Source organism: Pseudomonas sp. H3_C08, assembly GCF_054669455.1.
The window spans coordinates 2,860,414-2,918,084 of the sequence record NZ_CP162803.1; the positions used below are offsets into that span (position 1 = coordinate 2,860,414).

The 57,671-nt window shown below is 59.5% G+C and carries 42 protein-coding genes (2 of these 42 only partly in view); 19 read left to right on the forward strand and 23 right to left on the reverse strand.

What is annotated here, in order from left to right; genetic code table 11:
- The 5 genes from AB4N74_RS13135 to AB4N74_RS13155 all read right to left on the reverse strand — a co-directional run.
- A protein-coding gene (locus AB4N74_RS13135; protein WP_460100641.1) for a DUF2790 domain-containing protein crosses the window boundary here: on the reverse strand, nt 1-246 show its 5' portion. Its footprint begins 87 nt before the window's first position; 246 of the gene's 333 nt are visible here — the first part of the coding sequence; it begins with the start codon at nt 244-246; its stop codon lies off the left edge, out of view.
- A 77-nt stretch (nt 247-323) separates the two neighbouring features.
- Complete coding sequence (locus AB4N74_RS13140) at nt 324-527, reverse strand: co-regulatory protein PtrA N-terminal domain-containing protein (RefSeq protein WP_093434253.1); 204 nt, start codon at nt 525-527, stop codon at nt 324-326.
- 223 nt (nt 528-750) lie between these two features.
- A complete protein-coding gene (locus tag AB4N74_RS13145; protein WP_460100644.1) occupies nt 751-3,900 on the reverse strand; it encodes a CusA/CzcA family heavy metal efflux RND transporter in 3,150 nt (1,049 codons plus the stop codon).
- A 15-nt stretch (nt 3,901-3,915) separates the two neighbouring features.
- Nucleotides 3,916-5,103: an efflux RND transporter periplasmic adaptor subunit gene (locus tag AB4N74_RS13150; RefSeq protein WP_460100647.1), complete on the reverse strand. Its 1,188-nt coding sequence runs from the start codon at nt 5,101-5,103 to the stop codon at nt 3,916-3,918.
- Between the two features lie 49 nt (nt 5,104-5,152).
- Nucleotides 5,153-6,400, reverse strand: coding sequence for a TolC family protein (locus tag AB4N74_RS13155; RefSeq protein WP_460100650.1), 1,248 nt, complete (start codon nt 6,398-6,400; stop codon nt 5,153-5,155).
- Between the two features lie 535 nt (nt 6,401-6,935).
- Here AB4N74_RS13155 and AB4N74_RS13160 point away from each other — a divergent pair.
- From AB4N74_RS13160 to AB4N74_RS13170, 3 genes are all read left to right on the forward strand, one after another.
- Nucleotides 6,936-7,610: a heavy metal response regulator transcription factor gene (locus AB4N74_RS13160; RefSeq protein ID WP_095048087.1), complete on the forward strand. Its 675-nt coding sequence runs from the start codon at nt 6,936-6,938 to the stop codon at nt 7,608-7,610.
- The gene (locus AB4N74_RS13165; RefSeq protein WP_460100653.1) at nt 7,607-9,040 is read left to right on the forward strand and encodes a heavy metal sensor histidine kinase; all 1,434 of its coding nucleotides are present in this window, start codon (nt 7,607-7,609) and stop codon (nt 9,038-9,040) included. Before AB4N74_RS13160 ends, AB4N74_RS13165 begins: the two co-directional genes overlap by 4 nt.
- A 394-nt stretch (nt 9,041-9,434) precedes the next feature.
- Nucleotides 9,435-9,638: a hypothetical protein gene (locus AB4N74_RS13170; RefSeq protein WP_256573906.1), complete on the forward strand. Its 204-nt coding sequence runs from the start codon at nt 9,435-9,437 to the stop codon at nt 9,636-9,638.
- 302 nt (nt 9,639-9,940) lie between these two features.
- Here the strand turns inward: AB4N74_RS13170 and AB4N74_RS13175 are convergent, their stop codons facing one another.
- From AB4N74_RS13175 to AB4N74_RS13200, 6 genes are read right to left on the reverse strand one after another with little or no spacing between them, the layout of a single operon-like run.
- Nucleotides 9,941-11,683, reverse strand: a complete 1,743-nt coding sequence (locus tag AB4N74_RS13175) for an ABC transporter substrate-binding protein (RefSeq protein ID WP_460100657.1) — start codon at nt 11,681-11,683, stop codon at nt 9,941-9,943.
- A 47-nt stretch (nt 11,684-11,730) separates the two neighbouring features.
- Nucleotides 11,731-12,003 (reverse strand): DUF2160 domain-containing protein, encoded by a 273-nt coding sequence (locus tag AB4N74_RS13180; RefSeq protein WP_007912485.1) that lies wholly within the window; start codon nt 12,001-12,003, stop codon nt 11,731-11,733.
- A 10-nt stretch (nt 12,004-12,013) separates the two neighbouring features.
- Entirely contained in the window at nt 12,014-12,814 is an 801-nt protein-coding gene (locus AB4N74_RS13185; protein ID WP_093434233.1) for a carbohydrate ABC transporter permease, read from the reverse strand.
- 9 nt (nt 12,815-12,823) lie between these two features.
- Nucleotides 12,824-13,690: a carbohydrate ABC transporter permease gene (locus AB4N74_RS13190; RefSeq protein ID WP_007912484.1), complete on the reverse strand. Its 867-nt coding sequence runs from the start codon at nt 13,688-13,690 to the stop codon at nt 12,824-12,826.
- On the reverse strand, nt 13,687-14,796 hold the full coding sequence (locus AB4N74_RS13195; RefSeq protein ID WP_108225644.1) for an ABC transporter ATP-binding protein: 1,110 nt from the start codon (nt 14,794-14,796) through the stop codon (nt 13,687-13,689). The genes AB4N74_RS13190 and AB4N74_RS13195 overlap by 4 nt, the downstream gene beginning before the upstream one ends.
- Entirely contained in the window at nt 14,796-15,890 is a 1,095-nt protein-coding gene (locus tag AB4N74_RS13200) for an ABC transporter ATP-binding protein (RefSeq protein ID WP_095048092.1), read from the reverse strand. Before AB4N74_RS13200 ends, AB4N74_RS13195 begins: the two co-directional genes overlap by 1 nt.
- Before the next feature lie 382 nt (nt 15,891-16,272).
- Here AB4N74_RS13200 and AB4N74_RS13205 point away from each other — a divergent pair, with 382 nt between their 5' ends.
- The gene (locus AB4N74_RS13205) at nt 16,273-18,126 is read left to right on the forward strand and encodes a sigma-54-dependent Fis family transcriptional regulator (RefSeq protein ID WP_427120354.1); all 1,854 of its coding nucleotides are present in this window, start codon (nt 16,273-16,275) and stop codon (nt 18,124-18,126) included.
- Between the two features lie 176 nt (nt 18,127-18,302).
- Here the strand turns inward: AB4N74_RS13205 and AB4N74_RS13210 are convergent, their stop codons facing one another.
- The 3 genes from AB4N74_RS13210 to AB4N74_RS13220 all read right to left on the reverse strand — a co-directional run bounded on the left by AB4N74_RS13210 (nt 18,303) and on the right by AB4N74_RS13220 (nt 23,006).
- The gene (locus AB4N74_RS13210; protein ID WP_460100664.1) at nt 18,303-19,520 is read right to left on the reverse strand and encodes an MFS transporter; all 1,218 of its coding nucleotides are present in this window, start codon (nt 19,518-19,520) and stop codon (nt 18,303-18,305) included.
- 384 nt (nt 19,521-19,904) lie between these two features.
- Nucleotides 19,905-21,287, reverse strand: a complete 1,383-nt coding sequence (gene cysS, locus AB4N74_RS13215; RefSeq protein ID WP_016986558.1) for a cysteine--tRNA ligase — start codon at nt 21,285-21,287, stop codon at nt 19,905-19,907.
- A 21-nt stretch (nt 21,288-21,308) separates the two neighbouring features.
- Nucleotides 21,309-23,006: a glutamine--tRNA ligase/YqeY domain fusion protein gene (locus AB4N74_RS13220; protein WP_093434212.1), complete on the reverse strand. Its 1,698-nt coding sequence runs from the start codon at nt 23,004-23,006 to the stop codon at nt 21,309-21,311.
- A gap of 249 nt (nt 23,007-23,255) precedes the next feature.
- Here AB4N74_RS13220 and AB4N74_RS13225 point away from each other — a divergent pair, with 249 nt between their 5' ends.
- Nucleotides 23,256-23,762, forward strand: coding sequence for a peptidylprolyl isomerase (locus AB4N74_RS13225; protein WP_093434208.1), 507 nt, complete (start codon nt 23,256-23,258; stop codon nt 23,760-23,762).
- A complete protein-coding gene (gene lpxH / locus AB4N74_RS13230) occupies nt 23,759-24,505 on the forward strand; it encodes a UDP-2,3-diacylglucosamine diphosphatase (protein WP_095050764.1) in 747 nt (248 codons plus the stop codon). The genes AB4N74_RS13225 and lpxH overlap by 4 nt, the downstream gene beginning before the upstream one ends.
- A gap of 179 nt (nt 24,506-24,684) precedes the next feature.
- On the opposite strand, the gene AB4N74_RS13235 is transcribed toward lpxH, so the two are convergent.
- The 4 genes from AB4N74_RS13235 to AB4N74_RS13250 form a co-directional block, all read right to left on the reverse strand.
- Complete coding sequence (locus tag AB4N74_RS13235) at nt 24,685-26,214, reverse strand: DHA2 family efflux MFS transporter permease subunit (RefSeq protein ID WP_016986555.1); 1,530 nt, start codon at nt 26,212-26,214, stop codon at nt 24,685-24,687.
- Nucleotides 26,215-26,352: 138 nt separating this feature from the next.
- Nucleotides 26,353-27,555 carry an HlyD family secretion protein gene (locus tag AB4N74_RS13240; RefSeq protein ID WP_008082123.1) on the reverse strand — a complete coding sequence of 401 codons (1,203 nt, stop codon included), beginning with the start codon at nt 27,553-27,555 and terminating at the stop codon, nt 26,353-26,355.
- Nucleotides 27,556-27,570: 15 nt separating this feature from the next.
- On the reverse strand, nt 27,571-29,040 hold the full coding sequence (locus AB4N74_RS13245; RefSeq protein WP_460100670.1) for an efflux transporter outer membrane subunit: 1,470 nt from the start codon (nt 29,038-29,040) through the stop codon (nt 27,571-27,573).
- Complete coding sequence (locus AB4N74_RS13250; protein ID WP_460100673.1) at nt 29,030-29,512, reverse strand: MarR family winged helix-turn-helix transcriptional regulator; 483 nt, start codon at nt 29,510-29,512, stop codon at nt 29,030-29,032. The genes AB4N74_RS13245 and AB4N74_RS13250 overlap by 11 nt, the downstream gene beginning before the upstream one ends.
- 221 nt (nt 29,513-29,733) lie before the next feature.
- Here AB4N74_RS13250 and AB4N74_RS13255 point away from each other — a divergent pair, with 221 nt between their 5' ends.
- The 8 genes from AB4N74_RS13255 to AB4N74_RS13290 all read left to right on the forward strand — a co-directional run bounded on the left by AB4N74_RS13255 (nt 29,734) and on the right by AB4N74_RS13290 (nt 42,754).
- Nucleotides 29,734-30,702: a fimbrial protein gene (locus AB4N74_RS13255; protein WP_460100676.1), complete on the forward strand. Its 969-nt coding sequence runs from the start codon at nt 29,734-29,736 to the stop codon at nt 30,700-30,702.
- Between the two features lie 55 nt (nt 30,703-30,757).
- Entirely contained in the window at nt 30,758-33,571 is a 2,814-nt protein-coding gene (locus AB4N74_RS13260) for an ATP-binding protein (protein ID WP_116030160.1), read from the forward strand.
- A complete protein-coding gene (gene pvrR / locus AB4N74_RS13265; protein ID WP_116030161.1) occupies nt 33,558-34,745 on the forward strand; it encodes a response regulator cyclic di-GMP phosphodiesterase PvrR in 1,188 nt (395 codons plus the stop codon). The genes AB4N74_RS13260 and pvrR overlap by 14 nt, the downstream gene beginning before the upstream one ends.
- A gap of 87 nt (nt 34,746-34,832) precedes the next feature.
- The gene (locus AB4N74_RS13270) at nt 34,833-37,994 is read left to right on the forward strand and encodes a hybrid sensor histidine kinase/response regulator (protein WP_186622576.1); all 3,162 of its coding nucleotides are present in this window, start codon (nt 34,833-34,835) and stop codon (nt 37,992-37,994) included.
- A 22-nt stretch (nt 37,995-38,016) separates the two neighbouring features.
- Nucleotides 38,017-38,664, forward strand: coding sequence for a response regulator (locus AB4N74_RS13275; protein ID WP_122843759.1), 648 nt, complete (start codon nt 38,017-38,019; stop codon nt 38,662-38,664).
- Nucleotides 38,665-38,770: 106 nt separating this feature from the next.
- Nucleotides 38,771-39,358 carry a fimbrial protein gene (locus AB4N74_RS13280; protein ID WP_116030164.1) on the forward strand — a complete coding sequence of 196 codons (588 nt, stop codon included), beginning with the start codon at nt 38,771-38,773 and terminating at the stop codon, nt 39,356-39,358.
- A 74-nt stretch (nt 39,359-39,432) separates the two neighbouring features.
- Complete coding sequence (locus tag AB4N74_RS13285; protein WP_460100680.1) at nt 39,433-40,179, forward strand: fimbrial biogenesis chaperone; 747 nt, start codon at nt 39,433-39,435, stop codon at nt 40,177-40,179.
- Between the two features lie 85 nt (nt 40,180-40,264).
- Entirely contained in the window at nt 40,265-42,754 is a 2,490-nt protein-coding gene (locus AB4N74_RS13290; RefSeq protein WP_460100682.1) for a fimbria/pilus outer membrane usher protein, read from the forward strand.
- Between the two features lie 159 nt (nt 42,755-42,913).
- Here AB4N74_RS13290 and AB4N74_RS13295 read toward each other — a convergent pair whose 3' ends face one another.
- From AB4N74_RS13295 to AB4N74_RS13305, 3 genes are all read right to left on the reverse strand, one after another.
- A complete protein-coding gene (locus AB4N74_RS13295) occupies nt 42,914-46,588 on the reverse strand; it encodes a translocation/assembly module TamB domain-containing protein (RefSeq protein ID WP_460100683.1) in 3,675 nt (1,224 codons plus the stop codon).
- Nucleotides 46,585-48,312 (reverse strand): autotransporter assembly complex protein TamA, encoded by a 1,728-nt coding sequence (locus AB4N74_RS13300; RefSeq protein WP_460100684.1) that lies wholly within the window; start codon nt 48,310-48,312, stop codon nt 46,585-46,587. The genes AB4N74_RS13295 and AB4N74_RS13300 overlap by 4 nt, the downstream gene beginning before the upstream one ends.
- A gap of 66 nt (nt 48,313-48,378) precedes the next feature.
- Nucleotides 48,379-49,029, reverse strand: coding sequence for a GNAT family N-acetyltransferase (locus AB4N74_RS13305; RefSeq protein WP_007912451.1), 651 nt, complete (start codon nt 49,027-49,029; stop codon nt 48,379-48,381).
- 302 nt (nt 49,030-49,331) lie between these two features.
- On the opposite strand from AB4N74_RS13305, the gene xthA reads away from it, so the two are divergent.
- Nucleotides 49,332-50,144: an exodeoxyribonuclease III gene (gene xthA / locus AB4N74_RS13310; protein WP_460100685.1), complete on the forward strand. Its 813-nt coding sequence runs from the start codon at nt 49,332-49,334 to the stop codon at nt 50,142-50,144.
- Between the two features lie 188 nt (nt 50,145-50,332).
- Complete coding sequence (locus AB4N74_RS13315; protein ID WP_460100686.1) at nt 50,333-51,667, forward strand: substrate-binding domain-containing protein; 1,335 nt, start codon at nt 50,333-50,335, stop codon at nt 51,665-51,667.
- Between the two features lie 130 nt (nt 51,668-51,797).
- Here the strand turns inward: AB4N74_RS13315 and AB4N74_RS13320 are convergent, their stop codons facing one another.
- Entirely contained in the window at nt 51,798-53,027 is a 1,230-nt protein-coding gene (locus AB4N74_RS13320; protein ID WP_093434163.1) for an acyl-CoA dehydrogenase, read from the reverse strand.
- Nucleotides 53,028-53,198: 171 nt separating this feature from the next.
- On the opposite strand from AB4N74_RS13320, the gene AB4N74_RS13325 reads away from it, so the two are divergent.
- The 3 genes from AB4N74_RS13325 to AB4N74_RS13335 all read left to right on the forward strand — a co-directional run bounded on the left by AB4N74_RS13325 (nt 53,199) and on the right by AB4N74_RS13335 (nt 55,770).
- The gene (locus AB4N74_RS13325; RefSeq protein ID WP_016986544.1) at nt 53,199-54,128 is read left to right on the forward strand and encodes a LysR family transcriptional regulator; all 930 of its coding nucleotides are present in this window, start codon (nt 53,199-53,201) and stop codon (nt 54,126-54,128) included.
- A gap of 198 nt (nt 54,129-54,326) precedes the next feature.
- Complete coding sequence (locus AB4N74_RS13330) at nt 54,327-54,725, forward strand: MerR family transcriptional regulator (RefSeq protein ID WP_007917234.1); 399 nt, start codon at nt 54,327-54,329, stop codon at nt 54,723-54,725.
- A gap of 145 nt (nt 54,726-54,870) precedes the next feature.
- Complete coding sequence (locus AB4N74_RS13335) at nt 54,871-55,770, forward strand: hydroxymethylglutaryl-CoA lyase (RefSeq protein WP_093434157.1); 900 nt, start codon at nt 54,871-54,873, stop codon at nt 55,768-55,770.
- Between the two features lie 668 nt (nt 55,771-56,438).
- On the opposite strand, the gene AB4N74_RS13340 is transcribed toward AB4N74_RS13335, so the two are convergent.
- Nucleotides 56,439-57,671, reverse strand: partial view of an AMP-binding protein gene (locus AB4N74_RS13340; RefSeq protein WP_460100690.1) — the 3' portion only. The gene runs 465 nt beyond the window's last position; the window shows 1,233 of its 1,698 coding nt (coding positions 466-1,698); its start codon lies off the right edge, out of view; it ends in the stop codon at nt 56,439-56,441.

Below are 57,671 nucleotides of genomic sequence, written 5' to 3' on the forward strand. Positions count from 1 at the left end.
TGGCACCACTTTGCACGCAGGCTGCGGCTTCACCACACTCACCACTTTGGCCACGTCCAGCTTCATTCCGTATTCGTAATCCTTCACCACCGGCGGCGCTTTGCCCTGGTTGGCGGCGTACTGTTCCATGGCTTTGCTGTTGGCGCTGAGCGCGCGTTCGAAAGTGCGGTCACCGCCACCTTCAGCCAGCACATTCACCGACATCGCCATGACAGCCGCGAATGCGATCAACTTGAGTACTTTCATACCATTTCCTTCCCGTCCGGGCGTAAAAAAAGCCCGGCATCGATGCGCGATAACGGGCTTGTTCAGGTGCAGCAGGCTTACAGATCGCGGGTTTTGTCGTCTTTCTTGTCAGTGACGACCACCGGGTTGCCGGCGGCTTGTTCCTTGGCGACGAAGAGTTCCATGGAGCGGTCGTTGCTGGTCATCATCCGCTCGAATGTGCGGTCGCCGCCGCCTTCGGCCAGAGCCACGGAAGAGATCGCCAACGCCACAACAAGAGCACCCATCTGTACGATTTTCATCTTTGATTCCTCGTTTAAGTAACTGACGGGATCAAGGTAACAATCCGAACCTATCGTGACGGTGGCGGGGACATTACATATCCGTTATCTCCAGGGCGCTCTTCTGAAGTCGAACACAAAACCTGTAGGAGTGAGCCTGCTCGCGATAGTGGTGGGTCAGTCAATTTAGATCTGACTGATAGACCGCTATCGCGAGCAGGCTCACTCCTACAGGGGGGATTACCTATTTAGATGGAACAGCGTCCTCATCCCGGCGATGGGCGAGTTGATAAAGCGCCGGCAAGATCAGCAGTGTGAGGATCGTGGAGGACAGTATTCCGCCGATCACCACGGTCGCCAGTGGTCGCTGCACCTCCGCACCGGTGCCGGTTGCAAGCGCCATCGGAATAAACCCCAGCGACGCCACCAACGCCGTCATCAACACCGGCCGCAAACGCGTCAACGCACCTTCGTTAATGGCATCGGACAGCGACCGTCCCTCCTCACGCAAATTACGAATAAATGCAATCATCACCAACCCGTTCAACACCGCCACACCCGACAAAGCAATAAACCCGACACCCGCCGAAATCGACAACGGAATATCGCGCAACCACAGCGCCATGACCCCACCGGTCAGCGCAAACGGAATCCCGGTAAACACCAGCAAGCCATCCTTCAGGTTGTTGAACATCATGAACAACAACCCGAACACCAACAGCAACGCCACCGGCACCACAATCTGCAAGCGCTTGGCCGCCGATTGCAGTTGCTCGAACTGCCCGCCCCAACTGGTCCAGTAACCGGCCGGGACTTGCACATCACGCTCGATCACCTCACCGGCCTCGCTGACAAACGAACCGATATCACGCCCACGCACGTTGGCGCTGACGATCACCAGTCGCTTGCCGTTCTCGCGGCTGACCTGATTCGGCCCGAGCACCAGGTCGAGGCTGGCGACGTCTTGCAGCGCGATGAAGCCGATCTGATTCGCAGCGCCGCTCAGCGCGGGCACCGGAATCAGCAGCGCCGACAGTCCGTCGATGTCCTTGCGCATGGCATCGGACAAACGCACAACCATGTCGAAACGCCGATCACCCTCATACAACGTCCCGGCCTGACGCCCGCCCACCGCGACGGCGATGGTGTCCTGCACATCACCCACGTTGAGTCCGTAGCGCGCGGCTTTATCGCGATCAATGTTGATGGTCAGCACCGGCAACCCGGTAGTCTGCTCAACCTTGACCTCGGATGCGCCGTTGACCTTCTGCATCGCCGCAGCAATCTTCGCCGCCGTGGCATTGAGCACGTCCATGTCATCGCCAAACACCTTCACCGCGACATCGCTACGCACGCCGGAAATCAGTTCGTTGAAGCGCAATTGAATCGGCTGCGACAGTTCATAGTTGCTACCCGGCAACGTCGCGGCGGCAGCCTGCAACTCGGCCATCAGGGTTTCGCGGGACTTGTCCGGGTCCGGCCATTGCTCTTTCGGTTTGAGCATCACATAGCTGTCCGAGATATTCGGCGGCATCGGATCCGAGGCGATTTCGGCGGTGCCGGTGCGGGCAAAAACGCGCTCGACTTCCGGCACCTTCGCCAGAATCAACGTCTCCAACCGCTGCTGCATATCCACCGATTGCGTCAGGCTGGTGCCCGGCACGCGCAGCGCTTGCAGGGCAAAATCCCCTTCGCTCAGGCTCGGAACAAACTCGCTGCCCATGCGACTGGTGAGCACGCCGCTGAGCACGATCACGCCCAACGCCGCGCCCACTGCGATTGCGCGATGGGACATGACCCAGGCCAGCGCCGGCGCGTAAACGCGACGTGCGCCGCGCATCACCGCGCCCTCTTCTTCCTTGACCTTGCCGGTTACGAACAACGCGATCGCCGCCGGCACAAAGGTCACCGACAACAGCATCGCGCCAAGCAAAGCGATGACCACGGTGAACGCCATCGGGTGGAACATTTTCCCCTCGACACCGCTCAGCGCGAAGATCGGCAGGTACACGACCATGATGATCAACTGGCCGAAAATCAGCGGTCGCCGCGCCTCTTTTGCCGCCGCAAAGACTTCTTTGAAGCGTTCGGCGCGGGTCAACAAACGTCCGTGATGCTGCTGCGCATGGGCCAACCGACGCAGGGTGTTTTCGACAATCACCACCGCGCCGTCGACGATAATGCCGAAGTCCAGCGCGCCGAGGCTCATCAGGTTGGCGCTGACCTTGTTGCTGAACATGCCGGTGAAGGTGAACAGCATCGACAGCGGAATCACCATCGCGGTAATCAGTGCCGCGCGGATGTTGCCGAGGAACAGAAACAGAATCGCGATGACCAGAATCGCGCCTTCGATGAGGTTCTTTTTCACCGTGGCAATGGCTTTGTCGACCAGGTGCGTGCGGTCGTACACCGGCACCGCGATCACGCCTTGCGGTAGAGATTTGTTGATCTGTTCGAGCTTGCTGGCGACCGCTTGCGAGACCGTGCGGCTGTTCTCGCCGATCAGCATGAACACCGTGCCGAGCACCACTTCACGCCCGTTTTCGGTGGCCGCGCCGCTGCGCAATTCGCGGCCGATTTCCACTGTCGCGACGTTCTTCACCCGGATCGGCGTGCCGTCGACATTGGCCATGACGATGTTGGCGATGTCCTCGGTGCTCGCCACTTGCCCCGGCGCGCGGATCAGCAATTGCTCGCCGCTGCGCTCGATGTAACCGGCGCCGACGTTGGCGTTGTTGCGCTCAAGCGCAGTGACCAGATCGGTGAGCGTCAGTTTGTACGCGGCCAGGCGTTTCGGGTCCGGCGCGATCTGATATTCCTTGGCGAAACCGCCGATGGTGTTGATCTCGGCGACGCCCGGCACGTTGCGCAATTGCGGCTTGATGATCCAGTCCTGAATCACCCGCAGGTCGGTCGGCGTGTAGGCTGTGCCGTCGTCCTTGAGTGCGTCCTCCTTGGCTTCCACCGTCCATAAAAAGATCTCGCCGAGGCCGGTGGAAATCGGCCCCATTACCGCTTCGGCGCCTTCGGGCAATTGCTCCTTGGCAATCTGCAAACGCTCGTTGACCAATTGCCGGGCGAAGAACAGGTCAGTGCCGTCCTTGAAGATCACCGTGACTTGCGACAGGCCCGAGCGCGACAGCGAACGGGTCTGTTCGAGTGCCGGCAGACCGGCCATGGTGGTTTCAATCGGGAAGGTGATGCGCTGCTCGGTCTCCAGCGGCGAGAATCCGGCGGCGCCAGTGTTGATCTGCACCTGGACGTTGGTGATGTCGGGCACGGCGTCGATCGGCAGTTTTTGATAACTGGCGATGCCGAGGCCGGCCATAAGCAGAACGGCGAGCAGGACGATGATGCGCTGCTCGATGGCAAACTGGATCAGGCGTTCGAACATGAGGACCTTCCGGGATCAGTGGGAATGCTCGGCCGAGGCTTTGCCCAGTTCCGATTTGAGGACGAAGCTGCCGGCGCTGGCGACTTGCACGCCCGGTTCCAGGCCTTGAGTGATTTCCACATGACCGCCTGCGCGGCTGCCCAGCTCTACTGCGCGCGCTTCAAAGCCGTCGTCGGTACGCACAAACACCGTGGGTTTGTCCTCGACGGTCTGGATCGCGGTTTCCGGCACGGCGACTTTCGCTTCGCGGCTGTCGGTCGCGACCAGCGCAGTGACGAACAGACCGGGGCGCCATGAGCCTTGCGGGTTTTCCAGGGTGACGCGAACGGTCGCAGTGCGGGTTTGTTCGCCGAGCAAACTGCCGACGTAAGCCACGCTGCCAACCACTTCAGCGTTCAGTTCGGGTGCACTGACGGTGACCGTTTTGCCTACTTGGACCTTGTTCAGATCCTTCGGTGAAACGCCGAACGTGACCCACACTCGCGACAAGTCCGAGAGGGTGAACGCCGCTGTGCTTTCATCGACCACCTCGCCCGGCGTCAGGTGTTTTTCTACCACCACGCCATCGAACGGCGCGCGCAGTTCGTAGCGATTGCCGCCAGTGGCGACCACGCTGCCGCTGAGTACGCTGATCTTTTGTTGGGCATTGCTCAGGGCAATTTCAGCTTCTTGCAACGCTTGGCGCGCCTGGAGGAAATCCTGCTCGGCAGAGATCTTGTCCTGCCAGAGTTTTTTCTCCCGCTCATAAGTGGTGCGCGCCAAGGACAGGCGACGTTGCGCGGCCGCCTGTTCGCTGCGTTGATCGGAGATCTGCTGGCTGGCGATCACCGCCAGCAACTGGCCCTTCTTCACCGTTTGCCCGAGGTTGACCGCCACCGCCTCGACCACACCCGGCACACGCGGCACGATGTGGGCGGTGCGGTCTTCGTCAAAGCGCACTTCGCCGGGGAACGGCAGGCCGCGGCTGATGTTTTGCGGTTTTGCCTCGGCCAGTTGAATGCCGGCAGCGCTGATCTGCTCCGCGCTCAATTCGATGTGCCCTTCTTCGGCATGTTCAGCCGCTGCATCTTCTTGCGCATGATCGGCGTGTTCAGCGGCCTCATCGGCATGCGCGTCGATGCTTGCGTTACCTGACCACTGCGAGCCGATACCAATGCCCAGCGCCAACGTCGCCACCGCGACCACCATCAGTTTTTTATCCATGGAAACTCCTCTGCGCCATGCCATCGCGCAGTTGTATGAAAAGTGAAATTCAAGGGCTGACGCTGAGGTCGCCGAAGATCCGTTCGATGCGTACGCGGGCGTCGGTGGCTTCGCTGACGGCCTGGATGTACTGGCTGCGCGCAGCGATCAGCGTGCGTTGCGCGTCGAGCACATCGAGAAAGCCGAACTTGCCCATTTCGAATCCGCGTGTGGCGCTGTCGACCGCACTTTGCGCGGCGGGCAGGATGGTCTGGTTGAACGCGGTGACTTCGCCGTTGGCGGTCTGCCATTGCTCAAGGCTGGTCTGGATTTCCGTGCGCAATCGCAGCTCGGTGGCGTTGCGCAGATCCCGCGCCTGATCGGTTCGGCGCGCGGCCGCGAGCACGTTGCCCTGATTGCGGTTGAACAGCGGAATCGGCATCGACAGGCCGACCACGTTGACCCGCTCGCGCTCGGTTTCGCTGTATTGGCTGCCGATACTGACGGTGAGATCGGGGATGCGCTGGGACTTTTCCAGGCCCAACGACGCTTCGCGCTGGTCGATCTGCAACTTGGCCAGACGCAGTTCGGCGGTCTCGTTCAAGCGCTCGAGCAATCTTGTCGGTGGTGGTACGGCCGGCATGCTTTGCGTGAGCGCCTGCACCTTGGTCGACGTCGGCAATGCCGCGCCCGTGACTTGCGCCAATTGTTGGTACGCGGTGGCCTGATCGCGTTCGGCGCGGCTCAATTCAAGGCGGACTTCCGAGAGTTGCACTTGCGCCCGCGTGCCTTCGACCGGCGAAGATTTACCCGCCTCGATCCGCCCTTGCGCCACGCGTAAACCGTGCTCGGCCAGTTGCAGCGATTGACGCGACAGCTGCAAGCGTTGCTGCGCGGTTTGCGCGCTGTTGAATGCCTGAATCACATCGGCACGCAAGGCATTGCGCCTGCGCTCCAGTTCGATGCTGGCAGCGTCTTGCGCACGGCTGGCGACATCGATGCGTGCACCGCGTTTGCCGCCAAGTTCAATCGGTTGACTGAGCATCACCGTGGTTGTGCGCGAATTGCGCCGAGTGTCTTCGGCTTCCCACGACATTTCGGGGTTGGGGATCAGGCCGGCCTGTTGGCGGTCACCTTCGGCGATACCGATTTCCCATTGCGCGGCGGCTAAATCCGGGTTGCTGGCGAAGGCGCTTTGCAGGGCTTGATCCAGCGTCAGGGTCGCTGCGTTTGCAAGGCTGGTACAGGCCAGCAACAAGATGACGCTGGCGGTTTTTTTCAGGCGTGATTGCGCCGTCAGTTTAATTAAACCGGGCAATGGAAGACTTCCTTTATTCAAGAATCTCGGATGCCGCCACGGTAGGGTTTTGAACTTATCGACAAGGTGACTGGAACATTACAAATCCGTTATCCACGGTTTGGGGAAGTTGTTTTGTTCTAGGATGCGAAGTGCAAATATCGTTATCGAAATACATCGAAACAAAAACACGGTAGTTATCTGCTGAACAGCACTTGCCGTAAGTAAACTCAAGAGAATTTGGTGGTTAGCACTGCGACCTACTGTCGCAGAACACTGATCTAAAGCACTTGGGCGTTGACCCTGTAGCCGCTACAACCTTTATTGTCCGCACTCCCCTCACCCCAGCCCTCTCCCGGGGGGGAGAGGGAGCCGACCGAAGTGTCTGGCGTTTTTTATCGACCTGTTACATCAAGTTGATTATGGATTCAGTAACGTTCTTTCACGTCGGCGTAGTTCTGAAATATCCCACGCTCAGTCCCCTCTCCCTCTGGGAGAGGGTTAGGGTGAGGGGCTTTTAAATTAAATACCCATTAAATAAAAGTGGTGAAAGATCATGCGAATCCTTGTCGTCGAGGACGAGCTTAAAGCTGCCGAATACTTGCATCAGGGTTTGACCGAAAGTGGTTATGTCGTTGACCACGCCGCCACCGGTGCCGATGGCCTGCATCTGGCGCAACAACAGGCCTATGACCTGATTATTCTCGACGTGAACCTGCCGGAACTCGACGGTTGGGGCGTGCTGGAACAACTGCGTCGCACCCATTCGACGCGGGTGATGATGCTGACGGCGCGCGGGCGTCTGGCCGACAAGATTCGCGGCCTCGATCTGGGTGCCGACGATTATCTGGTCAAGCCGTTCGAGTTTCCCGAACTGCTGGCGCGGGTGCGCACCTTGATGCGTCGTAGCGAAAATATCCCGGTGCCGCAGGTGCTGAAAGTCGCTGATCTGGAGCTCGATCCGGGCCGCCATCGCGCGTTTCGCGGGCAACAGCGTATTGACCTGACCACCAAGGAATTCGCCCTGCTGCATTTGCTGATGCGCCAGTCCGGCGAAGTGCTGACGCGCACACAAATCATCTCGTTGGTGTGGGACATGAATTTCGACTGCGACACCAATGTGGTCGAAGTGTCGATCCGCCGCTTGCGGGCGAAAATCGACGACCCGTTCGACAGCAAGTTGATCCACACCCTGCGCGGTGTCGGCTATGTGCTGGAGGCGCGGGAATGAAACCCTCCAGCCTGTCGATGCGCCTCGGTTTGACGGTGAGTATTCTCGGTGCGCTGCTGGTGGTGTTTCTGGCGATCCTCGCCTATTTCGCGTTGACCCATGAGCTGAATTCGCTTGCCAGAGACAGCCTGGAAAAGAAGATGGCGCAGGTCGAACACAGCTTGTCGTTGTACGTCGATGCCAATGAAATCACCGGCAAGCCGCATATTCTGCTCGATCAGGTGATGGGGCATGACAACCTCACGCTGACCATTTATGACCGCCTCAATCGGCGCTCGCCGCTGCTCAAATCCGGCTCGGGATTGAGCGATCCGCGCGTCGAATTGAAAGCGGTGCGCGCCACCACCGATCAACTGACTTACAGCGACAGCACCGACGCGCAAGGCAAGAAATTCCTCACCGCCTCGAAACTGATTCGCCTCAAGGACAGCAGCAGCGTGCCGGTGCTGCTGTCAGTGGATAACGCCCACGATGAGGCGCTGCTCAGCGCCTATCTGCGCTCGACGCTGATTGCCTTGCCGTTGTTGCTGGTGTTTATCGGCCTGACCGCGTGGGGCGCGGTGCAACGCGGGTTGGCGCCGCTGCGCGAGTTTCGCAAAGTCGCAGCGATGGTCTCGACCCAGGATCTGGAACACCGGCTGTCCGTGGTGAACATGCCGCAGGAGCTGAGTGAACTGGCACAAGGCATCAATTTCATGCTGCATCGGCTCGATGCCGGGGTGCAGCAGTTGTCGCAATTCTCCGATGATCTGGCGCATGAGCTGCGTACGCCAATCAATAACCTGATGGGCAAGGCGCAGGTGACCTTGTCCCGCGAGCGCACGACCGAGGAATACAAGGACGTGCTGGTGTCGTGCACCGAAGAACTGGAGCGCGTGGCGCGGATTGTTTCGGACATGTTGTTTCTGGCGCAGGTCAGTCATCCGTCCGCGCTGGCGCCGTTTGAAGCGGTGGCGCTGGAGGTTGAGGCGGCGAAGGTCGCGGAGATGTTTTCGTTGTCGGCGCAGGATAAGAACATTCATTTGAATGTCGTTGGCATTGCGACGGTGATGGGCGATCGGCTGATGATTCAGCGGGCGATTTCCAATCTGCTGTCCAACGCGCTGCGTCATTGCCCGAACGGGAAAACCGTGACGCTGCTGATTGAACAGAGTGGGACGCAGGCTTCCCTGCTGGTCAGCAACCCCGGCGCCGGGATTGAGGCGCAACACCTGCCACATCTGTTCGACCGCTTCTACCGCGTCGACAGCAGTCGCTCGCGTTCGCAGGGCAGTACCGGGTTGGGGCTCGCAATCGTGCGCTCGATCATGAGCCTGCATCAGGGTGTGGCGGAGGTTAAGAGTTTGCCGGGGGCGATGACCGTGTTCAGGCTTGGGTTTCCGGCGGTGCCGCCAATGGCCCCTTCGCTTGCAGCCAAGCTCCCACAGTGATTTGCGGGGTACTCAGGTTTTGTGGACACCGCTAAAACCTGTAGGCCTTCGCCTGTTCGCGATGGCGGTGGGTCCTTCAACATCTGCATTGCCTGATACTCTGCCTTCGCGAGCAAGCTCGCTCCCACAGAGACAGTAGTCATTCACAAAATAAGTGGACGCCGCCGAAACCTGTGGGAGCGAGCTTGCTCGCGAAAGCGTCGGATCAGGCGATATCCATGTTGAATGTCAGAATGGGAATCGCGAGTTTTGTACGATTTCTTACCGATACGCTCTCGTCTCTGCACAAACTCCGAAAGCTCCCGCCCTAACATCCGCTTCGTCCTACAGCCAGCCTTGAGTGGGTAGTTCTATGGTGAAGGTCTTTGCAGGTAGAAGAACGATGGGGGGCACTATGAGCAGAGACATGTTTTGTGAGTTGGTTGCAGAAATCGAGACTCTGGCAGTCCAAGGTCGGGCGCAGCGCCTTCTCGCTCACACAGGAAAAACCGGCACACCACGAATTGGCGCTATGAAAGGCAAGTTGGTGCTGCCTGATGATTTCGATTCGTCATTGCCTGATGCCATGCTTGATACCTTTGAAGAAACTCAAGCATGAAGCTGGCACTGACCGATGCCCTTTAGTAGATGCTGCAGTGGGCAGGGGTTTTTTGAGTTTTGTGAACACCACTGCATTCTGTAGGAGCTTGCCTGCAAGCGATGGCGGCGGGTCAGTCGATATCTTTGTTATCTGACACACCGCTATCGCGAGCAGGCTCACTCCTACAGGTTTTTGTGTCGTTCACAGATGATGCGTACGCCTCAATCCCCTGTAGGAGTGAGCCTGCTCGCGATTGCGGTAGATCAGGCGCAAAAAAAAACGGCACCTTGCAGTGCCGTTCGCCTTTCACATTTCAGCTGTTACTTCCGCGCATCCGCCCACGATTTCAGCAGTTCGTTGTAGCTCACGGTCTCGCCCTTCGGCTTCTCGTTGGCCAGTTTCGATTTCGGTGCGCCCGGCTGATCAAACCAGTACTGGGCATCGCGTTCCGGGTTCATTTTCGGTGCGCACACCGCTTGGGCCTTGGAGCGTTCCAGACGCGTCATGATCGCGTCCTGATCCTTGGCCAAACCATCCAGTGCCTGTTGCGGGGTCTTCTCGCCGCTGGCCGCTTCGGCGATGTGGCTCCACCACAGTTGCGCCAGACGCGGGTAGTCCGGCACGTTGGTGCCGGTCGGGGTCCATTGCACGCGGGCCGGGCTGCGGTAGAACTCGACCAGGCCACCGAGTTTCGGCGCCAGATCAGTCATCGCTTGCGAGTTGATGTCCGACTCGCGAATCGGCGTCAGGCCAACGATGGTTTTCTTCAGCGACACGGTTTTCGAGGTCACGAACTGCGCATACAGCCACGCCGCGAGCTTCTGTTTCTCAGGTGTGGACTTCATGAACGTCCACGAGCCCACGTCCTGATAACCGAGCTTCATGCCCTCCTCCCAATACGGCCCACGCGGCGATGGCGCCATGCGCCATTTCGGCGTGCCGTCGGCGTTGACCACCGGCAGGCCCGGCTTGGTCATGTCGGCGGTGAACGCGGTGTACCAGAAGATCTGCTGCGCAATGTTGCCCTGCGACGGTACCGGACCGGATTCGGAGAAGGTCATGCCCGCCGCTTCCGGTGGCGCGTACTTCTTCAGCCAGTCGACATACTTGGTGGTGGCGAACACCGCCGCCGGGCCGTTGGTGTCGCCGCCGCGAGTCACGCTGGAGCCGACCGGGTGGCAGTCCTCGACGCGAATCCCCCACTCGTCCACCGGCAAACCGTTGGGCAAACCTTTGTCGCCGCCACCGGCCATGGAGAACCAGGCATCGGTGAAGCGCCAGCCCAGCGACGGGTCTTTCTTGCCGTAGTCCATGTGCCCGTAAACGCGTTTGCCGTCGATTTCCTTGACGTCTTCGCTGAAGAATTTGGCGATGTCTTCATAGGCCGACCAGTTCACCGGCACGCCCAATTCGTAGCCGTACTTTTCCTTGAACTTGGCTTTCAGATCCGCACGTTCAAACCAGTCGGCACGGAACCAGTACAGGTTGGCGAATTGCTGGTCGGGCAGTTGATAGATCTTGCCGTCCGGCGCGGTGGTGAACGAGATGCCGATGAAGTCCTTGATATCGAGGGTCGGCGAGGTGAAGTTCTTGCCTTCGTTGGCCATCAGGTCAGTGATCGATTCGGTCTTGCCGTAGCGAAAGTGCGTACCGATCAGGTCCGAGTCGTTGACCCAGCCGTCATAAATATTCTTGTCCGACTGCATCACCGTCTGCATTTTCTCGACCACATCGCCTTCTTGCAGCAGGTCGTGGGTGAGTTTGATCCCGGTGATTTCACTGAACGCCTTGGCCAGCACTTTCGACTCGTATTCATGGGTGGTCAGGGTCTCGGAAACGACCTTGATGTCCATGCCGCGAAACGGCTCGGCAGCCTTGATGAACCACTTCAGTTCTTCGAGCTGCTGTTCAGCCGTCAGGGTCGACGGTTTGAATTCACTGCCGATCCATTTTTTCGCCGCGTCTTCGTAGGCATCCGCCCACGCGGCGGCGCTCAAACCGCTGAGTGCCAGCATGGCTGCCAATGAAATGCTATGTCGCAGCTTATTGTTTTTGTCGAACATAGAGACCTCCTGTTTAAGTTGTGGAGCCGCGTTGCCGAACGACTCGACTAGCCCCAACGCATCACAGCCAACAGCCACACCAGGGACAACGCGGACGCTACCCAGATGCTCCAGTCGGTGGCGCCGATCACCAGCAAATGCAGGTAGGCGCTGCCGAGAAGACCGATAAACAACCGATCGCCACGGGTGGTGGCAATCGGCAGAAAACCTCGCCGCAAGATGCTCGGCGAACGCAATTCCCAAGTGGTCATGCCGACCAGAATCAGGCCGATGACAATGAAGAATGCTGCGGTAGGCGTGGTCCAACTCATCCATTCCATCATCAGCTCCTCAGACCCGACCGAGGGCAAAGCCCTTGGCCACGTGGTTGCGAACAAACCAGATCACCAGCATGCCCGGCAGAATGGTCAACACCCCCGCCGCTGCCAGCACGCCCCAATCGATACCCGATGCTGAAACCGTACGCGTCATCACCGCCGCAATCGGCTTGGCGTTTACCGAGGTCAACGTGCGCGCGAGCAGCAATTCGACCCAGGAAAACATGAAGCAAAAAAACGCCGTAACGCCGATGCCGGAGCCGATCAGCGGGATGAAAATCTTCACGAAGAACTTGGGGAAACTGTAGCCGTCGATGTAGGCAGTTTCGTCGATTTCCTTGGGCACACCGGACATGAAGCCTTCGAGAATCCACACCGCCAATGGCACGTTAAACAGACAGTGCGCCAAGGCCACGGCGATATGTGTGTCGAACAGACCAATCGACGAATACAGCTGGAAGAACGGCAGCAAAAACACCGCCGGCGGCGCCATGCGGTTGGTCAGCAGCCAGAAGAACAGGTGCTTGTCGCCGAGAAAACGGTAGCGCGAAAACGCATACGCCGCCGGCAACGCCACGCTCAGCGAGATCACCGTGTTCAAACTCACGTAATACAGCGAGTTGAGATAACCGGTGTACCAGCTCGGGTCGGTGAAGATCACCTTGTAGTTCGCCAGCGTAAAGGCCTGTGGGAAAAGCGTCAGGCCGCCGAGGATTTCGGTGTTGCTCTTGAACGACATGTTCAACAGCCAGTAGATCGGCACCAGCAGGAACAGGATGTACACCAGCAACGGAATAATCTTTCTCTTGCTCATGGCCGGGCCTCAGCGGTTGGCGTCGGAGTGCGTCATGGCGGTGTAGAACAGCCAGGACACCAACAGGATGATCAGGAAGTACACCAGCGAAAACGCCGCTGCCGGACCGAGGTCGAATTGCCCTACAGCCATCTGGGTCAGCGTCTGACTCAAGAAAGTCGTGGCGTTGCCCGGCCCGCCGCCGGTGAGCACGAACGGCTCGGTGTAGATCATGAAACTGTCCATGAAGCGCAGCATCACTGCGATCAGCAGCACGCTCTTCAGCTTGGGCAACTGAATATGCCGGAACACCGCCCAGGCCGAGGCACGGTCGATGCGCGCGGCCTGGTAATACACGTCGGGAATCGCGCGCAATCCGGAGAAACACAGCAGCGCCACCAGTGAAGTCCAGTGCCAGACGTCCATCACCAGCACCGTGACCCAAGCGTCCATGGTGTTGGCCGCATAGTTATAGCTGATGCCCATGGCATTGAGGCTCGAACCGAGCAGGCCGATATCCGCGCGGCCAAAGATCTGCCAAATGGTGCCAACCACGTTCCATGGGATCAGCAACGGAATCGCCAGAATGATCAGCACCACCGACGACCAGCGGCCCTTGGTTGGCATCGTCAGCGCAACGGCAATACCCAGCGGAATTTCAATCAGCAACACGCACGCCGAATAGATGAACTGGCGCAGCAATGAGTCGTGCAAACGCGGGTCGAGCAGCACTTGCTTGTACCAGTCGGCGCCGACGAAATAGCGGCTGGACTGGTCGAAGATGTCCTGCACCGAATAGTTGACCACGGTCATCATCGGGATCACCGCACTGAACGCCACCAGCAGGAACACCGGCAATACCAGCCACCAGGCCTTGTTGTTTTGCACCTTGTTCATGGCTGCACCTCATCGTCGGCTTCCAGCAGAAACTCATCGGCATAGACCATCAGCCACTGCGCCGGAAAACTGATGTACGCCGTGCCCTGCGGCACCGGTTTGTCTTCGGCCAGACGCACTTTCAACGGCGCGCCGTCGAGGTCGAGGGTCATGATTTTGTAGGTGCCGAGGTCTTCGACGTGTACGACCCTGGCCTGCATCGCGTCATCAAACGGCTCGTCCCACACGTGAATAAACTCGGGACGGATGCCGACCTTCAGATTTTTCCACTGGCCGTGTTCGATATGTCGCTGCATCGCGTCAGACAGCGGCAGATGCGTCGAGGCGAAACCGACGCCGCCGGGTTGCGGCTGCACGTCGATCAGGTTCATCCCGGGGCTGCCGATGAAATAACCGACAAAAGTATGGCTCGGCCGCTCAAACAGTTCCCGAGGCGTGCCGAACTGGACGATCTGGCCGCCGTACATCACCGCAATCTTATCGGCGAAGGTCGATGCTTCCAGTTGATCGTGGGTGACGTAGACCATGGTGATGTTGAACTGCTCGTGGATCTGCTTGAGCTTGCGCCGCAGTTTCCACTTCAGGTGCGGGTCGATCACCGTCAGCGGTTCGTCGAAGAGGATCGCCGAAACGTCGTCGCGGACCAGACCACGGCCCATCGAGACTTTCTGCTTTTCGTCGGCGGTGAGGTTGCGCGCCTTTTTGCTCAGCAGGTTTTGCAGGTCGAGGACTTCGGCAATTTCCTGCACCTTGCTGTGCACTTTCGCCTCGGCCATGCCCTGATTGCGCAGGGGGAAGGCGAGGTTATCGAACACGGTCATGGTGTCGTAAACCACCGGAAACTGGAAAACCTGAGCGATGTTGCGCTTCTCTGGCGTCAGGTCATTCACCGCTTTGCCATCGAACAACACGTGGCCCTGCGAGGGGCTGAGCAGCCCGGAAATGATGTTGAGCAAGGTGGATTTGCCGCAACCCGACGGCCCGAGCAATGCATAGGCGCCGCCCTGCTCCCAGACGTGATCCATCTCGCGGATTGCATAATCCTCCGCGCCGCTCGGGGTTTTACTGTAGCTGTGGGCGAGGTGTTGCAAACGGATTTCGGCCATCAGGCAACCCTCGCGACACGCCGGCCCGGTGCTTGCACCAGACGGCCCTGCGCATCGAAAACGAACAGTTTATGGGTCGGGATGTAGATGCGGATCGGCGCATCGACGTCGTATTCGTGAACGCCGGGCAGGTGCAGCACCAGCAGGAAATGCTCGTTGCGCACGTGCAGGAAGGTTTCCGAACCGCTGATCTCGGCGACTTCGACGGTGACCGCCAATTCCAGATCGTCATCGTTGCTCGGCACCAGCGAGATGTGGCTGGGGCGCACGCCAAAACGGAACTCGCCCTCGCCCACTGGGCGCAGATCAACGTTCAACGGGAAGTGTACGAAGTTGGCAAAACTCACTTCGTTGCCGGCAATGCGCCCGGGCATCAGGTTGATCGGTGGCTCGGAGAACAACTCGGCGGCGAGCACGCTTTGTGGCTGGTGATACACCGAGGTCGACGGGCCGCTCTGAATCACCCGGCCTTCGTGAAGAATGGTCGTGGTGCCGCCGAGTGCCAGCGCTTCGTTGGGCTCGGTGGTGGCGTAGATCGCGATGGTGTGGCGCGCCTTGAACAGCTCGCGCATTTCCTGGCGCAGCTCTTCGCGCAGTTTGTAGTCGAGGTTGACCAGCGGCTCATCGAAGAGGATCAGCTCGGCGTCCTTGACTAATGCGCGGGCCATGGCGGTGCGTTGTTGTTGGCCGCCAGAGAGTTCCAGCGGGTAGCGCTGCAGAAACTTCTCGATGCGCAGCATCTTCGCGGTTTCCTGCACTTTGCTATGGATGATCTCTTTCGAAACACCGGCCTGACGCAACGGCGAGGCGATGTTTTCGAACACGGTCATGGTCGGGTAGTTGATGAACTGCTGATAGACCATCGACACGTTGCGCAGGCGCACCGGACGTTGGGTGACGTCGACGCCGTTCATCAGGATGCGGCCGCTGTCGGGTTTGTCCAGACCGGCCATTAAACGCATGAGGCTGGTTTTGCCGGACAGCGTGCGGCCGAGCAAAACGTTGAAAGAACCAGGTTCGAATTTCAGGCACGCATCGTCGATCCAGATCTGGCCCTCGACGGTACGGCTGACGTGCTCCAGGGTGAGTGACATGGCTCGGCCTTTTTATTATTGGAGTCAAGCGACCTGTGCACGGGAGCGAGTTTCGTGCCAGAAATGGCAAGTGGTTGATTTGGCGTGAAAATCGTTGAAAGCGCGGGGAATGAGCGTTCATTGCTGAACACATTTGAACAAGTGGGCGATTGACAATGAACAATAGTGAACAACACTCTATAAGCGCTTTTTGCCCGATTCTGTGAACGTCGAAGATCCATTGTAGGAGTGAGCCTGCTCGCGATAGCGGTGTGTCAGTCGATGCAAATATGTCTGCCACACCGCTATCGCGAGCAGGCTCACTCCTACAGGGGATTTGTGTAGGTTTCGAAGATCGGGTTCATAACAACAATAAAAATCGCTGCATCAGAGGCTGACTGCCATGGCCGCACCTGCCCCGCCGCTGTCCCACGACGCGATCGTCCAGACTTCCTGGCAACGTTGCCGCGCGTTCGGTCTCGACCACCAAAGCACGCCGGCCTTCGATCAACTGCCCGCCGCCGGCATCGCGCAGTTGCTCGACAGTCATCATTCGCTGGTGCAGACCACGCACCAGGAAGTCCTGCCCTATTACGAAAACATCCTCAGCAATTCCAACTGCCTGATCATGCTTGCCGACAATCAAGGTCAGGTGCTGACCTCGTGGGGCACGCAACGCTTTATCGAACCGAATCTGGCGCGGGGTTTTCAGGCCGGTGCAAGTTGGGTGGAGCGCACCAGCGGCACCAATGCGATCGGCACGGCGCTGGCGTGTGAGCAGGCCGTGCATATCGAACACGATGAACACTTTCTCAAGGCCAACCGCTTCATGACCGGTTCCGCTGCGCCGATTTTCGACGCCGAGCGCAAGGTCATAGCGGTGCTCGATGTGTCCAGCGACAGCTACCTGCCGCCCTCGCACACTTTGGGTATGGTCAAGATGATGAGCCAGACCGTGGAGAACCGGCTGATCCTCAACCTGTTCCATGGTCAGCATTTTCAACTGACCTTCAACACCGGGTTGAACAACCTCGACAGTCAGTGGGCCGGGTTGTTGATCTTTGATGAGAGCGGTCAAGTGCTGTCGGCCAATCGTCGCGCCGACAATCTGCTCGGTGTGCGCTTGTCGCGGGTGAGCGTTGAAAGTCTGTTCAAGGTGTCACTGCTGGAGTTGATCAATCAGCCCGACGGGTTGCCGTTTGCCTTGCAGACGTCCGGGCGTAACCGTTTTCAATGTTTGTTGAAGCGGCCGAAACAGGCGCCAATTCAGCCTCGGGTGTTTGCCGAACCGAAAAGCGTTGAAGTGCCATTAAAACCACCCGCGGGCGCTATCAGCCTCAGCACCCTGCACTTCGGCGACAGTCGCGTGGAGAAAGCTGTGCGCCAGGCTGAGCGTTTACTGGAGAAAGACATTCCGCTGCTGATCCATGGCGAAACCGGTGTCGGCAAAGAGGTCTTCGTCAAAGCGCTGCATCAGGCCAGCTCGCGCAGCAAGCAGGCGTTTATCGCCGTCAACTGTGCGGCGATCCCCGCCGAACTGGTGGAATCCGAATTATTCGGTTACGAGAAAGGCGCGTTCACTGGCGCCAACCAGAAAGGCAGCATCGGCCTGATTCGCAAGGCGGACAAAGGCACGTTGTTCCTTGATGAGATTGGCGATATGCCGTTGCCGACGCAGGCGCGGTTGTTGCGGGTGCTGCAGGAGCGCTGTGTGCAGCCGGTAGGCAGCAGCGAGCTGTTCCCGGTGGATTTGCGGATTATTTCGGCGACTAACCGCTCTTTGCGTGAACAAGTGCAGTTGGGCCGGTTTCGTGAGGATTTGTATTACCGAATCGGCGGGCTGACGCTGGAGCTGCCGCCATTGCGGGAGCGCAGTGATAAAGAGGCGTTGTTTAAACGGTTGTGGGAGCAGCATCGTGAGCCGACGCAGTGGGCGGGGTTGAGCCAAGAGGTGCTGGAACTGTTCAGCCGTCATCCGTGGCCGGGGAATTTGCGTCAGGTCAGCAGTGTGATGCAGGTGGCGCTGGCGATGGCTGAGGAGCAGCCGGTGAGGCTGGAGCATTTGCCGGATGATTTTTTTGTTGATCTGGAGATGGAGCCGGTGGAGAGCGCGGCGCCGTTGGGGGTTGATCTGAATGATGTAGAGGCGTTGAACCGGGAGTTGAAAGCGGCAGGGGGGAATATTTCGCATTTGGCGCGACGGTTGGGGGTGAGTCGGAATACGCTTTACAAGCGGTTGCGGCAGATTGAAGGTTGAGTGAACCGCCCTTTCCCTCACCCCAGCCCTCTCCCAGAGGAGAGGGAGCTGACCGCGGTGTCTGGCGGGATGCATCGAACTGAAATATCCGGTTGATTATGGATTCGGCACACATCGTTCACGTCGGTGTATCTCGTGAACATCCCCCAATCAGTCCCCTCTCCTGGGGGAGAGGGCTAGGGTGAGGGCGAAAATTCCGGCTCAACATGCGCAACCGAAGCCGCCGCCAATGTGCGCAACCCGACCAACACAACAACCACCATCATGATCCCAGCGCCAATGGCCACGCCAAACCCCGCCCGTGCACCCCAGCCATCAATGACCAGCCCCGCCAGCATGCCGCCCAGCGCGACGCCAATGCTGATACCGGTGGTCATCCACGTCAGCCCCTCAGTAATCCTCGACGGCGGGATGATGATCGTCCCCAGCTTCATGACCACCACCATCGTCGGCGCAAACGAGATGCCGGCAATAAACAGCGTCGCTGACAGGACATAAACGTCCGCTGCAAAAATCGGCAATACGCCAGTGAACGCCGTGACCAATATCCCGATCAGGAACTGTTTTTCGATCGCCAGCGAAACCCTCATCGCACCAAACGTCAGGCCCGCCACCAGTGAGCCGAACGCATAGGCAGCGAGGATGAAGGTCGCGGCCCCCGGCCAGCCTTGCGCATTGGCGAAGGCGACGACGGCAACATCGATTGCTCCACCAATGACCCCCATCGCCAACAGCGCCAGAACAATGGTGCGCACCCCGGGAATCAGCAAGGTTGAGCCGCTATGGCTGGCGTGACCGACGACAACCTTCGGCTCAGTCTGGCGTTGCAGCAGAAACGCCGTGACCCCGACAGCCAACAGCCCGACCGCAACCAGTGGCCCGGCTTCGGCGAAAAAGCTCACACTCAAACCAATCGCCAGTGGCGGGCCGATGATGTAGGCGAGTTCGGTCAGGACCGTGTCCAGCGAGAACGCCGTGTGCAACTGCGGCTTGCCCCGGAACAACTGCGACCATCGCGCGCGGATCATCGATGGCATGCTCGGCATCGTCCCCGCCAAGGCTGCCAGTACAAAGAACACCGCGGCGGGCGCTCTCAGGTGAACGGCGGTGATCAGCGCCAGCAGCATGGCAATGCTGAACGCGGTGACGATGGGCAGTACGCGACTCTGGCCATGTTGATCGACCAGTCTGGAGATGTGCGGGCCGAGCAGTGCATTGGCCAGGGTGAACGTTCCGGCGACGGTGCCGGCCAGCCAGTACACCCCGGTTTGCTGCACCAGCATGGTGATGATGCCGATGCCGATCATTGCCTGCGGCAAGCGTGCGATAGAGCTCGCGAGCACTAGCCCGGTGGCGCCGGGGGTCGTTAGCAGCTCGCGGTAGTGATTGGCCATGGTGTTTCCCTTACATGATCGTCACCGCTCAGCATCCGGCTGAACGCGTTGCCGATATCAAGACCTACGCGAACGTCAAAAGCAACCCTCACCCCAGCCCTCTCCCGGGGGGAGAGGGGGCTGACCGAGGTGTCTCGAGTCATCCATCGACCTGAAAAAAGGAGTCGAATATGGGTTCAGAGCAGGCCGGCCAGGTCCGAGTACATCGACCTGAAAGAACCAGTCGATTATGGATTCGGTGCAGCACGTTCAGGTCGGCGTATTTCTTGAGCATCCCCCATTCGGTCCCCTCTCCCTCTGGGAGAGGGTTAGGGTGAGGGGCTTTCTCGCCGCCAAACAAAAACCCGCACTAGGCGGGTTTTGTTTTGAAGCCAAACACAGCAATCAGTCAGCCAAACGCCAGGTAGTCCCACCCTTGCCGTCTTCCAGCACAACACCCATCGCCGTCAGCTGATCACGAATCCGATCCGACTCAGCCCAATCCTTCCCGGCCCGTGCCGCCAGACGCGCCGCAATCAGTGCATCAACCTCAGCTGCATCAACACGCCCTTCAGCGCCCGCCTGCAGGAAGTCATCCGCCTCCAACTGCAACACACCCAACACGCTCGCCAGCTCTTTCAGACGCGCCGCCAGACCTGCCGCCGCATCGAGATCGCTCTCACGCAGACGGTTGATCTCACGCACCATCTCAAACAGCACCGCGCAGGCTTCCGGCGTACCGAAGTCGTCGTTCATCACCGTGGTGAAACGCTCGACAAACGCTTCGCCGCCGGCCGGCGCCACAGTCGGCAAACCTTTCAACGCGTGGTAGAAACGCTCGAGGGCGCCTTTGGCGTCCTTGAGGTTGTCTTCCGAGTAGTTGATCGCGCTGCGGTAGTGGCTCGACACCAGCAGGTAACGCACGACTTCCGGGTGATACTTTTCCAGCACGTCGCGAATGGTGAAGAAGTTGTTCAAGGACTTGGACATCTTCTCGCCATTGATGCGAATCATGCCGCAATGCATCCACGCGTTGGCGTAGGTCTTGCCGGTGGCTGCTTCGCTCTGGGCGATTTCGTTTTCATGGTGCGGGAACTCGAGGTCGCTGCCGCCGCCATGAATGTCGAAGGTCTCGCCGAGGCAGCAGGTGGACATCACCGAGCACTCGATGTGCCAGCCCGGACGCCCGGCGCCCCATGGCGATTCCCAGCTTGGCTCGCCCGGTTTGGCGGCTTTCCACAGCACGAAATCCAGCGGGTCCTGTTTCGACTCGTCGACTTCGATGCGGGCGCCGATGCGCAGGTCTTCGATCTTCTTGCGCGACAGTTTGCCGTAGCCCATGAACTTAGCAACGCGGTAGTACACGTCGCCATTGCCCGGCGCGTAGGCGTAACCCTTGTCGATCAAGGTCTGGATCATCGCGTGCATGCCCGGAATGTGATCCGTGGCGCGCGGTTCCATGTCCGGCTTCTTGATGTTCAGGCGCGCTTCGTCTTCGTGCATCGCGGCGATCATGCGCTCGGTCAACGCTTCAAACGATTCACCGTTCTCATTGGCGCGGTTGATGATCTTGTCGTCGATGTCGGTGATGTTGCGCACGTAGGTCAGGTCGTAACCGCTGAACCGCAACCAGCGGGTCACCAGGTCGAAAGCGACCATGCTGCGGCCGTGGCCAAGGTGGCAGTAGTCGTACACGGTCATCCCGCAGACGTACATGCGCACCTTGTTGCCATCCAGCGGCTTGAAGACTTCTTTGCTCTTGGTGAGCGTGTTGTAGATCGTTAGCACGTTATTTCCCTTGACGCTGAATCACTGGCCCCACGAATCACGCAGGGTCACGGTACGGTTGAATACCGGCTGACCTGGTTTCGAGTCCTTCATATCAGCAACGAAGTAGCCTTCGCGCTCGAACTGGAAACGGTCTTCCGGCTGTGCGTTGCCAAGCGATGGCTCCGCACGACAACCGGTGAGTACCTGCAGCGAATCAGGGTTGATGTTGTCGAGGAAACTCGCGCTGTCTTCAGCCTTCTCAGGGTTGGCCGAACGGAACAGGCGATCGTACAGACGCACTTCGCACTCGACGCTGGCGGCAGCCGGCACCCAGTGGATCACGCCTTTGACCTTGCGGCCTTCCGGGTTCTTGCCGAGGGTTTCCGGGTCGTACGAGCAACGCAGTTCGACGATGTTGCCATCGGCGTCCTTGATCGCTTCGTCGGCACGGATCACGTAGCTGCCGCGCAGACGCACTTCACCGGCAGGCTCCAGGCGCTTGTAGCCCTTCGGCGGCTCTTCCATGAAGTCGTCACGGTCGATGTAGATTTCCCGGGCGAATGGCAGTGCGCGCACGCCCATGTCTTCTTTCGGGTGGCGCGGCAGTTCGAGGTTTTCGACCTGACCTTCCGGGTAGTTGGTGATGACGACTTTCAGCGGACGCAGCACGCACATGGCGCGCGGCGCGGTCTGGTCGAGGTCGTCACGGATGCTGAATTCGAGCATGCCGAAATCAACCACGCCGTCGGAACGGTTGGTGCCAACCATTTCGCAGAAGTTGCGGATCGATTTCGGCGTGTAGCCACGGCGGCGGAAGCCCGACAGCGTGGACATGCGCGGATCGTCCCAGCCGTTGACGTGCTTTTCATCGACCAGTTGCTTGAGCTTGCGCTTGCTGGTGATGGTGTAGTTGAGGTTCAGACGGCTGAACTCGTACTGACGCGGGTGCGCCGGCACTGGCAATGCGTCGAGGAACCACTCGTACAGCGGACGATGGCTTTCGAACTCAAGGGTGCAGATCGAGTGGGTGATGCCTTCGATGGCGTCCGACTGACCGTGGGTGAAGTCGTAGTTCGGGTAGATGCACCACTTGTCGCCGGTCTGGTGGTGATGGGCGTGGCGGATGCGATACATGATCGGATCGCGCAGGTTCATGTTCGGCGAGGCCATGTCGATCTTCGCGCGCAGCACGCGGGCGCCGTCCGGGAACTCACCGGCACGCATGCGCGCGAACCAGTCGAGGTTCTCTTCCACCGAACGGTCGCGGAACGGGCTGTTCTTGCCCGGCTCGGTCAGGCTGCCACGGTATTCCTTGGCCTGCTCCGGGGTCAGGTCGTCGACGTAGGCCTTGCCAGCCTTGATCAGCTCCACCGCCCAGTCGTGCAACTGGTCGAAATACTGCGAGGCGTAGCGCACTTCACCGGACCACTCGAAGCCCAGCCATTTGACGTCGGCTTCGATCGCGTCGATGTATTCCTGGTCTTCCTTGGCCGGGTTGGTGTCGTCGAAACGCAGGTGCGTGACGCCGCCGAACTCCTGGGCCAGGCCGAAGTTCACGCAGATCGACTTGGCGTGGCCGATGTGCAGGTAGCCGTTGGGCTCAGGCGGGAAACGGGTGACGATCTGGGTGTGCTTGCCCGAGTCCAGGTCTGCCTGGATGATCGGCCGCAGGAAATTGACCGGCACGGCAGGGCCGGACTTGGCATTCGAGGTAGGGTCGACAGTGGGCTTGCTCATAGGATCCTTGACTTACATGTGCGCGGCCGCAGAGGGGGCCAGACAAAACAAAGCCGCTATCATAGCCGATGCTGTCAAGGGGCTGACAGAGCACGGCCTATAAAGGAGCGCATTTAATCGCCGGGAATTGAAAAACAGCCTCGAAATTCGCGCCTGTCACGCTAAACTGCGCACCTTGGCCCACGGGCTGAACCGGTAACGGGCGCAAATGTCCCATTGCCCACGAATTCCTTATAAAGAGTAGCGATCATGACTCAAGTTAAATTGACCACCAATCATGGCGACATCGTCATCGAACTGAACGCTGAAAAGGCGCCGATCACCGTCGCCAACTTCATCGAATACGTTAACGCCGGTCACTACGAAAACACTGTTTTCCACCGCGTAATCGGTAACTTCATGATCCAGGGCGGCGGTTTCGAACCAGGCATGAAAGAAAAGAAAGACAAGCGTCCAAGCATCCAGAACGAAGCTGACAACGGTCTTTCCAACGACAAATACACCGTTGCCATGGCCCGTACCATGGAGCCGCATTCGGCTTCCGCGCAGTTCTTCATCAACGTCGCCGACAACACCTTCCTCAACCACAGCGGCAAGAACGTGCAGGGCTGGGGCTACGCGGTATTCGGTAAAGTGACCGCCGGCACCGACGTTGTCGACAAGATCAAAGGTGTTTCGACCACTTCCAAGGCCGGCCACCAGGACGTACCAGCAGACGACGTGATCATCGAGAAAGCCGAGATCATCGAAGCGTGATATTGCTGATTTCAGACTTGCATCTGGAAGAGGAGCGCCCGGACATTACCCGGGCGTTTCTGGATTTGCTCGCCGGACGCGCCCGCTCGGCGAGTGCGTTGTACATTCTTGGCGACTTCTTCGAAGCGTGGATTGGCGACGACGCCATGACGCCCTTCCAGCGTTCCATCTGCCAGGCCCTGCGCGAATTGAGCGACAGCGGCACGGCGATTTTTCTGATGCACGGCAATCGCGACTTCATGCTCGGCAAGGCCTTTTGCAAGCAGGCCGGCTGTACGTTGTTGAAGGACCCGAGTGTCGTGCAGTTTTACGGCGAGCCGGTGCTGTTGATGCACGGCGACAGCCTCTGCACCCGCGACGTCGGCTACATGAAGCTGCGGCGTTATCTGCGTAATCCGATCACGCTGTTTATCCTGCGCAATCTGCCGCTGAGCAGCCGTCATAAGCTGGCGCGCAAACTGCGCAGCGAAAGCCGCGCACAGACGCGGATGAAGGCCAATGACATTGTCGATGTCACGCCTGAAGAGATTCCGCGGATCATGCAGGCGTTTGGCGTGAAAACCTTGATTCATGGGCACACTCATCGCCCGGCGATTCACAAGTTGCAGCTTGGTGAACAAGCGGCGAAGCGGATTGTGTTGGGGGATTGGGATCGTCAGGGGTGGGCATTGCAGGTGGATGAGAGCGGGTACGCCTTGGCGCCGTTCGACTTCGCCCCGCCGCTGGCTTTGCCGCACGGCTAAAAGCTTTACCCCCTCACCCCAGCCCTCTCCCCCAGGGGGGCGAGGGGGAAAGGGAGCCGACCGCATGCAGTTCAAAACCTGAGTTCGACTGAAGTCTGTCAGGTCGATGTATCCCGAACATCCACCACGGTCAGTCCCCTCTCCCTCCGGGAGAGGGTTAGGGTGAGGGGCTCTTGACCTTAGTGACCGGAAGCCGCTGGCCCTGCCTTGGCAGCAAACGGTGGCTTCGCCAGCCACACAATCAGAATCAACCCCATAAACCCCCAGCCCAGCAGCGTGAAGTAATCCACGGTGGAGAGCATGTACGCCTGACTGGTGAGGATCTGATCCATCTGCGCATAAGCCGACTGACTCGCCCCGCCCAAATGATTCAAGGTCTCGCGAGTCGCCGGCTCGAAGGTGCTGATGCTCTCACTCATATACGCATGATGCTGATCCGCCCGACGAATCCAGATCCACGTGGTCAGCGACGCCGCAAAGCTACCGCCCAACGTCCGCAGGAACGTCGCCAGACCCGCGCCATCGGCAATCTGGCTCGGCGGCAAGTCCGACATGAGGATGCTCAACGTCGGCATGAAGAACAGCGCCACACCAATACCCATGAACAACTGCACCAAAGCAATGTGCTGGAAGTCCACCTCATTGGTGAAACCCGCCCGCATAAAGCAGCTCAAGCCAATCGCCAGAAACGCCAGCCCGGCCAGTAACCGCAGGTCGAACTTGTTCGCGTACTTGCCGACAAACGGCGACAGCAGCACCGGCAGAATGCCGATCGGCGCCACGGCCAGACCGGCCCAGGTCGCGGTGTAGCCCATTTGCGTCTGCAACCACTGCGGCAGGATCAGGTTGATGCCGAAGAACCCGGCGTAACCGAGCACCAACACTAGCGTGCCGATGCGGAAGTTGCGGTAGGCGAACAGCCGCAGGTTGACCACCGGATGCTGGTCGGTCATTTCCCAGATAACGAACACCGCCAGCGCGATCACCGAAATCGCCGCGCCGATGATGATGAAGTTCGACTCGAACCAATCCAGGTCATTGCCCTTATCGAGGATCACCTGCAACGCACCGACGCCGATGATCAGCGTGATCAGTCCGACGTAATCCATCGGCTGACGGCTGGTTTCCACCGGACGTTTGGCCAGTTGCGAACGCACCACCATCACCGCAAAGATGCCGATCGGTACGTTGATAAAGAAGATCCACGGCCAGCTATAGCTGTCAGTAATCCAGCCGCCGAGAATCGGCCCGGCAATTGGCGCAACCACCGTGACCATCGCCAGTAACGCCAGGGCCATGCCTCGCCTCGCGGGCGGATAGACCGCGATCAACAGGGTTTGCGTCATCGGATACAGCGGCCCGGCGACCAGACCTTGCAGCACGCGGAAGCCGATCAGTTCCGGCATTGATGTGGAGATACCGCAGAGGAACGAGGCCAGCACGAACAGAATCGTGGCCCACAAAAACAGCTTCACCTCACCGAAACGGCGGCTGAGCCAACCGGTCAGCGGCAGCGCAATCGCGTTGCTCACGGCGAACGAGGTGATCACCCAGGTGCCCTGCTCCGAACTCACCCCGAGGTTGCCGGAAATCGTCGGCAGCGCCACGTTGGCAATGGTGGTGTCGAGCACTTGCATGAACGTCGCCAGCGACAGGCCGATGGTGCTGAGCAACAGGCTAGGCGGCGTGAAAGAGGCGTTATTGCTCATTGTGAATCCTATGAAACCTGATGGTCGCCGCAGCCCTGTAGGAGTGAGCCTGCTCGCGATAGCGGTGTGTCAGACCCAATTTCCTCGACTGATACACCGTTATCGCGAGCAGGCTCACTCCTACAAGGTCAGTGCAGGTCAGCGTTGCGCGGTTTTGCTCACCGCGGCGCTGTTGTCGTGGATCAGCTGCGCAATCATCGCGTCGGCTTCGGCCAGTTGGCGGTCGTAAACATTGGTGCTGAACGAGGCCTTCTGCGGCGGCTGCTGGGCCAATACCGGACCGCTCTGGTCATGCAGATTCACTTCAACGTTGGTCGACAGACCGACGCGCAGCGGGTGCTTGGCCAGTTCTTCGGCGTTGATGTGAATGCGCACCGGCACACGCTGAACAATCTTGATCCAGTTACCGGTGGCGTTCTGCGCTGGCAGCAGAGCAAACGCGCTACCGGTGCCGGCGCCGAGGCTGTCGACGGTGCCGCTGTATTTCACGTCGCTGCCGTAGATGTCGGATTCGATATCGACCGGCTGACCGATGCGCATGTCACGCAGTTGGGTTTCCTTGAAGTTGGCGTCGATCCACAGCTGATCCAGCGGAATCACCGCCATCAACGCCGTGCCCGGCTGCACACGCTGACCGAGTTGCACGGTGCGCTTGGCGACATAACCGGTGACCGGCGCGATCAAGGTGCTGCGGGCATTGGTCAGGTAAGCCTGACGCAGATCGGCAGCGGCCGACATCACGTCCGGGTGCGACGACACCACGGTGTCATCGACCAGCGCGCTGGTGGTTTTCAATTGTTGCTTGGCGTTGGCCAGGGCGTTTTGCGCCGAGGTCAGGTCGTCGCGAGCGTGGGACAGTTCTTCCTGGGAAATCGCCCCGCCCTGCGCCAGGTTCTTCCGGCGGTTGTAGTTGTCCTGGGCTTTCTGCACTTCGGCCTGCTGCGCGTTGACCTGGGCTTTCATGCCATCAACGTTGCTGTACAAGCCGCGCACCTGACGCACGGTGCGCGCCAGTTTCGCCTGGGCACTTTGCAGACCGACTTCGGCATCGTTCGGGTCGAAGTTGATCAGCACCTGACCTTCGTGAACCAGATCACCATCGTCAGCACCAATGCTGACCACGGTGCCAGTCACCAGCGGGGTGATTTCGACGACGTTGCCGTTGACGTAGGCGTCGTCAGTGCTTTCGTTAAAGCGCCCGATGAATTCGTGATACGCCCAGACGCCGGCGCAGGCGAGTGCAACGACAACGGCGAGTACCAGCAGCATGACTTTGCGCTTACGCGGGTTGCCGGTGTCCGGGGTGTTGCCTTGAGCTTGGGTATTTTCGGCAGTGGCCATGACAAGTACCTTGAATTAGTTGTGCGGCGTGGCTGGGCTGGCGTTGGCTGCGGTCAGGGTCTGCCCCTGGAAGCCGCCGCCCAGCGCTTGCATCAGTTGAATCGACAGGTCGATCTGCTCGGCATTGAGGTTGGCCAACTGACGCTGGGCCTGGAGCAATTGCTGCTCGATGCTGAGCACGTCCAGGTAGTTGCCGATGCCGGAACCGTAACGCTGGACGACGGTGTTGTAAGAATCCTGAGCAATGTCGGTGGCGTGTTGCTGCGCACCGATCTGCCGGCCGATGTCACGCAACTGGTTGATCGTGTCGCTGACATCGCCCAGTGCTTTCACCAGACTTTTGTTGTACTGCGCCACCGCCAGGTCGTAATCGGCGTCGCGCGCATCGAGGTTGGCGCGCAGGCGCCCGCCGTCGAAGATCGGCACCGAGATGGTCGGGGCAATGTTGAAGAAGCGACTGGCTGAACCGAACATCGCGTCACCCAACAAAGACTCGGCACCGGCCGAGGCCGTGAGGTTCAAGTTGGGATAGAACTGGGTTTTCGCCGAGTCGATGTCTTTACTCGCCGCTTCGACACGCCAGCGCGCGGCGACCAGATCCGGGCGCCGACCGAGCAGTTCCGCCGGCAACACCGACGGCACCGCGACAGCGCTGGCTTGCAGGACTTTCGGGCGGGCGATTTCGTTGCCGCGATCCGGGCCTTTGCCGAGCAGCACGGCCAAGGCGATTTTGGCGCTGTTCAGGCGTTTTTCCGCGTCGATCAGGCTGGCTTCGGAACTGGCTTCCAGACTTTGCGTTTGCTGGAACTGGTACTGACTGTCGATCCCGGAGCTCAGGCGACGCTGGCTCAAGTCGAGCATCTGTTTGGTGCGCTTGAGGTCTTCGTTTGCGAGGTCATAAACGATGTGCGCCTGACCGAGATCGCTGTAAGCGCGAGCCACATCAGCAGCAAGCGTCAACTGCGCAGCCTGACGATCAACTTCAGCGGCGCGGGCCTGACCGAGTGCAGCTTCCCAGGCATCACGCTGGCCGCCCCAGAGGTCGAAGTTGTAATTGAAACCGGCGCTGACGTTCCGCACGGTGGCGTAAGCATCGCCCTGCCCTCGCGGGTCTTGATCCTTGGCCAGGCGCGAACGGCTGATGCCGGCGCTGGCGTCGAGGGTCGGATAGCGTTCGGCATCGGCGGCATAAGCGGCGGCGCTGGCCTGATGGGCGCGGGCTTCAGCGATCTGCATGTCCGGGCTGTCGTGCAGCGCTTCGCGGATCAGGCCATCGAGTTGCGGATCGCCGAGGCTGGTCCACCAGTCGCTTTTCGGCCACGCGGCTGGCGACAGGGTCACGCCGGTGAGGGATTGGCCGACTTTCAGGTTTTTCGCATCAAGGCTCGCACCCGAAGTGTCGAGACCGCTGTAGTTGGCGCAGCCGGCGAGGATCATCGCCGACAGCACCAGGGTCAGGCTGCTGCGCAAGGTTTTACCGCTCATTGTGTTCACCTAACCGCTGGATAGTGATCGGGTCACCGGCTGCCAGCAGGATTTTCTTGAGGATGTATTCCAGGGTGTTCAACTCGTCCGGAGTGACGGCGCCGGCCAGTTCATTCATTGCGTCGGCGCCGATGTGCGGCAGGCGATCGGCCAGTTGCTGGCCTTGCTCGGTCAGTTTCAATTGCACCTGACGGCGATCGCCTTCGCTGCGCTGGCGAGCGAGGAAGTCTTTCTGCTCCAGACGATCGAGCATGCGCGTCATCGAACCGCTGTCCAGCGACAGATGCCGGCAAAGCTCGGCCGGGGTATCGACGCCGTACTGGGCCATGATGATCAACACCTTGAACTGCGCGGCGGTGATGCCGTGGGGTTCCATGTGGGTGTCGATGATCCGGTCCTTGAGCAGCGCGGCACGGCCAAGCAACAGGCCGAGATGGCAGTGTTTGAATTCGTCCGGGGTGAAATGCTTCATTTGCTCACCTAATAACTGCCTAGGCAGTGAATGTATGTCGAGATGTTACTGCCTAGGCAGCGAATGTCAACGCAATAGTTAGGAGGCTTGGTAGTTAGTTGACCAGTGGAGTGGGTTTTTGTGTTGCATGGGCGACCGCATTCTAGGAATCGCCTGATGTCCAGGCTCGAGTGCCGTGGCTAACGTACGCCGCTCATCGGCCGACACGTAAAGCCCTACTAATGAAGCGTTTCAAACTCCACCGCCCGCTCCTGCTCTCTATCGCAGTCACTCTGTTTGCCTGCGCTTCGAACGCGATGGCCGGCAGTTGTGTGGTAGTCGACTCAAAACTCGACACGCTCAACTTCGGCGCCAGCCTGGCCAGTTCAACCCTGACCATTCCTGCCGACACACCCAATGGCACCGTGGTTTATCAGGACACCGTGCAGTCGACCGCTCACATCTGGAGCTGCTCAAAGACGTCCATGTTCGGCATTCTGATGAATCCGAAATTAGGCACCGCCAGCAGTATGGAAACTATTTTTCCATTAGGCAAAAGCGGGCTTTCCTATCGCGTCTGGTTCACCGCGCTAAACCGCTACCAATCAGCGCCGCAGGCCATCGCGCCCAACACCAGCTATGGCTTCGGTGCAAACTCGGTGCGCCTGGAAATCGTCAAGACCGGCGAGCTGGCGTCGAAAGTCAACATCGATGCGGGGTATCTGGGCAGCCTGCAGGACGATGATCTGATCCTGAAAAAACTCAACCTGATGAACCCCATCGTACTGAACGCCGCCTCCTGCGAGACACCTTCCGTCCCGGTGGCCATGGGCGACGATTATCAACTTCATGAATTTCGCGAAGCCGGCGCCAAGCCGCGCACGGTGCGCTTCGATATCGCCCTGAACCAATGCCAGACCGGCATCAAGAAAGTCACCTATTCGCTCAAGGCCAACACGCCAGTGATCGACGCGACCAAGGGCATCGTCGCACTGAATGCCGGGTCCACCGCCAAAGGCATCGGCCTGCAAGTGATGAATGAAGCGGGCCAGCCGATCGCTTTCGACACGACCTACCCGTTCGATGCTTTCAACACCACCGGGCTCAACTTCAAGATCCCGTTGTCAGCCGCTTATTACCGCCTGGGCAATGAAGAACTCAGCGCGGGCAGCGCCAATACCGAAGTGACTTTCATCGTCAATTACTTGTGAAGTCTTTAAGAATCGTCTGATTTTCGCCGCCCCCGGCCACCCCTACTGTGCCGGCATGCGATTGAAGAATTACCTCCACCAGATCAGCCCGGTCCTGTCCACGCCCCATGCTGCGCGACGTTTGTTGCGCATTTTTGCGTGGGTGTTGCTGGTGGGCATCCTCGGTGGCGTGTACAGCTTTCTGCTGTTCACCTTCAACAATGAGATCTCCCAGCGGCGCAGCTACATGAGCAGCGCCATTGCCGAGGCGCATACGTTTTTCACTACGCGCGAGGCGCTGCTGGAAAGCCTGAGTTTGTCGGCGACTCGGCAGACTGCGTTAAGCGCGCCGCTGTCCGAAGAGGAAATTCGACTGTTGCTCGGACAACCCCCGGGCAAGCAATGGAGCATCTGGCTGACCCAGCGCATGCGCGACTACCTGCAGGCGCGCAAACTGAACCTGCTCTACGTCAGCAGCGGCGCCAAGGTGCAGGTCTGGCGTCTGTACAACACGACGCCCATGGCCGGCGATTTTCCGCGTGCGATGCTTGATCGCCTGGAAACCCTCAAGCGTGACAACACCAGCGCCCTCAAAGAAATCTGGCTGACCCACAATTCGCAAGGGCACTCGCAGCTGTACATTTTTATTCGTCTGGATGATCGCGACCTCGATTCCGGCTGGCTCGGTCTGGAAATGGACGACCGCGAAGTCTCCAGCGCATTGAGCGACCATAGCGCCGGCGAGTTCACCATGTTCAACTCGCAAGGCATGCCACTCTTCAGCAACAGCCACAAGCCGCCGCCCGGGCAGGATCTGCCGCTGTTGCGCCAACAGGATTTCTTCGGCTTCGTCGGAGACGGCTGGCTGCCCGAGCAATTGGTGTTGCGCAAACAGCTGAAATCGTCGGACTGGCAGTTGACCTATTCCATCGACTTGCTCGCAGTGTTGTGGGCGTTGTGGCCACAGATGCTTGGCGCGCTGGCCTTCTGCGTGGCCAGTATCAGCTTGGTCTGGCTGCTGATCCGGCGTCTGGAACATCGCTTCATCATGCCGACCCTGCAACGCATTCAAGCGTTGGTCGAAAGTGAGCTGTTCAGCCGCGACGTGATCCAGACCGCGCCAGTGGCGCTCTGCGTATTACGCCGCAGCGATGCTCAAGTGGTGCTGGAAAATACCCTCGCGCAGCAATGGCTGGGCGCCTGCAGCGAACAACTCGGCCCCGGCTGGATCCGGGCTGCATTCGCGGAAAACGCGCCATGCCTGACCGACTACTTCGAGACCGCCGACGGTCGCCACCTGTACCTGAGCTGCGCGCCGACCCGCTACAAGGGCGAAGACGTGTTGCTTTGCGCCTTCAGCGACATCAGCGCACGCCGACAGATCGAAGCGGCGCTGGAGCAGGCGCGCCAGTCGGCCGATGCCGCCAACGAAGCGAAAACCCTGTTTCTGGCGACCATGAGCCACGAAATCCGCACGCCGCTGTATGGCGTGCTCGGCACTCTGGAGTTGCTCGCTCGGACCCGGCTCGACGCTCAGCAGAAAGGTTACTTGCGAGCGATCGAAGGATCGTCGGCGACCCTGCTGCAATTGATCTGCGACGTGCTCGATGTGTCGAAAATCGAGGCCGGGCAATTGGCGCTGGAACTGAGTGATTTTTCCGTCGTGGCGCTCGCCCAAGAAGCCGTTCAAGGATACGCGGCGGCGGCACAGAGCAAAGGCTTGCAGCTGTACGCCTGCTTTGACCCGCAATTGCCCGACAGCTTGATCGGCGATGTCAGTCGCTTACGGCAGATCCTCAATAATCTGTTGAGTAACGCGGTCAAATTCACCGATTCCGGGCGCGTGGTGTTGCGGGTCAAAGTGCTGACCCGCGAAGGCGAACGCGTTTGCGTGCAATGGCAGGTCTCGGACACCGGGCGCGGGATTGCCCACGCGGATCAGGCCTTCATCTTCGAACCGTTCTACCAGACCCAAGGCAACAGCCATGAGGTTGCCGGTACCGGGCTGGGCCTGCCGATTTGCCTGCGCCTGACCCATCTGATGGATGGCACCCTGCGCATGGTCAGCGAGCCGGGGCTGGGCAGCAGTTTTTCCCTGACCTTGCCGCTGGAGCAGCGCTCGGGTAATGCGCAGCCTGAGGGCAAGGCGAAGCTCGCGGCCGATACCGTTTACGTGGTGTCGCCAGTGCGCGAGCTGGCCGAAAGCCTCGCTGGCTGGTTGCGCCGCTGGGGCGCTCTGCCGCATATCGGCGCACCGGCCAGCCACGACGGTGCCGACGATGGCGTGTTGCTTGAGTTGTGGCCTGCGCCGATGGAACAGCGCCGAGAACTGCGCTGGGCAGGGCCACGTATTCTGGCGAGCGGCGATGGCGCGTGGGAGTCGCTGAGCAAAGGCGACGGCTGGCTCGTCAACCTGAACGATCTGGCCGCGATCCGCCAGGCGGTATGCCAAGCGCAGGGCGGTCCCGTCATCGAGCATCAACACCCCGCTCAAACCCAGGTGCTGGCGGCGTTACACCTGCACATCCTCGTCGCCGAAGACAATGCGATCAACCAACTGATCCTGCGTGACCAATTGCAGGAACTGGGCTGCACGGTGACGTTGGCCAGCGATGGCGAAGAAGCCTTGTCACTCTGGCAGGACGACAGCTTCGATGTCGTCCTGACTGACGTGAACATGCCACATCTCAACGGCTACGAACTGGCCAAGGCCCTGCGACACCTGGGCTGCACCACGCCGATCATCGGCGCCACCGCCAACGCCCTGCGCGGTGAAGAGGCGTTGTGCCTGGCCGCCGGCATGAATCACTGCCTGATCAAACCTTTCACGTTGCGAGCCTTGTCGACCGCACTGGCTCCCTACCAACGAGTCGCCGATGAAGTCCTCTAGCCTACTGATTGTCGAAGATCACCCATTTCAGCATCTGTACTTGCAGAACCTGTTCAATGCGCTGGGCGTGTTCGATCTGGAATTTGCCCGGGACGGCGAAGAAGCCCTGCACCGCCTGCAAAATCGCGAATTCGATCTGGTGCTTACCGATCTGTTGATGCCGGGCATGGACGGCGTGCAGTTCATTCAGGGCCTCGCGATGCAGAAATCGCGCCCGGCACTGGCGATCATGAGCGCCGCCTCGCGGCGCATGCTGATGGGTGCGAGCCTGGTGGCGAGCAATCTGCAGGTGAAGGTCATCGGGCTGATTTCCAAACCGGTCAACAGCGCGGCATTGCACTGCCTGATCGAGCAGTTGCAGGCGTTGCGTCAGGACGCGCCTGTTGCCGCGCATACCGGTATTGATCGGCAGAGCATTTTGCGCGCGCTGGACAACGGTGAGCTGCAAGCCTGGTTTCAACCCAAGAAGGCGCTGGACAATGGCCGCATCGTCGCCGCCGAAGCACTGGTGCGCTGGGTGCACCCCGAACATGGCATGTTGTTACCGGGGTTATTTCTGCCGGTGCTGATCGCCCACGACCTTGAAGAACATCTGCTCTGGCGCATGCTGGAACAGGCGATTGCCGCCCAGGCAATATGGCGCCAGCAAGGCTATGACATTCCGGTGTCGATCAATCTGCCCACGCACTTGCTCAACAGCCACGACCTGCCCGATCGCATCCTCGCCTTTGTCCTGCAACACAACGGTCTGCCGGCGCGGATCTGTTTCGAGCTGATGGAATGCTCGGTGCCCGACGACATCAGCAATTTCTACGCCGGAGCCTGTCGCTTGCGGATCAAGGGTTTCGGCTTGTCTCAGGATGATTTCGGCAAAGGCTACAGCGCCTACATGAACCTGGTGTCGGCGCCGTTTACCGAGCTGAAAATCGACCGTGCACTGGTCCAGGGTTGCAACAGCAACGCCGAACTGGCGCAAGCGCTGACCAGCATCGTCACCCTGGGTCGGCAACTGGGCCTGACGGTGGTGGCCGAAGGCGTGGAAACCGCGCAAGAACTTGCTCTGTTGCGTAAGATCGACTGCACTCAGGTTCAGGGTTTCCTGATTTCCCACGCAGTGTCTTCGGAGCAGTTCCAGCAGTTGCTCAGCCACGACGGCCCGGCGAATGTCTGGTGACCGGCACAATGCAGTGGACAATCACCACTTGCCATCGAGGCCATCCATGTTCACTCGCGTAATCACTTTCTTTGACCGGGCGTGTTGATGCCGCATCCCAATGCCTTGCTGGAAAAACTCGCCAGCAGTTCACTGCGCCTGAACAAGGGCTTGCTGATCCTCGGCGCGCTGGTTTTGCTGTTGCTGGGCATCAGCTATCTCGGCGTGCAGCGCATGGTCGAAGAACAGCGCGATACCATGCAGTTCCACTTCGCCCGGCTGATGGAAAACATTCGCGAGCAGGAAGCGTTTCTCGGCGATATCTCACGGGCCAGCGACAAGGGCGAGTACTTCCCGGAAACCGTGGCGCCGCCGGTGGTGCAAAAGCGTTTGCCCGAAGAAGGGCCGAACATTTATGAAGGCCGTGGGCTGCCGTTCTCGCTGCCATTCAGCGTCAAGATCGATCCCGAGCGAATCGCTCCCAGCCAACACCCCAAGGTGTTTGCCCTCGGCAGCTATCTGGCAGCGTATTACAGCGCCTTCTGGGCGGCCTCGCATTACCAGTCGCCGCAGGTGATCCTGCTCAACGGCCCGGACAATTTCGATATCGCCGTGCCCGCCGCCGGTCGTCTGCGAGGTGCGGGGCCAACGCAAATCAGCACCTTCGTCGAGATCATGACCCAGAAGAATCTGCAACGGCGCGCGCAGACTTCAGCGCAAGTGCAGTGGGCGCCCTACCCGTTCGCTGCGGACGACAACGTGACGCCGAGCCTGCTCGCTTATGTACGGATCAACCTGAGCAAACCGACGCTGACCATTGAAGGGGCGAATTCCTGGGTAGTGCTCGGCTCGCTGCTGAAGCTCTCGCAAGTCAACAATATCGAGCGTTTGATGAAATGGTCGATCTACGATGACTTCACCCTGATCACGCCCAGCGGCACAGTGTTGATCGGCGAACTCAAGCCTGATCGGGTGCTCAATGAAGGCGCAAACCTGACCCGCGACGGTCTGGTGTTCAAGCTGAGCAGCCCCGGTGAACGGCACTGGACGGCGATCTATGTGATCAGCGTGCAGAGTTTTCTCGATTACGCATTATGGCCATTGCTGTGTCTGCTGGGCTTGGTGCTGGTAGTGCTCGGCAGTGGCCGAGCGCTGAATCGCTGGTACGCGCAACGGGTGATTTTGCCCGCACAAAGTGCCCACGCAAGCATCGCCGAAAGTGAAGCGTTCAGCCGTGCGGTCATCGATACCGCACCGACCGGCCTGTGCGTGATCAGCCGTCGTGATCATCAGGTCTTGCTGGAAAACCAGCGCGCCCAGCAATGGCACGACACCCAGGAATTGATCAGCCTGCTCGAACAACAAGGCGCGACCGGCCATGGCCACGCGGAGCTTGAGATCGACGGCCGGCATTTGCACGTGGCCTTCATCGCCACCCGTTATCAGGGCCAGGACGCGTGGCTGTGTGCGCTGCACGATGTCACCCGCCATGTCGAAGATGCAGCGGCACTGGAAGTCGCCCGTCAGGCGGCCGATTCGGCCAATCAGGCAAAAAGCCGTTTTCTGGCAACCATGAGCCATGAAATCCGCACGCCGCTGTATGGCGTGCTCGGCACCCTGGAACTGCTTGGCCTGACCGATCTCGCGCCGCGTCAGCAGGCCTATCTGGAAACCATTCAGCGCTCGTCCGCCAGCCTGTTCAAACTGATCAGCGACGTGCTGGATGTGTCGAAAATCGAGGCCGGGCAGATGAACCTTGAGCTTCAGCCGTTCTGCCCGCTGGAGCTGACCGAAGACGTGGTGCGCAGCTACGGCGCGTTTGCCCGAGGCAAAGGTCTGCAACTGTACGCCTGCATTGATGCGGCATTGCCGGATCAACTGCTCGGTGATGCGCAACGCATTCGCCAGATCCTCAACAACCTGCTGAGCAACGCGATCAAGTTCACCGATAACGGGCGCGTTGTGGTGCGCGTTGTGGTGCTGCAAAGCACTGGCGGCCGCGCCGAGGTGCAGTGGCAGGTCAGCGATTCCGGCGTGGGTATTTCCCAGGCACAGCAAGAGCAATTGTTCGACCCTTTCTATCAAGTCAATGAAGCCGATAGTCATGCCGGTGCGGGTCTCGGTCTGGCCATTTGCAAATGGCTGTGCGAGTTGATGCATGGCGAGTTGAATGTGGTCAGCGAACCGGGCCTGGGCAGTCGCTTCAACCTGCAACTGGCGCTGGATTGCGCGCCGGGCAGGCTCGCCGATTGCCCGGCCTTCGAGGCCGGCAGCGCCGCCGTTTACGTGCGCGCACCGGTCGCCGAACTGGCGCAGCATCTGCTCGGCTGGCTGCACCGCTTTGGTCTGGATTGCCGTCTGGTGACGCACGAGTTGCCGTCGTCTTCCGCGCTGCTGGTGGATCTTGCGCCGCTGACCCACGCCACGGTTTTCGATGGCCAGCGAATCGTCGCAATACCGGGCGGCCCCAACCCGGCACAGATCAGCGGCAGCGGCTGGCAGGTCGATGCCGACGATGTGCGCGCGATTGGCTGGGCGATCGCGCTGGCAAGGCACGACGCCCATCAGCGGCGCGTACCCTCGCAGCAGGAAAATACCCGAGCACTGAACCTGCGCGTGCTGGTGGCCGAGGATAATGTGATCAACGCAGCGGTCATCCAGGAACAACTGGAGGCACTAGGCTGCTCGGTGGTTGTCACTACCAACGGCGAACAGGCGCTGGAGCGATGGGCGCCGGGGCGCTTCGATATGCTGCTGACCGACGTCAACATGCCGATCATGAACGGCTATGAGCTGACCACAGCCTTGCGCGAACAGGATGCAACGCTGCCGATCATCGGTGTTACCGCCAACGCCTTGCGCGAAGAAGGCGAACGCTGCGCCGCTGTGGGTATGAACGCATGGATGGTCAAACCGCTGAACCTGGCGACGCTGCGCGCGCAACTGCAAAGCCACTGCCAGATTCCGATCGCGCAGGTCGCTGACATCCCGCCAGCGCTATCGCCGAAGATGCGCGAGCTGTTTGTCTCGACACTGCACAAGGATATTCAGACCACCCTCAGCGCGCTGGATGCCGCCGACGCCAACAGCGTCGCGCAGCAACTGCACAGCATGGCCGGTGCGTTGGGTGCGGTGCAGGTCGAGGCGCTGGCCCAAGCTTTCGTTGCACTGGAATGCCGCCTGACCGGCATGTCGGTGACTCCCGCGCTGGCCGTAGAGGTTCGTCAACAACTGGCGCGCCTGACTGACCTGCTCGACGCCCTTGAATAATTTCACTCTGGATAAAGCACTCATGGAAACCTTCAACGTTGTCATCGCCGATGATCATCCCATCGTCCTGCTGGGGGTGCGGGAACTGGTCGAGCGCGACCGGCGCTTCAGCGTAGTCGGCGAGGCAGTGTGTTCCGATGGTTTGATCAAGCTGCTGAGGTCACAACCGGTGGATCTGCTGATCACCGACTTCAACATGCCCGGTGACTCGCCCTACGGTGATGGCCTGAAACTGGTGGAGTACGTGACCCGACACTTTCCCGCAGTGCGGGTGCTGGTGCTGACCATGATTTCCAACCCGTTGATCCTGACCCGCCTGCAAGAACTCGGCGTACTTGCAGTCATTCAGAAAAGCCAGTTGCACGTTGAAATAGAAGTGGCGCTCAAAGCCATCGCCAAGGGCAAGCGCATAAGCGGCCATCGAACGACGCCGACTTCGGTGCTGGACGATGGCGCCGATCTCGATGAACGTTTCTCCCGTCTATCGCCCAAGGAACATGAAATCCTGCGCTTGTTTGTTCAGGGGCAAGGCGTCAATGAAATCGCCCGAGGTCTGAATCGAAGTGCAAAGACAATCAGCACGCAGAAGATTTCGGCCATGCGCAAACTGGATGTCAGCAGTGATCAGGAGCTGCTGACTTACTGCATCGAACGCAACTTGTTCAATTGACAGACTGTTGCCCCTCGCAACTTGCTGGTTTCTAGGGATTGTCTGATGTTGCAGCGCCCAACCGGGTTTTATCGTGTTGTCTTTACCCCACCAATGGAAAAGCAACATGAAAAAGCTGTCTCGCACGCTTCTCGCCCTGTCGATCTTCGCTGCCGCTAATGTCCTGGCGGCCGATCCGGTTGTGCCTACCAAGGCTGGCAGCGGCACCATCAACTTCACCGGCACCATCAACAACGATGCCTGCTCGGTCGAAGGCGCCGGCAAGGACAAGACCATTTCGGTGAACATGGGCGAAGTGTCGATCAAGGACATGGGCACCGCCACCGCGCCAAAAGGCAACGGCACGCTGAGCGTCGAGAACTTCGACATGAAGATCAACTGCAACGCTGGCACCAAAGTGGCAATGATCTTCGAACCAACCAAGGGCGCAGGCTCGGGTATCGAAACCGGCACCAAGGTCTTGAAACTGATCGACGGCCTGGGCTCGGCAAAAGGTATCGGTATCGCCTTGCTTGATGCCAACGGTGCAGTAATCGACCTGACTTCGCCGACTACCGCGCGCATCGAAAACACCCTGCAGGACAGCAACACCACGCTGAAATTCTCGGCCGCCTACGTGACCACCGTCGATCCGAAACTGGCCGTTGCCGGCCGTGGCGACGCGACCCTGCCGTTCACCCTGCAATACGAATAAATCGCGCGATTCATCGAGCACTGTGCGGGGCCGAACGGTCCCGCACTTTCTTTCACTCTGCGCGGTAATTCTTCATGTTTTTACGTCCTTCCCTGTCCCTTTGCGTCGGCCTTCTGGGCCTGCTCGCCGTCAATCAGGCCATGGCTGGCATTTCCCTGAGCAGCACTCGACTGATATTCGACGGCAAGCACAAAGAAGCCGGCATCACCGTGCGCAACAGCGGTGCAGACGTGTTGATTCAGTCCTGGGTCGATACCGACAGCGACGAAGCCTCTGTGCCCTTTGCCGTCACTCCACCGCTGGTGCGCGTCAGCGACGGAGAACAACAGATTCTGCGGGTCATCTACGAAGGCACCGGTATGCCCAAAGACCGCGAGTCGGTGGTGTGGTTGAACGTGCAGGAGATCCCGCAGTCGGCGAAAACCGCGAACACCCTGCAACTGGCGGTGCGCCAACGGATCAAGGTGTTCTTCCGCCCTGGCGGCCTGAATAACAACGCTTATCAGGCCCCGACCGAGCTGACCTGGCGACTGACCGAGCGCGCCGGCAAGAGCGTACTGGTGGTGAGGAATCCCGGGGTTTATCACGTCTCGATTGCCGACATCACTGTGCAATCCGGCGCCACACGCGAGCATCCGTTCGACTCGATGATGATCGCCCCTGGCGAAGAAAAAGAGTTTGTTCTCAAACAACTTCACACGGCAGGTTCCCCGCGCCTGTTGTTCAGCAGCATCAACGACTACGGCGCCAGAGACCGTTATGTCGCGCAACTTTCCGGCAGCGCCGCAGTAAGCGCCAGCCTGGATAAAGAATCGCCATGACTCGCGTGCTGCTTTAACAGCCGCACTTTCACTGTATTTCTCTTCGCTCCGTTAGTTCGTATCGGAGGTGATATAGGGTTCCTGCATGTTTTTATTCAAGCGCGATGGCCTGGCACCGTTTTCGGTTGCTCTGGTCTTCAGCACAACCTGTCTGGCTGACGCCGAAGAGCAATTCAATACCTCGTTTCTGCAAGGCGCGACGTCTGCCATCGACCTGCAATCGCTGCTCGCCGGCAGCCGCGTGCTCCCCGGCACTTACCGGGTCGATCTGTATGGCAACGATATGCTGGTGGGCCGCCGCGATATCGCCTTTCGGCGTCTCCCCGACAGTCACAAGGTCCAAGCCTGTCTGACTCTGGACATGCTCAAGCAACTGGGCGTGGATATTGGCAAGCTGCAAGCCAGCGGCAAACTCGACGTCGCCGATGCGGATGCCTGCCTCGACCTGCCCGCGCTGATCGATCATGCCACCGTGCGCTATGACGTGCCGCGCCTGCGTTTGCTGGTCAGCGTGCCGCAAAGTGCCATGGAGCGTGGCCGCCGTGGTTATGTCGATCCGGCGCTGTGGGACGAAGGCGTACCCGCAGCGTTCATCAATTATCAGGTGAGCAGCAACCGCAACAGCACCGATGCCCAGACCACGATTGCCAATAACGTCGGCCTGCGCAACGGCATAAACCTTGGCGGCTGGCGCCTGCGTAACGAGTCGAACTTCAACAGCAGCACCGGCCAGCCAAGTACGTTCAAGAGCAACCGCAGCTACCTGCAACATGACGTCACCGCGCTGAAGGGCCAGTTCAGTGCCGGGGATATTTTCTCCGACGCCGACCTGTTCGACAGCGTGCGTTATCGCGGCCTGAAACTGGCCTCCGACGACGGCATGCGCGCCGACAGTGAGCGCGGCTATGCGCCGGTGATTCGCGGCATTGCGCAATCCAGCGCCACGGTAGAGATTCGCCAGAACAATTACATTCTGTACACCGCCAACGTACCGCCCGGGCCGTTCGAGATCAGCGACATTTACCCCAGCGGCTCCAACGGCGATCTGGAAATCACCGTAATCGAAGCCGATGGCCGGCGCCGGGTCACGGTGCAGGCTTTTTCAAGCCTGCCGATCATGGTGCGCGAAGGCCAGTTGAAGTACAGCGTTTCGGCGGGCCGCTACAACAGCAACAGCGATGACCAGCAAACGCCGGAATTTATCAGCAGCACCGTGGCTTATGGCGTCAGCAGTAACCTGTCGGCGATTGTCGGCACTCAGGCCACCGAGGATTTTCAGGCACTGTCGATCGGCGCCGGTCGCAACACTGCCATCGGGGCGATCTCGCTCGATCTGACCCACTCCAGCAGTCGCACCTTCGGCCAGACGCTCAAGGGCAACAGCCTGCGCGCGTTGTACGCCAAGACCTTTACCGGTACTGACACCAACTTCACCCTCGCCGCTTATCGCTATTCGACCGAGGGCTATCGCACCTTGAGCGAACACGTCGAAGAGCTAAGCCGTGAGGGTGAGCAGCGTAGCGGCAACTCGAAAACCCGCACCGACCTCACTGTCAACCAGAGCCTGGGGCGCAATCAGCAGTTCGGCAGCATCTACCTCAACGCCAGTGATCAGCGCTATTGGGGCCGCGGCGGTTCGCAGAGCCTGTCGGCCGGTTACAGCAATTATTGGGCTGACGTCAGCTACAACCTCAGCGCGACTTACACCAAGGATGTCGGCAACTACGGCCCGGCGAACAACGACACTTTGTTCAATCTCTCAGTGTCGTTTCCGCTGGGCTCAAAGCCCCGCGCGCCGCGAGCGTTCGTTTCGGCCAGCACGCAGAAAGATGACAGCAGCACCCAGGTCGGCATCAACGGTTACCTGTCCGAAGACAGCGACACCTATTACTCAGTGCAGGGAGGCAACAGTCGCACCGGCGGCAGTACGGGGTCGGCCAACCTCAGCACGCGAACCCCAGTGATGGACATCAGCGCCGGCTACAGTCAGGGCCGTGGCTACAACTCGCAGAGTCTCAACGTGGCCGGATCGATTGTCGGCCACGCGGGCGGGATCAACCTGGGGCAGACCGTCGGTGAGACTTTTGCGCTGGCGCAGGTCGACGGTGTCAAAGACGTGAAGATTGCCAGTTTCTCGGGCGCGAAAACCGCCGGTAATGGATTCGCTGTGGTGTCCAATGCGCAGCCGTATCGGGTCAACTGGATCAGCCTCGACACCCGCGACCTGGGCGGCGACTTTGAAATTGAAAACGCCACCCAGCAAGTGGTACCGCGCCGTGGTGCCGTGGTGCTAGCGCGCTACGCGAGCAAAACCGGACGCCGGGTGCAGTTTTCTCTGTTCGACGCGCACCACCAGCCGATCCCGTTTGGCGCCGCACTGGAGGACGCCGCCGGCAAACAACTGGCGATCTCCGACCCGAGCGGCAAGGCGCTGGCACTGGTCGCGGACGACGCCGGCACCCTTATCATCAAATGGCAGGGCCAGCATTGTGAAGCACCGTATGCGCTGCCCGAACGTGATAACGCGTTCAACTACGAGCGCGCATCCCTGGTATGTCGTCCGGATCAAAACTAGGAGCGAGCCTGTTCGCAAAGACGCCGTCAGCCGCACGATTTCTGCCGGCCTTAAAGCCGCCTTCGCGAACAAGCTCGCTCCCACAGCGAAACGCATTCCAAATGTGGGAGCGAGCCTGCTCGCGAAGGCCGCGCCTCGGTTCAAATAACCAGTTACAGTCTAGAAATCGCGCTTGTAAAAGATATCCAGCGAACTCGCAACGCCACTCGCCGCCTCGACATAGACCTTCTTGCTCAGCTTGTAGCGCAGCGCAATGGTGCTGGCCGGTTCAAACACGCCAACGCCATAGCGCAAGCTGAGCTTCTCGGAAATATTGCCGCTGGCGACCACGCTGGTGGTGTTGCCGCTGCCCTGGGTGTCGAGCTGGAAATCCTGAATGCCCAGATCCTTGGCCAGACCGCTGGTGACCCCGGAGCTGCCCATCAAGCCCAGACCCAACGCCGCTTGCGCGAGCATGTTGTTGTCTTCGCCGTTGGTGCTCAGCGGACGACCCAAGACCAGATAGGACAACGCCTGCTCCTGGCTCATCGCCGGCTCGGAGAAGATCTGCGTAGTCGGCTGCTCGGCACTGCCGCTCAGGCGAATACCGGCGATCACGTCGTCAGTCTGGCGGATCGCTTCGATGTCCAGATACGGTTGATCGAGGGGGCCGGCGAACAACAGACGCGCCCGCCGCACTTGCAGGCGCTGGCCGTAGGCACTGTAGCGACCGTCGTTGAGCCACAGTTCGCCACGGGTGTCCATGTTGTCGCCGATGTGCACATGGCCTTTCACGTTGGCCGTCAGGCCGAAACCGGCGAAGGCCAGTTTGTCTTCGCCGACCACGACGTCGATGTCCATTTTCATCGCCATCGGTGGTTTACCCTCTTCGGTCTGCGCACCGACGATGATCGTGTCATCGGAGACTTTGACCGTTGATGGCGGCAATTCGCGCACGGTGATTTCGCCTCGCGGAACCTGCACCTTACCGGCAATCGCCAACTCATCGCCGGCCATGGAAATCTTCAGATCCGGGGCCACTTCCAGCTTGGCATACGGCTCGACCGTAACCGGCAATTGCGTGCCTTTGAGCGCCAGATCGACCACCAACGCCTGACCCCAGGCGACGTTACCGTTCAGACTGCCCTGCCCGCTCTTGCCGCTTTTCCAGCCGCCGTCGAGGCGTACCGATTCGCCGGCAATCACAGCGGTGAGTTGCAGATTCTGCAGCTCCATCGGCAACTCGGCGCCGGACACTTCGCCATCGCTGAGTTGAACGGTGCCGTTGACCAGCGGCGCGAGCAATCCACCGGAAATGGTGCCGCTACCGTTGAGGCGCCCGGTGAGTTTTTCGACCATTGGCACAAACGGCCGCGCCACCGAAAGATCCAGCCCGGAGAGGCGGAACGAGCCGCTCAACGGTTTGTTTTTCGGCAACGGGTTGAGCTGTGCCTGCACCATCAACTCGCCGAGTTTGCCGCCGACGAAATTGAGTTCGGTATCGACGCGCTTGGGCGTGAGTTTGCTGGTGAGTTTCAGGGTCTGGTACGGGAAGTCCAGCCACTGATCCTTTTCCTTCATGCGCAAGGTGCCGCCGCTGGCGTCAATGCTGACAACACCGTTCGGGCCGCTCGCTGGCAGATCCAGTTGCAGATCGGCGTTGAGCTTACCCTTCCAGGCGAAATCTTTTGGCAGCCATTGCGCGAGGCTTTCGATCGGGAACTGCTTGAGGTGGTAGCGCAGTTTCGGCTCCGGCATCAGCCGTTGATCTTCACCGCACAGGCTGGCGTCGCCGGACATCCAGCAATGCGCGCCAAAGTTGATTTTGCCGTCTGCCAGACGTTCGAGCTTGGCCGGGCTTTGCAGTTTCCAGTCCTGGCCACCGGCCTGAATATCGCCACTGGCCAGACGACCACGCCAGTTGCCCTTGTCCAGATTGCCATCCAGACCGAGGGCTAGTTTCAGCTTCGGCCCGATCAGATCGAGGTCGAGTTTCTGCTTTTTGATGTCGCCTTGAGCGCTGGCGGTCAAAACGCCCAAGTTAGTGTCGCCGGCCTGAATGCCGCTGCCTTTCAGATCGATCTTTGCCCGCTGTGCGCTGTCGAGAGTCGCATCAAGGTTGAGGCTTTGCAGGCGATTGTCCTGGAAGGCCAATTGCGAACCTTGCAGATCGAGTTTGCCCTGCGGTGCTTTCAACGTGCCGGCGACGTTGACCTGCCCGTTGACCTGCCCGCGCAGTTGCGGCCAGAGCTGGGCCAGTCGCGACAGCTTGATATCGATCTGCCCGGTGAGTTTCTGTTGCAGACTGCCCTTGCCGCTGATGCTGTTGTCGCCGAGGCGGATTTGCAGGGCATTCAGATTCCACTGTTCGCCAGCACCGTCAGCCTTGGCCTGGAGGATCGCCGGTTGCCCGCGCAGTTTGCCTTTCAAGTCGAGATCAGCGGTCAGGCTCAGGCGCTCGTTCTTCATTTCGCCTTGGCTTTTCAGCGGCCCGGCCAAGGTGCCCGGCAACTCGGCGACCCAGTACGCCGGATTCAGCGCCGACAGCTCTAGCGCGGTGTCCCAGGCGATGCCATCGGCGAACTGCACATTGACGTGCCCTTCAGCCTTGCCCTGCCCGGCTTGCATTTTCAATTGCGGCAAAGCGATCTGTTTAAGGCTTCCGCTGAACGGACTGCTCAGGGTAAACGCGCCCGCCGGGCCATCCAGTGCGGCGGCGAAGTTGCCGAGGTACTGACCATCGGTGTAGGAGACTTCGCCCGTGAAGGTGCGCAAAGCGACCTCAGGTTCGTCGATTTCGTTGTAGAGCCGATGCCACGGAAAGTCCTGCCAGTTGATGTTGGCTTGGGCGCTGAGGCCTTTGCTCCAGTCAACACTGCCGGTGAGTTTCAGGCTTTGTTTGTCGTTGGCCGTCAGGTCGAGACCGGCAATCTGCGCGCCACTGGCGTCGACTTTGCCTTGCAGCAACAGCGCGACCGGACCTTTGTCGGCAGGCAGCGTGGCGTTGCCGTTGAGCTGGTAACCGCTTTTCAGGTCACCCTCACCGGTCAGCACCAGTTGGTTGAGTTGCAGGGTGTCCGGCAGGTCGGCGCTCGGTTTGAACGCCTCGCTAGTGATGCGCACCTTGGCTGGCAGGTTCTCCGCCAGCGGTTGCAATTCACCACTCAACTGGCCGTCGAGGTAACCCCGGCTGTCGGCATGCAGGTTGAGGGTTTTCAACAGGTCACCGTCGATCTTCAACGCCAGCGTCCACGGCCCCGTGCCCGGCGACGGCAACGTCAGGTCGCCGCTGATGTTCAGCGGCCAGTTGCCGGTCGGCGTGAGTGTGCCGGACAGGTTCAGGCTGAGCTCGTCGCGCTGCAATTTCACGCTGTCGATCTGCATGCCTTGCGCGGTCCAGTGCGCCGCCAGTTGCAAACCCTTGAGCTGTTCGCTGCCGTTGAACAACAGGCTGCCAACCTGCACGTCGCCCAGTTCGATGGCCACCGGCAATTGCAGATCCGGCAGTTTGATCGGGCCGCTTTCGGTGGTTTCTTCGCTCGGTGGAAATTGCAGGATGACCTGATCAGCCTTGAGCTGTTCGATGCACAGGGTCATGCGCGTCAGGCACAGCGGCGACCAGGCGAAGATTGCCTTGTTCAGCTCGACGCGGCTGCTGTCCTGCTGCCACAGCAGATGATCGGCACTCCATTGCCCGCCGAGGCGACCCTGGAAATTCTCCACCTTCAGCCCCGGCACGAGCCCCAGCACCCAGCGGCTGCCGGCCGCCGTGCCGAGTACGGCGGTGACACTCAATACAATCAACAACACCAGCGCCAACAACGCCAGCGCCGTAATTTTCAAACCACGCTTCACAGCTCAGGCCCCATGGAAAAGTGCAGCCGGATGCCGCCATCGTCGTCGAGTGCGTGGGCCAGGTCGAGGCGGATCGGCCCCACCGGCGAGACCCAGCGCACACCAATGCCGACCCCGGTCTTGAGGTTCGGCAGTTCGAGTTTATTGAAGGAGTTGCCTTGGTCGACGAAGGTCGCCACACGCCATTTTTCGGCGATCGAGTATTGATACTCGACGCTGCCGGCGACCATGTAGCGGCCACCGATGCGATCGCCTTTGGAGTTTTCCGGGGACAGGCTCTGGTAGTCGTAACCGCGCACACTTTGATCGCCACCGGCAAAGAAGCGCAGCGACGGCGGCACCGAGTTGTAGCCGTTGGTGGCGCTGCCACCGACCTGCACGCGACCCAGGAAGCGATGTTTGTCGAATACTGTGGTCAGGCCTTTGACCAGCGCCGTGCCATACAGAAGGTTGTTGTCCGAACCGAGGCCTTCCTTCGCCACTTTGCTTTCGAAGCTCAGGCGATAGCCGTTGTGCGGGTCGATGCGGTTATCGCTTTTCAGGTACGAGTAACTGATGCCGGGCATCAGCAAGGTACTCAGGCCGGAGTCATCGCCGAGTTCATATTCTTCACGCTGCCATTTCAGCGAGATCACCCGCTGCCAGCCGCTCGGTAATTTGCTGTGCCATTCCGGGCCGAAGGTCAGCAGTTTGCTCAGGGTGTCGGAGCCGTCGATGTCTTCGAATTGATAGCCGCCGGCCCAACGCAGTTTGTCGGTCAGTGGCGGGTCGAGCGGGATGTCGTAGAACAGCCCGACGTTTTGCCGAGGCGCCGAGAGTTCGGCTTCCCAGCCATAGCTGTCGCCCTGCGGGTTGACCCAGTGGCGCGTCCAGTTGGCTTTGATGCGCGGGCCGACGTCGGTCGAATAACCGAGGCCCAGGCCCATGGTCCGTGGCTTGCGCGTGTCGAGTTTGACGTCGACCGGGATCACATCGTTCTTCGCGGCGGTCGGTGCGGCATCGACGCGTATGCCTTCGAAATAACCGCTCGATTGCAAATCACGGTTCAGCTCTGCGATCAGCTCGGAATCGTACGGCTCGCCTTCCTTGAACGGCACCATGCGTTGCAGCAAATCTTCGTCGAACGGCGTGTCGCCTTCGAATTTGACTTTGCCCAGCGCATAACGCGGGCCGCTGTCGTAGATCAGTTCGATGTCGGCCACCCCGGCGCGCGGGTCGACCATGAGTTTTTGACGGGTGAAATGGCCACTGAAAAAACCGAAGCGCGAGGCCTGATTCTGAATAAGTCTTTTGGCGTCTTCGTAACGCCCATGGTTGAGCACCGCGCCGGACTTGAGCGCGTCGCTTTTCGGTACACGAAAGGATTTGAGGGAGGCAGCCGGGCCGTCGACACGAATGGTGACGTTGCGCAGATGAATCGGCTCGCCGGGATCGATGTTCAACACCAGGCGCGGCTTGTCGCCGCCCTTGACGTCACTTTCGATCTGCGGCTGGTAATAGCCCAACGCCTGAGCCGCTTTGCGCGCCTGCTCTTCGGCACCGCGACTGAAGCGCTGCAGGGCTTCTTCGTCACGGTCGCCGAGACTGCCGATATAGCCTTCTATATTGGCCTTGAGTTCATCGTTGGACGGTTTGATCCGCACATCCAATTCACTTTGCGCCAGTGCCGCACAGCTGGATAACAGCAAGAACACGCCACTGGTAAATCTTCCTGGAAACTTCATAGGCGCGGATGCTATCACGGGCTTGGGAGCGTGATAGAACAGGAAATTTCCCAAGAAGTTCGATTGTCATGCTGTTGCAGTTTGTAACACCTGCGGATTGGCGTGGAAAAATACGTGTTCGCGCACCGGGCCGACGGCAACTTCGCCGATCTCTTCGTAACCCTGTCTTTTATAGAATTCCAGGTAACGCGGGTTGCCGGTGTCGAGCACCACGCCTTGCGAGGTTTCGTCGACGGCGCACCAGTTGTGTACGGCGGTCAGCAATTGTTCACCGAAGTGTTTGCCCTGGAACTGCGGATGAATTCCCAGCAATGGCAACATGTGCACGGAATCGCTGGGTACACAGGCAGCAACGGCATCGTGGTACTCCAGATAGCGCCGAGTGCAGCGGAAACCGGTACTGAGCACCATGCGCAGGCGCCACGCCCAGCTTTCGGTGATGCCCAAACGGCGTTGCGGTGGCGCGATCAGGGCGATGCCGATCAGACGGTCGTTGACCAGCAGGCCGATGGCCGGCAGGTCCTGCAGAAAGTGTTGCTTGACCAGTTCCCGCACCGTCGCCCGCACCCGTTGCTCGTAGCCGGGGCGCTCGGCTTCGAACAGGTAGCCGAAGGTCGGCTCGTGGCGATAGGCCTGATAGAGCAGCGAGCGGGCTTCGCGGGAATAGCCGCGGTCGAGCATATGAATGTCGGCGATGGCGGTCTGGGTTTCAGGCATGACAGTGACTCTCCCCGGGGCGCGTTCAAATGGCGGCGCTCTTGTTGGTACGAACCTTTTACGGGTGGCGTGGTTCCCCACAGGTATAGACCAACCTTGGATCTTCATCGACTGGGCGGACGCTATCGCGAGCAGGCTCACTCCTACATTTGGAATGCGTTCCCCCTGTAGGAGTGAGCCTGCTCGCGATGGCGCCATTGCTGACAACACAAATCCCACAGACAAAAGTGATTTCTCCTACCCCACACTGGCCCATCTCCCCCATGTCAGCTAGCATCGCCCTTTTGCCAGGACTGCCGACCATGAAGATCGTTTCCTTCAACATCAACGGACTGCGCGCCCGTCCGCATCAGCTGGCAGCGCTGATCGAAAAACACCAGCCGGACGTGATCGGTCTGCAGGAAACCAAGGTCCACGACGACCAGTTCCCGCTCGAAGAAGTCCGCGCCCTCGGCTACCACGTGTATTTCCACGGCCAGAAAGGCCATTACGGCGTGGCGATGCTCTCGCGCAAGGAGCCGATCGCCATCCATAAAGGTTTCGCCACCGACGAAGAAGACGCTCAGCGTCGCTTTATCTGGGGCACGTTCGCCGACGCCAATGGCGTACCGGTGACCATCATGAACGGCTATTTCCCTCAGGGTGAAAGCCGCGACCACCCGACCAAATTCCCCGCCAAGCAGCGTTTCTACAGCGATCTGCAAGCGCTGCTGGAAAACCAGTTCCACAACGAACAGCCGCTGGTGGTGATGGGCGATGTGAACATTTCCCCGGAAGACTGCGACATCGGCATCGGCCCGGACAACATGAAGCGCTGGCTGAAAACCGGCAAATGCAGCTTCCTGCCGGAAGAGCGCGAGTGGATGGCGCGCCTGAAAAACTGGGGTTTGACCGACAGCTATCGCCACTTGAACCCGGATGTGACCGACATGTTCAGCTGGTTCGATTACCGCAGCCGTGGTTTCGAGGATGAACCGAAGCGCGGGCTGCGCATCGATGTGATTCTGGCGTCGCATGGTTTGTTGCCACGGGTGAAGGCAGCGGGTGTCGACTATGAATTGCGCGGGATGGAAAAACCGTCCGATCATGCGCCGATCTGGCTGGAACTCAGCTGATCCCTAGCCTTACGCAATACCTGTAGGAGTGAGCCTGCTCGCGATAGCGGTGAATCAGACGACATAAATGTTGACCGGTACACCGCTATCGCGAGCAGGCTCACTCCTACATTGAATCGGTGTCATCTTTCGGTCATGCGCCTGACTTAATCTCCCCGGCAATCCCCTTGGCTTGATTCGGTGCCGGCATGACCCTGCGTGTTCTGTGCGTGTTTCTCTTGAGTGCGTGGTTGACGGTTTCTGCCGCCACCCTGCCCCTCCCTGAAAACGGCCCCGCGCTGCGCATTCAAGGTTCCAACACCATCGGCGCCGAACTCGGGCCGGCACTCGTTGAGGGCCTGCTGCAAGAGCAAGGCCTGCTGAAAATCCACCGCGAAACCCCGGACACCGCCAACGAACTGCGCATCGTCGGCCAGACCAGCGAAGGTAAACGCGTGGTCGTTGAAGTCGCCGCCCACGGTTCCAGCACCGGTTTCACCGCGTTGAAAAATGCCTGCGCCGACCTCGCCGCGTCTTCCCGCGAGATCAAGGACAGTGAGTTACAGACCCTGCAATCACTGGGCGATCTGAAAAGCCCCGCCGCCGAACAAGTCATCGCCATTGATGGCCTGGCGATCATCCTTCATCCCGACAATCCGCTGCAGCAACTGGACACCGAGCAACTGGCGCGGATCTTCGCTGGCGATGTGAAAACCTGGGAAGACCTCGGCGGGCGTGGCGGTGCGATTCATTTATATGCGCGCGATGATCAGTCCGGCACTTACGACACGTTTAAGGAACTCGTCTTGAGCCGGCGTGGGAAAAGTCTGAACAGCACGGCGAAACGCTTTGAATCCAGCGAGCAATTGTCCGACGCCGTGAGCTCGGATCCGCAAGGCATCGGTTTCATCGGTTTGCCCTACGTGCGTCAGGCCAAAGCCGTGGCCATTGCTGATGGCGCATCGCAGTCGATGCTGCCGCTCAACAGCCTGATCGCTACCGAAGACTATCCACTGTCGCGGCGGTTGTTCTTCTATCTACCGCCCGAAAGCAACAATCCTTGGGCGAAAGCCTTGGTGACGTTTGCGCAGAGCCGTCAGGGCCAGGCGATTGTCGCGGCAAACGGTTTTATCAGCCAGACCGTGCATGCGATGAGCGTCGCGCCGAATGCACTGATGCCCGAGGGCTATCAATCCCTCAGCCGTCACGCCCAGCGTCTGACGGTGAATTTCCGTTTTGAAGAAGGCAGCGCGACGCTGGATAACAAGGCGCGTCAGGATCTGGCGCGAGTGTTCGACTATATAAAGCGTCATGACAAGACTGAACGCGCGGTGACCTTGGTCGGGTTTGGTGATGCCAAGGACGACCCGGCACGCGCGGATCTGCTGTCAAAGCTGCGGGCGATGGCGGTACGACGGGAGTTGGTGAAGAACGGCGTGGTGTTGCGCGAGGTTCGCGGGTTTGGCGCGTTGATGCCGGTGGCGGCGAACAATGTCGATGAAGGAAGGATCAAAAATCGGCGGGTTGAGGTTTGGGTGTATTGAGCCTGATGGTTATGTACTGAATGTTCAGGCCCCTTCGCGAGCAAGCTCGCTCCCACAGGGATCGCATTCTTCCATTTGGAATGCGGTTTAATGTGGGAGCGAGCTTGCTCGCGAAGCAGGCGACGCGGTCTTAATGACCGCTACGCAACATTTCCTTCGGCACATATTTGCCGATCTCGAATTTGCCTATCGCCGCGCGGTGCACTTCGTCCGGGCCGTCGGCCAGACGTAATGTGCGTTGCATGGCGTACATGTAGGCCAGCGGGAAATCGTTCGACACCCCGGCCCCACCATGCATCTGAATCGCTCGGTCGATCACCCGCAGTGCGACGTTCGGCGCAACGACTTTGATCTGCGCGATCTCGCTTTTCGCCACTTTGTTACCGACGGTGTCCATCATGTACGCCGCCTTCAGCGTCAGCAGACGTGCCATGTCGATTTCCATCCGCGAGTCGGCGATCTTGTCGACGTTACCGCCCAGGCGCGCCAGCGGTTTGCCGAATGCAGTGCGGCTTACCGCACGTTTGCACATCAATTCCAGGGCCCGTTCAGCCATGCCGATCGAGCGCATGCAGTGGTGAATCCGGCCTGGGCCAAGGCGACCTTGAGCGATCTCGAAGCCACGGCCTTCACCGAGCAAAACGTTTTCGTACGGCACACGCACGTTGTCGAACAGCACTTCGGCGTGGCCATGCGGAGCGTCATCGTAGCCAAACACCGGTAGCGGACGGACGATTTTCACCCCGGGGGTGTCGACCGGCACGAGGATCATCGAGTGCTGCGCATGGCGCGGCGCATCAGGATTGCTCAGGCCCATGAAGATGAGGATTTTGCAGCGCGGATCGCAGGCGCCGGAGGTCCACCATTTTTTACCGTTGATCACCCACTCGTCACCATCACGCACGGCGCGGGCGGCCATGTTGGTCGCGTCCGAAGAGGCAACGTCCGGTTCGGTCATGGCGAATGCCGAGCGGATTTCACCGCGCAACAGCGGTTCGAGCCAGCGCTGTTTCTGTTCTTCGTTGGCGTAGCGCACCAGCACTTCCATGTTGCCGGTGTCCGGCGCCGAGCAGTTGAACGGTTCCGGCCCGAGCAGCGAACGTCCCATGATTTCCGCCAATGGTGCGTATTCGAGGTTGGTCAGACCGGCACCGAGTTCCGACTCAGGCAGAAACAAATTCCACAGACCTTCGGCCTTGGCCTTGGCTTTGAGCTCTTCCATGATCGCCGTCGGCTGCCAGCGATCGCCTTCGGCAACCTGGCGCTCGAACACCGCCTCGGCCGGGTAAACGTAAGTGTCCATGAACGCGGTCACGCGCTCACGCAGTTCTTGCACCTTGGGCGAATAAGCGAAATCCATGATCAATTACCTTCTTGGGCAGAGGTTGTTTAAGTCATGCAATCGATGCTAGAACAGCGTTGATAATTTACCTAGCCTATTCTCGGCGTGTATAAACATTCATCACCGATATATGATCGGCTGATTGCCAGCCCTTAAAACACTGCCCTAAATAACAAGAGAAGCCGCGTTATGAATCTGAGTAAGGTCGACCTCAACCTTTTCATCGTCTTCGACGCGATCTACACCGAAGCCAATCTGACCCGCGCCGGGCAGATTGTCGGTATCACCCAGCCGGCGGTGTCCAACGCCTTGGCGCGGTTGCGCGAAACCTTCAACGATCCGCTGTTCGTGCGCACGGCTCAGGGCATGGTGCCGACGCCGATGGCGCAGAACATCATCGGCCCGGTGCGCAACGCTTTGTCGCTGCTGCGTGTGTCGGTTCAGGAAAGCCGCATTTTCAACCCGGCGCAGGCGGTCAAGACTTACCGCATCAGCATGACCGACCTCACCGAAGCGGTGATTCTGCCGCCGCTGTTCCAGCGCCTGCGCCGTCTGGCGCCGACCGTGATCATCGAAAGCTTTCTGTCCAAGCGCCGCGAGACCACCAAAGAGCTGGCCGCCGGACGTCTGGATTTCGCCGTGGATGCGCCACTCAACACCGACCCGCAGGTGCGCCACGTCAAGCTGATGGAAGACCGTTACGTCTGCGCGATGCGCAAGGGCCATCCGATGGCAGGCAAGGAAAAGCTCTCGCTGGATGATTACTTGTCGCTGACCCATATCCATATTTCCAGCCGTCGCAGTGGTCTGGGTTATGTCGATCTGGCGCTGGGCAAAATGGGCATTCAGCGCAAGATTGCCCTGCGCTCGCAGCATTATCTGATGGCGTCGCAAGTGATGCAGCAAACCGACATGGTCATGACGGTGCCTGAGCGCTTCGCCCGTCGGCATGAGCTGCAGGCGTTTAACCTGCCGGTGAATGATGTGCCGCCGGTGGAGACGCACTTGTACTGGCATGAAAGCACGGACCAGGATCCGGCGAATCGCTGGATGCGCGAGCAGATGATCGAGTTGTGCCAGCAGGTGACGGCGCAGGAGAAGAAGCTGGATAAGGTGTAAGAAATTACACCGCATTATCGTTCTTCGCGAGCAGGCTCGCTCCCACAGAAGATTGCTCTCCGACTGAAGTAATGCGGTCGAATGTGGGAGCGAGCCTGCTCGCGAAGAGGCAATCAAATGCAACACAAAATCATCCTGCTTGACGTAAACGTCAACCTGCCATTAGCTTAGCGCCAAGACCTTTTTTCGAGCGCTTCCATGAGCAGCCAGACTTACAGCATCTCCGACCTCGCCCGCGAGCTGGACATCACCACCCGGGCGATCCGCTTTTACGAAGAGCAAGGCCTGCTCAGCCCTGAGCGCCGTGGCCAGGAACGTATCTATTCGCCACGCGACAAGGTCAGTCTGAAGCTGATCCTGCGCGGCAAGCGCATCGGTTTCTCGCTGGCCGAATGCCGTGAACTGATCGAGCTTTACGACCCTTCCAGCGGTAACACCAAACAGCTCAACAGCATGCTGGCGAAAATCACCGAGCGCCGCGAGCAGTTGGAACAGCAGTTGCTGGATATCGAACAGATGAAACTGGAACTCGATACCGCCGAAGAGCGTTGCGTGCAGGCACTGGAGCAGACGCTCAAGAGCCAGCAGGCTATCTGACAAACAACACAAATCCCCTGTAGGAGTGAGCCTGCTCGCGATAGAGGTGTATCAGTCAAGCAATTTTCATCTGGCACTCCACGATCGCGAGCAGGCTCACTCCTACAGGGGTTCTCCACGAATTCAAAAGAGCAGGTCAACCGCCATGTCCCTCCCCTCCCAAGTACGCCTGATCGAAGTCGGCCCGCGCGATGGCCTGCAGAATGAAGCCCAACCGATCAGCGTCGCCGACAAGGTGCAACTGGTCGATGCACTCAGCGCTGCCGGTCTTGGCTATATAGAAGTCGGCAGTTTCGTTTCACCGAAATGGGTCCCGCAGATGGCGGGTTCGGCCGAAGTGTTTGCACAGATCCAGCGCAAACCCGGCGTGACCTACGGCGCACTGGCGCCGAACCTGCGTGGCTTCGAAGATGCCATCGCCGCTGGGGTCAAGGAAGTCGCCGTGTTCGCTGCCGCCTCCGAAGCCTTCTCGCAGCGCAACATCAACTGCTCGATCAGCGAAAGCCTGGCGCGCTTCGCACCGATCATGGAGGCGGCGCAACAGCACGGCGTTACCGTGCGCGGTTACGTGTCCTGCGTGCTCGGTTGCCCATATGAAGGCACGGTCGCGCCGGAACAAGTGGCGATGGTCGCCCGCGAGTTGTATGCGATGGGCTGCTACGAGGTTTCGCTGGGCGACACCATTGGCACTGGCACTGCGGGCGCGACTCGGCGCTTGTTCGAAGTGGTGTCGGCGCAGGTACCACGGGACAAGCTCGCCGGGCACTTCCACGACACCTATGGGCAGGCCATGGCCAATATCTACGCCAGCCTGCTCGAGGGCATCTCGGTGTTCGACAGCTCTATCGCGGGCCTCGGCGGCTGCCCGTACGCCAAAGGCGCGAGCGGTAACGTTGCTACTGAAGATGTGGTGTACCTGCTCAACGGCCTGGGTATCGAGACCGGTATCAACCTGGACGCCTTGATTGCTGCGGGTCAGCAGATCAGTGCGGTGCTCGGTCGCCCGAGCGGTTCGCGCGTGGCCAAGGCTCGTAGCGCACAGTGAGGGGGGAAGGTGTTACCGCTGTGTCCGGAATGTGGGTTCAAGCGAGTAACACGGAAACAAATTGTCTGGTTTCGCTAGAGTGAAAATTTGCTGAAATTCTCAAGACATTGATTTATAAGGCTTTTTAAAAGTTGGCATGGCTTCTGCTATCTCTATGGCATAACAAGAATAAAAAGCAGCAAACCAATAAAAATAAGACGTACCGACTCTGACATAACAAAAACAACACGGCAGAGACGCAGCTAACAGATTTTTTTGGAGAAGGTGTGCTTTTCAGGGTGCTCTCAGGAGTGACCCGCAACCGGGCAGAGAACAATAAAACTACCTTCAGGTAGCCCCCGAATCGGTTGGATCGCTTAGCGAGAAAGTAGATCAGCGCTCAAAAAAATACGTTTGCTCTTGACCCCGGATGGGGGTCGCCAAAAACAGCGGTAAAGGGCCACGGTTGCCAAAAACAACAACAGACCGACCCTCAATAATAAAAAAGAGCACGCGACGACAAAATTAAAGGGGAGCTTCGGCTCCCCTTTGTGCTTTCTGTGATTCCTCTTTCCAACACATATCCCTTGTAGGAGTGAGCCTGCTCGCGATAGCGTCGTGTCAGTCGATGAAAATATTGACTGGTACACCGCTATCGCGAGCAGGCTCACTCCTACAGGGGTTTTGTGTCAGGCCTGCTTTTCGCGTAGTTCTTCGATACTGATCTCTCGCATCCTGAATTTCTGGATCTTGCCCGTCACCGTCATCGGAAACTCTTCAACGAACTTGAAGTGCCGAGGCGTCTTGAAGTGCGCGATACGTTCCTTGCACCAGGTTTGCAGCTCCAGCTCCGAGGCGCTGTGGCCGGGGTGGAATTTGATCCAGGCAACAATCTCCTCACCGTAACGCGAGCACGGAATGCCGATCACCTGCACATCCGCCACGGCCGGATGGGTGAAGAAAAACTCCTCCAGCTCACGCGGGTAAATATTCTCGCCGCCACGAATGATCATGTCCTTGTTGCGCCCGGCGATGTTGACGTAACCCTCCTCGTTCATGCTCGCCAGGTCGCCGGTGTGCATCCAGCCCGCGTCATCGATGGCTTCGGCGGTGGCCTGCGGGTTGTTCCAGTAACCGAGCATCACGCTGTAGCCACGAGTGCACAGTTCGCCGATGGTGCCGCGCGTCACGAGGTTGCCGGCTTCGTCGATGATCTTGCTTTCCAGCTGTGGCTGGGTGCGGCCGACGGTGGTCACGCGCAATTCCAGCTCATCGGTCGGCCCGGTTTGCAGCGACACCGGGCTGGTTTCGGTCATGCCGTAAGCAATCTGCACTTCGCTCATGTGCATCTCGCTGATGACCCGGCGCATCACTTCGATCGGGCACGTCGCACCGGCCATGATCCCGGTACGCAGGCTCGACAGGTCGAACTCGGCGCGTTGCGGCTGATCGAGCATGGCGATGAACATGGTCGGGACACCGTAGAGGCCGGTGGCTTTTTCTTCGGCGACGGTTTGCAAGGTCAACAACGGGTCGAACGCGTCGTTGGGGTAAATCATCGTGCTGCCGTGGGTGATGCAGCCGAGGTTGCCCATGACCATGCCGAAGCAGTGGTAGAGCGGCACCGGGATCACCAGACGATCACGCGGGGTCAGGCCGATGCTTTCACCGACCATGTAGCCGTTATTGAGGATGTTGTAGTGGCTGAGGGTCGCACCCTTGGGGAAACCGGTAGTGCCGGAGGTGTACTGGATGTTCACCGGTTGATCGAAGTGCAGGCTGTCGCTGCGTTCGCGCAGTTGATCGGGAGAGATGCTGGTGGCCAGATCGGCCAGTTGCGACCACGGCAGAAAACCTGACGGTGGTTGCGCGTCAAGGCTGATTACCCCGCGCAGTTCGGGGAGGCTTTCGCTGCGCAGTTG

Bases quoted from the DNA above. Each gene is read 5' to 3' on its own strand.
- AB4N74_RS13305 (WP_007912451.1), bottom strand. From the start codon at position 49,029: ATGCCTGAAACCCAGACCGCCATCGCCGACATTCATATGCTCGACCGC.
- AB4N74_RS13150 (WP_460100647.1), bottom strand. From the start codon at position 5,103: ATGGATAAAAAACTGATGGTGGTCGCGGTGGCGACGTTGGCGCTGGGC.
- AB4N74_RS13170 (WP_256573906.1), top strand. From the start codon at position 9,435: ATGAGCAGAGACATGTTTTGTGAGTTGGTTGCAGAAATCGAGACTCTG.
- AB4N74_RS13210 (WP_460100664.1), bottom strand. From the start codon at position 19,520: ATGGCCAATCACTACCGCGAGCTGCTAACGACCCCCGGCGCCACCGGG.
- AB4N74_RS13240 (WP_008082123.1), bottom strand. From the start codon at position 27,555: ATGGCCACTGCCGAAAATACCCAAGCTCAAGGCAACACCCCGGACACC.
- AB4N74_RS13175 (WP_460100657.1), bottom strand. From the start codon at position 11,683: ATGTTCGACAAAAACAATAAGCTGCGACATAGCATTTCATTGGCAGCC.
- AB4N74_RS13290 (WP_460100682.1), top strand. From the start codon at position 40,265: ATGTTTTTATTCAAGCGCGATGGCCTGGCACCGTTTTCGGTTGCTCTG.
- AB4N74_RS13165 (WP_460100653.1), top strand. From the start codon at position 7,607: ATGAAACCCTCCAGCCTGTCGATGCGCCTCGGTTTGACGGTGAGTATT.
- AB4N74_RS13270 (WP_186622576.1), top strand. From the start codon at position 34,833: ATGCCGCATCCCAATGCCTTGCTGGAAAAACTCGCCAGCAGTTCACTG.
- AB4N74_RS13205 (WP_427120354.1), top strand. From the start codon at position 16,273: ATGGCCGCACCTGCCCCGCCGCTGTCCCACGACGCGATCGTCCAGACT.
- AB4N74_RS13220 (WP_093434212.1), bottom strand. From the start codon at position 23,006: ATGAGCAAGCCCACTGTCGACCCTACCTCGAATGCCAAGTCCGGCCCT.
- pvrR (WP_116030161.1), top strand. From the start codon at position 33,558: ATGAAGTCCTCTAGCCTACTGATTGTCGAAGATCACCCATTTCAGCAT.
- AB4N74_RS13140 (WP_093434253.1), bottom strand. From the start codon at position 527: ATGAAAATCGTACAGATGGGTGCTCTTGTTGTGGCGTTGGCGATCTCT.
- AB4N74_RS13225 (WP_093434208.1), top strand. From the start codon at position 23,256: ATGACTCAAGTTAAATTGACCACCAATCATGGCGACATCGTCATCGAA.
- AB4N74_RS13285 (WP_460100680.1), top strand. From the start codon at position 39,433: ATGTTTTTACGTCCTTCCCTGTCCCTTTGCGTCGGCCTTCTGGGCCTG.
- AB4N74_RS13195 (WP_108225644.1), bottom strand. From the start codon at position 14,796: ATGGCCGAAATCCGTTTGCAACACCTCGCCCACAGCTACAGTAAAACC.
- AB4N74_RS13280 (WP_116030164.1), top strand. From the start codon at position 38,771: ATGAAAAAGCTGTCTCGCACGCTTCTCGCCCTGTCGATCTTCGCTGCC.
- AB4N74_RS13190 (WP_007912484.1), bottom strand. From the start codon at position 13,690: ATGAACAAGGTGCAAAACAACAAGGCCTGGTGGCTGGTATTGCCGGTG.
- xthA (WP_460100685.1), top strand. From the start codon at position 49,332: ATGAAGATCGTTTCCTTCAACATCAACGGACTGCGCGCCCGTCCGCAT.
- AB4N74_RS13320 (WP_093434163.1), bottom strand. From the start codon at position 53,027: ATGGATTTCGCTTATTCGCCCAAGGTGCAAGAACTGCGTGAGCGCGTG.
- AB4N74_RS13250 (WP_460100673.1), bottom strand. From the start codon at position 29,512: ATGAAGCATTTCACCCCGGACGAATTCAAACACTGCCATCTCGGCCTG.
- AB4N74_RS13275 (WP_122843759.1), top strand. From the start codon at position 38,017: ATGGAAACCTTCAACGTTGTCATCGCCGATGATCATCCCATCGTCCTG.
- AB4N74_RS13335 (WP_093434157.1), top strand. From the start codon at position 54,871: ATGTCCCTCCCCTCCCAAGTACGCCTGATCGAAGTCGGCCCGCGCGAT.
- AB4N74_RS13325 (WP_016986544.1), top strand. From the start codon at position 53,199: ATGAATCTGAGTAAGGTCGACCTCAACCTTTTCATCGTCTTCGACGCG.
- AB4N74_RS13300 (WP_460100684.1), bottom strand. From the start codon at position 48,312: ATGAAGTTTCCAGGAAGATTTACCAGTGGCGTGTTCTTGCTGTTATCC.
- AB4N74_RS13315 (WP_460100686.1), top strand. From the start codon at position 50,333: ATGACCCTGCGTGTTCTGTGCGTGTTTCTCTTGAGTGCGTGGTTGACG.
- AB4N74_RS13255 (WP_460100676.1), top strand. From the start codon at position 29,734: ATGAAGCGTTTCAAACTCCACCGCCCGCTCCTGCTCTCTATCGCAGTC.
- AB4N74_RS13145 (WP_460100644.1), bottom strand. From the start codon at position 3,900: ATGTTCGAACGCCTGATCCAGTTTGCCATCGAGCAGCGCATCATCGTC.
- AB4N74_RS13180 (WP_007912485.1), bottom strand. From the start codon at position 12,003: ATGGAATGGATGAGTTGGACCACGCCTACCGCAGCATTCTTCATTGTC.
- AB4N74_RS13200 (WP_095048092.1), bottom strand. From the start codon at position 15,890: ATGTCACTCACCCTGGAGCACGTCAGCCGTACCGTCGAGGGCCAGATC.
- AB4N74_RS13235 (WP_016986555.1), bottom strand. From the start codon at position 26,214: ATGAGCAATAACGCCTCTTTCACGCCGCCTAGCCTGTTGCTCAGCACC.
- AB4N74_RS13260 (WP_116030160.1), top strand. From the start codon at position 30,758: ATGCGATTGAAGAATTACCTCCACCAGATCAGCCCGGTCCTGTCCACG.
- AB4N74_RS13185 (WP_093434233.1), bottom strand. From the start codon at position 12,814: ATGAGCAAGAGAAAGATTATTCCGTTGCTGGTGTACATCCTGTTCCTG.
- AB4N74_RS13160 (WP_095048087.1), top strand. From the start codon at position 6,936: ATGCGAATCCTTGTCGTCGAGGACGAGCTTAAAGCTGCCGAATACTTG.
- AB4N74_RS13245 (WP_460100670.1), bottom strand. From the start codon at position 29,040: ATGAGCGGTAAAACCTTGCGCAGCAGCCTGACCCTGGTGCTGTCGGCG.
- AB4N74_RS13330 (WP_007917234.1), top strand. From the start codon at position 54,327: ATGAGCAGCCAGACTTACAGCATCTCCGACCTCGCCCGCGAGCTGGAC.